The organism is Aliiruegeria lutimaris (assembly GCF_900099935.1).
Classification (GTDB): domain Bacteria; phylum Pseudomonadota; class Alphaproteobacteria; order Rhodobacterales; family Rhodobacteraceae; genus Tropicimonas; species Tropicimonas lutimaris.
The window spans coordinates 1-40826 of the sequence record NZ_FNEK01000045.1; the positions used below are offsets into that span (position 1 = coordinate 1).

Here is a 40826-nt window from a genome sequence, read left to right on the forward strand (position 1 = left end):
GCCAAACCTAGAAAAGCCCCAATAACTCTCTATACAAAAAATACAAAAAGCCCCGCCCAAAAAATGGCGGGGCTTTCTGTATTCCAAAACGGAAATTTTAGTACAATTCGCTTGCCCCTATCGTTCCTGTGGTTCCATCTTGCGGAACGCGCACAGGAGAACGTGAATTGGCACGATTGCAGGACCTGCCCGAACTCGACCTCGCCCCGACTCCGGATGACGAACGTCTGACGGCTTCGGTCCAGGGAACGAACCAGTCCGGTGAGACGACCGAACTTCGCGTCGTGACGGAACGTCCGCTTACGATCTATCTGAACGCGCGGGAAATCGTGACGGCGATGACGATCGGAGACCATCCGGACTTGCTGGCGATCGGCTTCCTCAGGAACCAGGGAATGATTCCGGAGAATGTGGGCGTCACGGGCGTAGATTACGACGACGATCTCGGCGTGGTCGTGGTACGGACGGACCGGGAGACGGATTTCGAAGAGAAACTGAAGAAGAAAACCCGTACCAGCGGATGCGCCGTGGGCACGGTCTTTGGCGATATGATGGACGGGCTGGAAGGGCTTCGCCTGCCGAAAAGCGAGGTCCGAACCAGCTGGCTCTATACGCTTTCCAACAAGATCAACCGCATTCCATCGCTCTATCTCGAAGCCGGGGCGATTCACGGTACGGTTCTGTGTGTCCAGGATAAGCCATTGACCTACATTGAAGATGTTGGGCGCCACAATGCCGTGGACAAGGTGGCTGGCTGGATGTTCCTGAATGCGACCGACCCGACGGACAAGATCCTCTACACCACCGGGCGCTTGACCTCGGAAATGGTCTTGAAAACCGCCCATATGGGAATTCCCGTTCTTGTCTCCCGATCCGGCTTTACAGCCTGGGGGGTGGAACTGGCGCGCCAGTTCGGGATGACATTGATCGGAAGACTGCGCGGAAAGCGGTTCATCTGCGTGAGTGGACAGGAACGCGTTGTTTTCGATGCCGACCCCGCGGATATCGCTGATGAGAACCGGACCCATCGACGCAAGGGCGCCGAGAAGGATGAGTGAGGCGGCGAACATAGCGGCGGTGATCCTGGCCGGTGGCCTTGCCCGGCGAATGGGCGGCGGCGACAAGCCATTGCGGGAAATCGGGAACCGCAAATTGCTGGATATCGTGATCGAACGCCTCGCCCCGCAGGCGTCTCCGATCGCCCTCAACGCGAACGGTCCGTCGGAGCGGTTCGCGGCATTTGGTCTTCCGGTGATCCCGGACTCCATGCCCGGCTATGTTGGGCCATTGGCCGGCGTGCTGGCTGGGCTGGATTGGGCGGTGGAACTGGGGGCGAGCCATCTGGTTTCCGTCGCGGCCGACACGCCATTCTTCCCGCGTGACCTGGTCGAACGCTTTCGTTCCGAAAGGGGGACGGCAGAGATCGTTCTCGCCGCGACTCCGCATCCGTCGAAGGGTCTCTTGCGCCAGCCCACTTTCGGCCTGTGGCCCGTTGCACTGCGGGAGGATCTTCGCCAAGCGCTTGAAAACGGTGTGCGAAAGGTGGTTCAGTGGACCGATGTCCATGTCACTGCCGAGGTCGTCTTCGATGCGCCCGAAGGCAGGGACCCGTTTTTCAACGTCAACACGCCGGCGGATCTCGATATTGCCCGGCGTCGCTTCGAAGAGGAAAAAGTTTGAAGGTATACGGCGTAACAGGCTGGAAAAACTCGGGAAAGACCGGCCTCATGGAGCGATTGATCACGGATATGACGGAGTTCGGCCTGCGTGTTTCGACGGTGAAACACGCCCACCACCGTTTGGACGTGGATCAACCCGGCAAGGATAGCTACCGCCACCGTGCTGCCGGCGCGGAGCAGGTCATGTTGGTAACGCACAAACGTTGGGTGCTCATGGACGAGTTGCGCGACCATGCCGAGCCGCCGCTGGAAGAGATGCTGGACAAAATGCGTTCCGTGGATCTGGTTCTGATCGAAGGCTACAAGCGGGATCGCCACCCCAAGATCGAAGCCTGCCGGATGGCGACCCGGCAACGGTTGATCGCGATCGACGACCCGACCATTCAGGCTGTGGCGACGGATTCTCCGGAGGAGGTTCGGGCGCAATTGACAGATGACCGGCTGATTTTCCATCTGGACGATACGGTGCAAATCGCAGCGTTCATCCGAAAGGAATGTGGTTTCGCATGATTTCGCCGCCGAAGCTCCGGAACGATTGCTTCGCGCTTCCGCCGGGAGTGGACTGGATCCCGATGGAGACCGCGCTCTCCACGTTGCGCGACCGTATGACCCCTGTCGTCGGCCAGCGGGTACTCCCCGTGGATCAGGCGGCGGGCATGGTCCTGGCGGCGCCGGCCCAGGCGCAGCGGAACAATCCACCGGCGGATAATTCGGCGGTGGACGGGTTTGGGTTTGCGGGCCCCGTTCCGGACGGTCCGGTTGAAATGGCGCTGGTTGAAGGCCGCGCGGCGGCTGGCGTGCCATATGGCGGTAACGTGCCGGTGGGAATGGCCATTCGCATTCTGACCGGAGCCATTCTGCCCGAAGGTGTGGATAGCGTCGTGTTGCAGGAAGACGTGGCCCGCGAAGGCGAGCGGATTGCCTTCAATGGTCCCTTGAAGAAGGGTGCGAACCGCCGGCTTGCCGGCGAAGACGTGCGCGCTGGCCAACCGCTTTTGCCCGCAGGACACCGGTTGCAGCCACAGGACATTGGCTTTCTCGTCGCGTCGGGCATTTCGGACGTGACTGTTTTTGAACGGCTTCGGGTCGGCGTGCTGTCGAATGGCGACGAGGTTGTCTCAGCTGGCGACTCCGCCCCGGAAACACTCGGGCCGGGAGCCATTTTCGACGCGAACCGACCGATGCTGTTGGCGCAGCTGACGCAATGGGGCTTTGAAGCCGTGGATCTCGGCTGTGCCTCGGATGCGCGCGATGACCTGCGGGGCCGGCTCGACAGGGCAGCGACGGAAGTGGATGCAGTCCTGACATCCGGCGGTGTCTCCACCGGGGACGAAGACCATGTCTCCGCGCTTCTGCGGGACGAAGGGCAGATTACGTCGTGGAGGATTGCCATCAAGCCGGGGCGCCCGCTGGCGCTCGGGCTTTGGAAAGGGGTTCCGATTTTCGGCTTGCCGGGAAACCCGGTCGCCGCCTTCGTCTGTACGCTGCTCTTTGCGCGTCCCGCGTTGGAAGTTCTGGCCGGGGGGCAATGGAGGCAGCCGCAGGGCTTCGACGTGCCGGCGGCGTTCGAGAAACGCAAGAAACCGGGCCGCGCGGAGTTCCTGCGCGCACGTATCGGCTCGGATGGGCGGGTGGAGGCCTTCTCCAGCGAAGGATCCGGGCGGATTTCTGGGCTCAGCTGGTCTACCGGTCTCGTCGCTTTCGACGAGGCGGAGCGGCATGTGACACCCGGCGATCCGGTGCGTTTCCTGCCCTATGCCGGATTCTGATTGTCACGCCTCCAAAGCATCTGTTTCGGATCGCGCGGGCGGTCGCTCTCCAGCTGCTGCGCCATTGGCCTGGATTTTCTCTGGCATCCTGTCGGGTTCTGCCGATAGGGTCGCACTAAGGGGTGAGGGCGAGCACGACATTTTTCCATGAACGATATATTGCAAGGGCTTCTTGAAGCCGGCCGCTTGGTCGTAACGCTCGATCCCGATCTGATTGAAATCTCGATACGTTCACTGGAAGTGACCCTGAGCGCTGTGCTGATTTCCTCGCTGCTCGGGATCCCCTTTGGCGCCTGGCTGGCGGTGAAACGGTTTCGCCACAGGCGTGCGGCGATTGCGGTTCTGAACGCGTTGATGGGGCTTCCGCCGGTCGTAGTGGGGTTGGTTGTCTACCTGATGTTGTCGCGCTCCGGGCCCTTTGGGGTGTTCGGCCTGCTGTTCACGCCGGCGGCGATGATCATTGCTCAGGTGATCATACTGACCCCGCTCATTGCGTCGATTGCCCATCAGGCGATGCGTGAGATGTGGGCGGAGTACCACGACCTGCTGATTTCGCTCAACACAACCCGGTGGCAGCGGATCAAGGCGCTGGTCTGGGACGGGCGGCGCGCGCTGCTGACGGCGTCGCTGGCCGGGTTCGGGCGTGGCATTGGCGAGGTGGGGGCGATCATGATCGTCGGCGGCAATATCGACAACGCGACGCGGGTTTTGACGACGGCCATTGCACTGGAGACCGGCAAGGGCGATTTCGCTCTCGCCCTCGGGCTCGGCTTCGTGCTTATCGGGCTGGCAATTGCCGTCAACTGGCTGATCCATATCCTGTCGCGCACGGAGGTGAGCGGCCAATGGTGACGCAGACCATCCTGCCGCTCCGGCTCCGAGATGCGCGTGTACGCAAGAACGGGCGGGTCATTGTCGGGCCGGTTGACTACGAATTGCCGGCGGACGGTTTCACGATCGTGATTGGCCCGAACGGTGCCGGCAAGACGACGCTCCTGCGCATGATGCATGGCATGGAGCGACTCGCCTCCGGGGCGGTCGAATGGCAGGTGGCGGAGAAACGGGCACGTGAGCGGCAGGCGTTCGTGTTCCAGATCCCGGTCATGATGCGCCGCAACGTGTTGGAGAACGTCGCCTATCCGATGCAATTGCATGGCAGTTCGCGGAAACAGGCGCGGGCCGAGGCGGCGCGCTGGCTTGAGCTGATCGGTTTGGCCGAGGCGGCCGAGCGCCCGGCGCCCGTTCTGTCAGGTGGAGAGCGGCAGAAGCTTGCACTGGCGCGCGCCTTGATCCGCAAGCCGGAGATCCTGTTCCTGGACGAGCCCTGCGCCAGTCTTGATGGACGGGCCATGCGCGAAATCGAGGCGGTGCTCCAGAGCGCGCATTCGGAGGGAACACGGATCGTGATGTCCACACATGACATGGGGCAGGCGCGGCGGCTGGCCAGCGATGTCCTGTTCGTTCATCGCGGTCGGATCCATGAGGACGGCCCGGCTGCACGTTTTTTTGAGCATCCACAAACGCCCGAAGCACGGGCATTTCTGCAGGGAGATATCGTGGAATGAAAAAGCTGTTCTTGAGTGCCATGTTGATGGCCTTTGCCGCCGGGGCAGCCGGAGCCGACGTTATGAAGATGGCGGTCACGACTTCCTTTCACAATTCCGGCCTGTCGGAGATCCTGTTGCCCGAGATCAAGGCAGATCTGGATCTTGAGGTGCAATTGCTCGTTGTCGGCACCGGCCAGGCGATCCGGCTGGGCGAGGCGGGCGATGTCGATGCGATCCTGGTGCATTCGCGCCCGGCTGAAGAGAGGTTCCTGGCAGAGGGCTACGGCACGCACCGCACCGAGATCATGTATAACGATTTCGTCCTGATCGGTCCGGCGGACGATCCGGCGGGGATTGCCGATGCCGGGAGCGCGACCGCGGCACTGGTGGCGATCTCGGAGCAGAAAATTCCCTTTGTCAGCCGTGGTGACGATAGCGGGACGCACAAGATGGAGCTGTCGCTTTGGGACGGGGCCGGTGTGGGCGAGGACGTGCGCCAGGTCGAATGGTACAAGCAAGCCGGATCAGGCATGGGCGCGACGCTGAACACGGCGAGCGGGTTGAATGCCTACGTGATGTCTGACCGGGCGAGCTGGCTGAAATTCGGCAACAAGGGCGATCTGGAGCTGCTCTTTGCCGGTGATCCGGTGCTGTTCAACCAATATGCCTATCTGCCGGTGAACCCGGAGAAGCACCCCCATGTGAAGGCGGATCTGGCCGGGAAGCTGGAAGCCTGGCTGGTCTCGGACCGGGCAAAGGCGCTGATTGACGGTTATCGGCTGGAAGGGGAGCAGCTCTTTACCTTTAACGCGGGCCAGAACTGAGGCCGGTGCGGGGGGCTGTCTGCCCCCCAAGCCTCCCGGCGAGGCCGGGAGGCGCCCCCCGAGGATGTATTTCGAAATAGGAAGGCGTGGCCTATTCGTCCGGCGTGATATGCACGGCGAATTGATCGAGGCTGGCCTCTTCACTTTTGATCGACCGGAATTGCTCGCGGATACCGGCCTCGGTGAGGCTGCGGGCGACGGTGAGCAGGGTGTTTGGGGCGTGCTCCTCGCAGAGATCGATCATCTGGGCGAGCTCTTCCTTCGCGACGGGCAGGGCGGCGTCGAGGGAAGGGGCGCCGTAGAGATCGACGAAATGCCGGGCGAGAGTGCGTTCGAGCGTTGCGAGTTCGTCCGGTTCGATCCGGGCTACGGCGACGAAGGTCACTCGGCCGAAAGTTTCGCAGCCGAGCCAGCCATTGGCGAAGGCCTGGCGCGGCTTGCCGGTGAGGTCGGCCTCGGTCCAGTTGGAAAACTCGAAACCGCCGCTCAGGCACCATTCGCCGGTGCGGGCCGGGTTTGCGAAGACCTGCATGTCGCTTTCGTCGAGATGGATGGCGCGTGCCAGTTTCATGTCCTGTTCTCCCCTTCCAGGATCGTGCTGAGCGGCAGGACATGGGTTGAATCGTCCGTTCGGAGCAGCATGCCGAAATCTTCGTCCGTCCCGAGAAATCTGCCGGAAAGCGCCCCGCGCGTCACGTCTTCGCCGATGCCGTCCGCGATGCCCTGCCATTGAGCATGCAGCGGGCGATTGCCGTCCTCTTCCAGCGTGTTGAGCCAGACAAGCGTGTGGCGGACCCAAGCCTCCAAGAGGCGTAGCGGTTCGACCTCGGCGCAGCCTTCGTCGATGAGGCTGGTTGTCTCATGCGATGGATCGCCGGTAGGCAGCAGCAGGATTTCGAGGCCGACCACGAGCCAATCGGGGTGCGCGGCGGGGGCCGCGGTGGAAGCCGCCGCGCGTAGGCGCCCGCATCCCGCGCCATTGACGCGAATGCCACCATCCCACGCCAGGTGCACGGCGACCTCCGGCGGGGCGAGCGCGCCAAGCGCGTTCTGGAAGCCGACACCGCAGGCGATGAAGGCGGACATGGCCTGTTCCAGGGGCATTTCGGGGGCCAGAACGATGGCCGCCTTGAGCGTGTCGGCGCCGATATTGTAGGCCACGAGACCGGAGTCGCAGCCCAGCAGCGCCTGAGCACAGGCCTTGGCGAACGGGTCGGTCGCGCCACTGACCGGGTGGCCGTGAAAGAGCGGCGGAAAGACGGGAAGGTCGGGCGTCACGCGTTGCCTCCGTCGATCAGGCTGCGCGCGACTGCTCGGAAGGCCATGGATTGCGGCGCGGTCGGGTTGGAGGCGACTATGGGAGCGCCGCCATCGGCAGCCATGCGAATATCCATTGATAGCGGGATCTCGGCCAGCAGCGGCACGCCGAGCTTCTCGGCCTCCGCCCGCACGCCGCCATGGCCGAAGACATGTTCCTCGTGGCCGCATTGCGAGCAGATATGGGTGGACATGTTTTCGATCATGCCAACGATTTTCACGTTCAGTTTGTTGAACATGTCGATCCCCTTGCGGGCGTCGAGCAAGGCGATGTCCTGCGGGGTGGAGACGATCACGGCGCCGGTCACATGGGCCTTTTGTGCGAGCGTCATCTGTACGTCGCCGGTGCCGGGCGGAAGATCCACGATCAGCACGTCGAGCGCGCCCCATTGCACCTGCGTCAGCATCTGTTGCAGCGCACCCATCAGCATCGGGCCGCGCCAGACAACTGCCTCGTCCTCCTGTGTCATCAGCCCGAGCGACATCATGGTCACGCCATGGTTGCGCATCGGCAGGATCGTCTTGCCATCGGGCGAGGAGGGGCGGCCGGAGACGCCCAGCATGCGCGGTTGCGAGGGGCCGTAGACATCGGCGTCCAGCAGGCCCACGCGGCGCCCCTCGGCGGCGAGCGCCACGGCGAGGTTTGCGGCGACCGTGGATTTGCCGACGCCGCCCTTGCCGGAGGCGACGGCGATGATGCGCTCGATGCCGGGGATCTTCTGCGGCCCTTTGGGCTCCGCGGGGCGCTGCGGTTTCAGGTCTGGTGGCGCGGAGGCGGAGTGGGCCGTCATCACCGCCGAGACCTGCCCGACGCCGTCCAGCGCTTTCAGCGCGGCCTCGGCCTCGGCCCTGACCACTTCCATCGCCTTCGCGCTTTCGGGAGCGACCTCCAGGACGAAGCGAATATATCCCTGCTCGACATTCAGTGCCCGCACGGCTCCGGCCGACACGATGTCCGCCCCGCCGGGGAGCGAGAACTTCCGCAATACTTCCAGAACCGCCTCGCGGGAAATGGTCATCTTTAAATTACCTCGTCTTTTCTGTGTCTTGTGTGGTCTGCAGGGCATGTGGTTGACGGAATGTCGGCGCGCACCCTACCCTTGAGGCGCGCAAACTGCGAGCAGGAAAGGGAGGAGACGTGCGACTTGGCCGTTTGGCAATTGTCGTTGCCATTGCGTTTGGCAGCGCCCTGGCGGTGCAGGCAGAGGAGCGGCGCCTGTTCATGGCGGCCCCGTCCGAGTTGGTTGAAACCGGGTTCCTGAAGCACCTGTTGCCGCGCTTTTCGTTGAAGAACAGCATCCCCATAACGCTCGTGGCGCCGGGAGAGCCTGCGCAGGCAACATTCGCTCCCGAGGGGGATGTGCCGGTATTCGCGCAGGAGGAAAGTCTGTGGTTCGTCGCCCTCTCGCCGGAGGCCGGTGACAATCCGCATCTGCGGAAGTTCCTCGACTGGCTTGGCAGCGATGCCGGAACGCGTGCGATCGAAGGGTTTGCCGGGCCGCCGGTCTTCTCGGCCGCCGCCGTCATTCAGGTCGGCGCCGAGGCGGAGGAAATCTCTGGCGATCTTGCGCGCGGCGCGGAATTGTCGCTCAGGCATTGCGGGCGCTGCCACGTGATCGGGCCGCAGAATGCCATGAACGGGGTTGGGTCCACACCGTCCTTTGCCGTGCTCCGGACGCTGGAGAACTGGCACGACCGTTTCACGGCCTTCTATGCGCTCAAGCCGCATCCCTCCTTCACCCAGGTAGAAGAGATCACGCCTCCCTTCCCGGCGGGCCTGCAGCCGACGCTCGCACCAGTGGAACTGACGTTGGACGAACTGGCCGACATTACTGCCTATGCCGCCAGCCTCTCGCCGGCCAATCTGGGCGCACCGATCCAGCATCAGTGATCGCGGCGCTTGCTCAGGTAGTCATCCGTTGTCCGCACGCGCGGGCGGTCCGCGCCGGCAAACGGGTTGTCCTGCGAATGGTACTGGGCGCGGACGCGGCAGTCGTCGCACATGCGGATCATGCGGGTCGCCTCCGGGGTGGCGAACATCGGGTTCTTGCCTTCGAGTTTCTCGATGATCCGTTCGATGGTCGAACGCACGCCGAAGGGCGCGCCGCATTCGATGCACTCAAAGGGCTCTTCTTCGCGCAACACCTGCTGGCCGAGCGCGGCGTCGCTGAGATCCATGCGCGGTTGCAGGGCGATAGCATCTTCCGGGCAGATCGTGACGCAGAGTCCGCATTGAAGGCAGGCATCTTCCTGAAAGCGCAGTTGCGGGCGGTCCGGATTGTCGCCAAGCGCGCCCGAAGGGCAAAGCGAGGCGCAGGAGAGGCAGAGCGTACAGGTGTCGTCATTCACCTCGACCGTGCCATAGGGGCTGGAAGCGGGCAGCGGCAGCGGTTCGGTTGCGTCCGGGTTGAGCGCCTTGGCGGCGAGTCGGGCCACTTGCCGGCGCGAGCCGAGCGGCAGGATGGGGGCGGGCGGTTGCACCGTTTCAGCGCCGTAAAGCATCGCTTCCAGCGCTTCCGGCTCTGCCGGTTCCAGCAGGCGCATCGCGGGCGACGGCCCGCCAAGCGCCTGGGCGAGCGCGTGTTCCTGCTGCAGCGCCTCGCGTTCCGTGCCCGGGGCGAGCAGCACGTCCACCGCGCCGAAGCCGCAGGCAAGGGCGGCGAGCATCTCGGCATGGCCGAAGCCCGAGACCCGTTCCAGATCCATCGGGATCACATCCGCCGGCAATCCGCGCCCGTAGCGGGCGGAAAGCGAGATCATCTCGCTGCCAAAGTCACGGTCATGCACCAGCAGGCGGGGAATAGCGCCCCCGGCCTTCGAAAAGCTCTCGGCGAGCCGCGCGATTCGAGACATCAGGGCCGCGATGGGCGGATCTTCGAAGGAAATCGCCCCCGATGGGCAGCGCGCGGCGCAGGAGCAGCAACCGGCACAGACCAGCGGGTCGATATCGACATGTTCGCCATCGGGGCGGATCGCACCGGTCGGGCAGAGGTCGAGACAGTTGCGGCACCCTTCCTGCTCGGCACGGGAATGGGCACAGAGCAGCGGGTCCAGGCTCAGGTAGAGCGGCTTTTCAAACGTGCCGACCAGTTGGGAAGCGTCCAGGAGCGCGGCTTCGACGGCGGGTGCGCTTTTCGGGTCCGCCCGCAGGTAGCCCTCGCGCTTGTCGGGCGCGGGAAAGAGCGGCGGTTGGCTTGCCGGGCGCAAATCCAGGATCACGTCGCAGGCGGTGCGTGCGCCGTCGCGCGCGGGGCCGAAGGCGAAGGCGCCACGCCCGCCGGGTTCCAATTGCTGCAGGGCGTCGATCTCGAGCACGAAATGGCCAAGAGCACCCTCTGCACCCCGTAACTGGCCGCAGACCACGTCGAAGCGGCGGGTTGTCGGGAGCTCGGCCGGCTGCGCCAGCAGGACGGTGATCGCCAGCGCGCCGGAGAGCTGCTCGGCGGCGTGAAAGGCAATCTCGGGAGCGCCGAGCACGAGGCACGTGCCCTCGGAGGCAATGTCCATCGTTCGGACGGCAGGTGCCGGGCTCATCGCGTCGGCCAGCAGCGCGGCCATTTTCGGGCCTGCCTTGTCGGCCTCGTCCGACCAGCCGGCCCGGTCGCGCAGATCCACGAAGCCGGGCGCGTCGACGCCCAGATCGGACGCGATCTCCTCGAAGCGTTCCTGTTCCTGTGCGCAGGCGATGATCGCATCGCCGCGCATGATCGCCTTCTCGGCAAGCGCCAGCTCCGCTCCGCATAAATGGGAATGCAGGCGGGAACAGCTGGTTTCCCCAACCGTGGCCAGCGCATCTGCGTCGGGCGCCTGGCTGCCAAGGCAGCTGCACAGGATCACTTTCTCGGGCATGTCTCCTCCTTGGCCGGCAAATGCGGGCCTCGAACCGCTCGCGTAAAGCCAAGAGGTAAACGTGAAAATATCGCCCGGTAAAGCGATAAGCCGGCAAAACTCACGGAAACCTGAAAAAGCAATCTTGATTGATTTAATAGGTTTTGAATGTGTTTATGTGTTTTCCATCAAATGATTGATTGAAGTCCCATTTTGCACCCAAAGCGCAAAAAAACCTTGGCTTGGAGCGTATTTCGAACAATTCTGACCGGTAAAGTCGTCAACTCGCGCAAAACAGGGGCGGCTTCAGGGAGGACAAAAATTCAATGCAGCAGCCGTCTGTCTGCTTGCCCCTTGGGATCGTGATCCGAAGGGTGCCGGGTAAAACGCGTTGGGTGCGTCACGTGTGGAAGGCGGTTGACCTTCTGCCCGGGGCGGGTCCGGCGGCGTGGAAAGTGCTGCGCGAAGAGGGCGAAGCGGTGGAATATCATGCCGCGACCGTGACCCTGGAGCTGTGGCGGACGGACACCGAAGCCTACCTTTCCGCCCTGTCTGCCCGCGTGCCCTCCATTGGCGTGATCATGTCGAACGACCCGGACAGGCCGCAGGTGCTGCTGGCCACGGCGTCGCCCTATGAAACGCAGGACTACCTCGACAGTGGCGAAGAGCTGGTCGAGCTGGTGCCGATGCCCGAGGGACTGGTCGCGCTGATCCGCGATTTCGTCGAGGAACACCACACGGAGGAAGCCTTCGTGAAGCGCCGTCGCGACCGGGAGCGGACCGATCGCAAGGTCGACGGTGTCGGCGATGCGCGTATTCCGCAGCTGACCGATGTCTATCGCTCGCCCGCAGGCCGCAAGGCGGGGAGGCTCCATTGACCAGCGGGGATTTCTGGAGCCGCCGAAAGGCAGCGGTCGCGGCGGAGACCGAGGCAGAACAGGTCGCATTGCAGGTCGAGCAGGACGAGCAGGCACATGCCGCGCTCGCGGAGCGACCGGACGAGGAGATCCTCGATGAGCTTGGCCTGAAGGATCCCGATACGCTGGAGGCCGGAGACGATTTTGCCGCTTTCATGAAAGCTGCGGTGCCGGAACGGCTGCGCCGCCGGGCGCTGCGGCGGCTCTGGCTGTCCAACCCGGCGCTGGCCAATCTCGATGGCATGGTCGATTACGGCGAGGATTTCACGGACGCCGCCATGGTCGTCGCCAACCTCCAGACCTCCTACCAAGTCGGCAAGGGCATGTTGAAACATGTCGAGGCGCTCGTTGCGCAAGAAGAAGACGCCGAGGGCGTCGCCGATTCGGAGCCCCTCGAAGATGCGCCACTGGAAGATGCTGTCGCTTTTGCCGACATCCCGGCGGCCGAGCCAACGACCACCCTGTCCGAAACCGACCCGTCCGACACCACGAATGCAACGGAAGAACCGGAGGAAGCCGACCTCGCTTCCACCGATGACGCCCCGCTGCCCCGCCGCCGCATGCGCTTTGAATTTACCTGACGAAGAGACCGAAAACCGAATGTCCGCTGCCCAAGATATCTCCATTTCGCCAGAGGACCGCCTGCGCGCGGATCTCTACGACTTCCTGAGTGCCCTTCTGGCGGCTCCGCCCGATGCGGCGCTACTGGAGAAGGCCGCCGCGCTCGGCGGCGATGAGACCGATCTCGGCCGGGCGATCGGAAGCCTGTCCCGCGTTGCGCAGGCGGTGACGCCCAAGGCTGTGGAGTCGGAATTCAACGCGCTGTTCATCGGTTTGGGGCGGGGCGAATTGCTGCCCTATGGCTCTTATTACATGACCGGGTTCCTGAACGAGAAGCCGCTGTCCAAGCTGCGAGACGACATGGCCGCGCTTCAGATCGCACGGGCGCCGAATGTCTTCGAGCCGGAAGACAATATCGCCAGCCTCATGGAGATGATGGCCGGCATGATCATGGGCCGCTTCGGCCCGCCAGCTACGTTGGAGCGGCAAAAGGAGTTCTATTTCCGTCACATCGCGCCCTGGGCCAGTCACTTCTTTGGTGACCTCGAGGGCGCGCAGAATTCGATTCTCTACGCGCCGGTCGGCTCCGTCGGCCGCGCTTTCATGGAGATCGAGAGCCAGGCTTTCCGCATGAGCGGCGAGTGAAACCGCAACCGGCCGGGCAACTGGCCCCCAACCAAGGAGCAAACACCGTGCCCGAGCAAGCCAAGGAAACGAACCGCCGCGACTTTCTGAAAGCCGCCGCCCTGTCCGTTCCCGCTGCTGCCGCCGCTGCCACCGTCGCCCCGCAGGAAGCTGTGGCCGACGAGGTTACCGGCGAGACGCGTATGCAGGACACCGCGCATACCCGCGCCTATTACGACACCGCCCGGTTCTAGGATTCAGATCGGACAGTGAAAGATAATCCCGACGGCGACTGGTTGCGTGACGTCCGACTGCCCAAGGAAAGAAATTCGTACCAAGCGATTCCTGTTTCGGGAGAGCAAGGGAGGGAAAGAAATGCTCAGGAAAAAGACCAACGGGGTTGCGAGACGCCCCCAGCGGACAAGTATCCTCACTTCGGCGGCTGAGAAGACCGTCGATCGCCGCACATTTCTGCGCGGCTCCGGTCTGGCCATTGGTGGCCTCGCCGCGTTGGGCGCCACTGGAGGAACGGTAACGCGGGCGGATGCCCAGTCGTCCGTGGATGGCGCCGTCCAATCCGTGAAATCCGTCTGTACCCATTGTTCGGTGGGCTGCACGGTTATTGCCGAAGTGCGAAACGGCGTCTGGATCGGGCAGGAGCCCGGCTGGGACAGCCCGTTCAACCTCGGCTCGCATTGTGCCAAGGGTGCCGCGGTTCGCGAGCACGCCCATGGCGAGCGCCGGCTCAAGTACCCGATGAAGAAAGAGGGTGGCGAGTGGAAGCGCATCTCCTGGGAGCAGGCGATCAACGAGATCGGCGACGGGATGATGAAGATCCGTGAAGAGAGCGGACCTGACAGCGTCTACTGGCTCGGCTCGGCCAAGCACAACAACGAACAGGCCTACCTGTTCCGCAAGTTCGCCGCCTATTGGGGTACGAACAACGTGGATCACCAGGCCCGTATCTGCCACTCCACCACCGTTGCGGGTGTTGCGAATACATGGGGCTACGGCGCCATGACCAACTCCTACAACGACATCCACAATTCCAAGGCGATCTTCATCATCGGCGGCAACCCGGCCGAGGCGCACCCGGTGTCGCTTCTGCACGTGCTGCGGGCGAAGGAGAACAACAACGCTCCGCTCATCGTCTGCGACCCGCGCTTCACGCGCACGGCTGCGCATGCCGACGAGTACGTGCGGTTCCGTCCGGGTACCGACGTCGCGCTGGTCTGGGGCATCCTCTGGCACATTTTCGAGAATGGCTGGGAGGACAAGGAGTTCATCCGCACCCGTGTCTGGGGCATGGACCAGATCAAGGAAGAGGTCGCCAAGTGGAACCCCGAAGAGGTTGAGCGCGTTACCGGCACGCCGGGCTCGCAGCTCAAGCGGGTTGCCCGCCAGCTTGCCAATAACCGCCCTGGCACCGTGATCTGGTGCATGGGGGGCACGCAGCACACCAACGGCAACAACAACACCCGCGCCTACTGCATCCTGCAGCTCGCGCTGGGCAACATGGGCACCTCCGGCGGCGGCACCAACATCTTCCGCGGCCATGACAACGTGCAGGGCGCGACCGATCTCGGCGTGCTGTCGCACACGCTGCCCGGCTATTACGGCCTTGCGGGCGGTGCCTGGGCACACTGGGCTCGGGTTTGGGGTGAGGATCTCGATTGGCTGAAGGGTCAGTTCGAGACCGTCAAGGGCTCCGACGGCAAGGACAAGAACCTGATGAACCTGACGGGCATCCCGGTGTCCCGCTGGATCGACGGCGTCCTGGAAGATCCCGAGAACACCGATCAGCCCAACGCGGTGCGTGCCATGGTGCTCTGGGGTCACGCCCCCAACTCGCAGACCCGGATGCCGGAGATGAAGACGGCGATGGAGAAGCTCGACATGCTCGTCGTGGTGGACCCGTTCCCGACCGTTTCCGCCGTGCTGCATGACCGCACCGATGGCGTCTACCTGCTGCCGGCCTCGACCCAGTTCGAGACGCGCGGCTCGGTGACGGCCTCCAACCGCTCGATCCAGTGGCGCGATCAGGTCATGGACCCGCTCTTCGAGAGCCTCCCCGACCACGTTATCATCGCCAAGTTCGCCAATAAGTTCGGTTTCGCAGACCGGTTCTTCCGCAATATCGAGATGGAAGACGCCGAGACGCCGAATATCGAAAGCGTGACCCGCGAGTTCAACAGCGGCATGTGGACGGTGGGCTATACCGGGCAGAGCCCGGAGCGGATCAAGCTGCACATGGCCAACCAGCACACGTTCGACCGGACGACGCTGCAGGCCATTGGCGGCCCGGCCGACGGCGACTACTACGGTATGCCCTGGCCTTGCTGGGGAACGGCCGAGATGGGCCATCCCGGTACACCGAACCTCTATGACATGTCCAAACCTGTCTCCGAGGGCGGCCTCACGTTCCGTGCCCGCTTCGGCGTGGAGCGCGATGGCGACAACCTTCTGGCAGAAGGTGTCTATTCGGCGGGTTCCGAGATCCAGGACGGCTATCCCGAGTTCACCATGGCGATGCTCCATGATCTCGGCTGGGACCAGGACCTGACAAAAGCCGAGTGGGCGGTGATCCAGGCCGTGGCAGAAGGCAGTTTCGAAGGCGTGGAGGCGCTGAACCTGGCCGATGCGGACTACGAGGATGGCGAGACGCCCGATGCGATCGAGGCGATCTGGTCCACCTCCGGCGAAGCCATCGGCAAGGTCAACTGGAAGACCGACCTGTCGGGTGGCATCCAGCGGGTCGCGATCGCGCATGAATGCGCGCCCTTCGGCAATGCCAAGGCGCGGGCTGTCGTGTGGACCTTCCCGGATCCGGTGCCACTGCACCGCGAGCCGCTCTATACGAACCGGCGGGACCTGGTGGCGGATTATCCGACCTACGAGGACCGGAAGTTCTATCGCCTGCCGACCATGTATGCCTCGATCCAGAAGAACGACTTCTCCAAGGATTTCCCGATCATCCTCACCTCCGGCCGCCTGGTCGAATATGAAGGTGGGGGCGACGAAACCCGGTCCAACCCGTGGCTCGCGGAACTCCAGCAGGACATGTTCGTCGAGATCAACCCGAGGGACGCCAACAATCTCGGCGTGCGCGATGGTGCGCAGGTCTGGGTCGAAGGTCCAGAGGGTGGCAAGGTCAAGGTCATGGCGATGGTCACGCAACGGGTGGGCGAGGGCGTTGCCTTCATGCCCTTCCATTTCGGCGGCCATTTCCAGGGCATCGACCAGCGGGACAAATACCCCACGGGCGCGGATCCATACGTGCTGGGCGAGAGTACCAATACTGCCCAGACCTATGGCTACGACTCGGTCACCCAGATGCAGGAGACCAAGGCGACTCTCTGCAAGATTTCGCCGGCATAAGGAGGAATGAAGAATGGCTAGATCCAAGTTTCTCTGCGACGCCGAGCGCTGCATTGAGTGCAATGCCTGCGTCACGGCGTGCAAGAACGAGCATGAAGTGCCCTGGGGCATCAACCGCCGCCGCGTGGTGACCATCAATGACGGTCAGCCCGGCGAACGGTCGATCTCGGTGGCCTGCATGCATTGTTCGGACGCGCCCTGCATGGCCGTCTGCCCGGTGGATTGCTTCTACCAGAACGAGGAAGGGGTCGTGCTTCACAGCAAGGACCTCTGCATCGGCTGTGGTTATTGCTTCTACGCGTGCCCGTTCGGTGCGCCGCAATACCCGCAGGCGGGCAATTTCGGTTCCCGCGGCAAGATGGACAAATGCACCTTCTGCGCCGGTGGCCCGGAGGAGACCCACTCGAATGCCGAGTTCTCCAAATACGGCCGCAACCGGATCGCCGAGGGCAAGCTGCCCATCTGCGCCGAGATGTGTTCCACCAAGGCGCTGCTGGCCGGCGACGGCGATGTCGTCTCCGCCATTTACCGCGAGCGCGTGGTGGCCCGTGGCTTCGGCTCCGGCGCCTGGGGTTGGGGCACCGCCTACGACCAGAAGGGCGGCTGAGGCCACTTTCCAAAGGTAAGGGATGCCCGGCTCGGGCATCCCGCGCGTTCCCCGGCTCGTACCGGGGAACGTATTGATCCATTTTCATTTCGGGCGTGCTCCTGCGCGCCTCGCAAAACCCGAGTGAGACCCGGATGTCCGAGAGAAAAAGCGGATTTGGCGGCTTCGTGCTTGTCTTCGCGATCATCGTGATAGCGGCCTTCGTTCTGAGCCTGTTTGCGCCGAATTCCGACCAGACCGACCCCGCCACGCTGCAGGCTGCCCGCGAAGCGACCGGCGGCGCGCAGACCCGCGAAGACATCATGGCTCGCCAGCGCGGCGAGCAGGTGGACCTCGATTTCCGCCGGCAGGCGCTGGGTGACCCGTCACAGGCCGCTGACATCACCGGCCAGCTTGGCACGCTTGGGGGCGTTTCGGACGCCGAGATGTTCCGCGCCCTGCGCTATGGCACGGCCGATGTGACCGCCTCCGCCAGCACGCCGGGCGCCGATGTTCTCATTCAGGATGGCGGCATGCACTGGCTGATCCTGCGCGACTACCGGCTGGCCAAATATGGCGGCTGGCTGCTTTTGGGCATGATCGGCTTGCTGGCCGTGGTTCTCCTGCTGTTCGGCCGTGTGCCGATTGCCGGTGAACGTACCGGCCGCACGATCCTGCGTTTCGGCCATTTCGACCGCTGGATGCACTGGACCACTGCCGGTTCCTTTGTGCTTCTCGGCCTCACGGGACTCGTCTCAATGTATGGCCGTCCCTTCCTGATCCCGATCATGGGAAAGGAGGCCCATGCCACGCTCGCCCTCTGGTCCAAGCTGATCCACAACAATGTCAGTTGGGCCTTCATGTTGGGGGTGACGCTGATTTTCTTCAAATGGGTTCGCTACAACATCCCCAACTGGAACGACGTCAAATGGCTGATGGTGTTTGGCGGGCTGTTCGACCATTCGATCCACCCGCCGGCGGGCAAGTTCAATGCCGGCCAGAAGCTGATCTTCTGGTCTGTCATCGCGCTGTCCATCGCCATCGTGGCGAGCGGGCTGAGCTTGCTCATGCCCTTCAACGCTCCGGTCTTCACGCCCGTCTTTGCCTGGATCAACGATACCGGCCTGCTCGGCACGCTTGGCCTGTCCAATCTGCCCACCCCGCTCGCCCCGCAGCAGGAGATGCAATACACGCAGCTCTTCCACGCGTCTGTCGCCTTTGGCTTCATGGCGATGATCATCGGCCATATCTATATCGGCACGGTTGGCATGGAGGGCGCCTTCGACGCAATGGGCACGGGCTATGTCGAGGAGCAATGGGCGCGCGAACACCATTCGATCTGGCTTGACGAGGTAAAGGCCAAGGAGGCCGCCTCGCAGGCACCCGCCGAATAGATGCTGCGCGCGGCTTTGATCGCCGGGCTCTCGCTTGCCCCGCCACTGGCCGGGGCGGGAGAGTTCTTCACGCTTGAAGGCCATGGCGGGCCGGTCAAGGGCATCGCAGCCGGGCCGCAGGGAGAGATCCTGACCGCGAGCTTCGACAATTCGGTCGGGCTATGGCGCGGTGGCGAACCGCTCTGGCTGGAGGGGCACGCGGCCGCGGTGAACACGGTGGCCTTTGTCGATTCCAACCGTGCCGTCTCGGCGGGCGATGATTTCGCGCTCTTCCTGTGGAACCTTGAGACAGGGCAGGGGCAACGGCTGGGCAGCCACAAGGGCAAAGTCATGTCGCTGGCGGTCTCGCCCGGCGGACAGACGATCGCCTCGGCGAGCTGGGATGGCTCCATCGGCATTTGGGATCTTGAGGATCCGGGCGTCGAGGCGCGTTTCTTCACCGGACACGATGCCGGCGTGAACGCGGTGGCCTTTTCCGAGGATGGCGAGACGCTCTATTCCGGCTCTGCCGATGGCACGCTCCGGCTCTGGCGCGTGGCCGATGGCACCGCGCTTGGGCAACTGGCCAATAACGGCTTCGGGATCAACACGCTGGTGCTCAACGAGACCGCTGGTTGGATCGCCTATGGCGGGGTCGATGGCGCGACCAAGGCGCTCTCGCTGTCCGACGGCTCGGTGATTGCAGACCTCACTCTGGACCGCCGCCCGATCCTTGGTATGGCTCCCGGACCCGGAAAGCGCCTGCTCGCTGTGGGCGATGGTGAGGGGTATATCTCGCTGATCGACACCGAAACCTGGCGCTTCACGCTCGATTTTCGCGCCACCCTGCGTGGCCCCGTCTGGGCGCTGGCCTTCTCGCCTGATGGCGGGAATGTCCACGCCGGCGGGTTGGACGATGCGATGTTCTCCTGGCCGGTGGAAGGCGCGGGCGAACGGCCGCAGATGGTCGAGGGCGAACGCAGTTTCCTCGCCAGCGGCGATGATGTTTCCAACGGCGAGCGACAGTTCCAGCGCAAATGCTCGATCTGCCATACGCTTGGTCCCGGGGAAAATCGCCGCGCCGGGCCGAGTCTGCATGCGCTGTTCGGGCGCCGCGCCGGGACCGTGCCGGGCTACAGCTATTCCGAGACCCTGGAAGATTCCGAGATCGTCTGGGGGCCGGAAACGATTGATGCGCTGTTCGACCTTGGGCCCGAGGTCTATGTCGCGGGAACGAAAATGCCGATGCAGAGGATCGTCAAGGCGCAGGACCGGGCCGACCTGGTCGATTTCCTGCGCGAGGCGACCCGGGGAGAGTAAAAGATGAGATCCTTCATACTGGCCTGTGTAACCATTGTCGTCGTCGCTGTCGGCGGGCATTACGTGATCGACGAGTTCGACCCGATAGGCCCGAGCGGTAGCCCCAACGCATCGGTGCGACTGGACTGACGCGACGCTGAATCGCGTTGCATCGGGGCGGCTGCGGGAGGAAAGTGGCATCGAGCCTGCCGGGTTGCTCCGGCGGGGCCCTATCCGGAGATCTCCCATGAGCTATGTCGCGCATCCCGACCGTTATTCCCGCATGGAATACCGCCGCTGTGGCCATTCAGGCCTGAAACTCCCAGCCGTTTCGCTTGGCCTGTGGCACAATTTTGGCCACGATACCCCGCACCGCACCAAGCAGGAGATCTGCCGGACGGCCTTCGACCTCGGGATCACCCATTTCGACCTCGCCAACAATTACGGCCCGCCCCCGGGCTCGGCGGAGGAAGCCTTTGGCGAGATCCTGAAGACGGATTTCCGCGATCACCGGGACGAGCTGATCATTTCTTCCAAGGCCGGCTACCTGATGTGGCCGGGACCGTATGGCGAATGGGGCAGCCGCAAGTACCTGATTGCGAGCTGTGACCAGAGCCTGAAACGGATGGGGCTCGACTATGTCGATATCTTCTATTCGCACCGCTTTGACCCGAACACGCCGCTAGAGGAGACGATGGGAGCGCTGGCCGATCTCGTGATTGCCGGCAAGGCGCTCTATGTCGGTCTGTCCTCGTACAATTCCGAACGCACCCGCGAGGCGGTCGGCCTTCTGGAGGATATGGGCGTGCCCTGCCTTATCCACCAGCCGAGCTATAGCCTGCTCAACCGTTGGGTGGAGCGCGACGGGCTAAAGGAGACGCTGCAGGAACTGGGCGTTGGATCCATCGCTTTTTCGCCGCTGGCACAGGGGATGTTGACGACGAAATACCTGGGCGGTGTGCCGGAAGGGAGCCGGGCAACCAAGGGGGGCAGCTTCCGTGATGGCTTCCTGACCGAAAGCGCACTGGATTCGGTCCGGGCGCTGAACGAGGTCGCGCAACAGCGCGGACAGACGCTCGCACAGATGGCAATTGCCTGGGTGCTGCGCAAGGAGGATATCACTTCCGCGCTGATCGGGGCCAGCAAGCCCGAGCAGGTTGTCGATTGCGCCGGGGCCGTCGGCAATCTCCACTTCACGGAAGAGGAGTTGGCAGAGATCGACCGGCTGTCCTCCGAGGAGGACATCAATATCTGGGCGCAGTCTTCCGAAGGCGTCTGAGAAGCCATCCTGGAATTGAGAATAACGGTTCGGAGGTCGGCTGCGAACCGTTTGCGGACGGTCGGGGGGCGTTGCCCCCCGCGCTCATGCGAGCGCTCCCCTCAGGATATTTGAGGAAAGAGGAAGCCTCAAAACGACAGAGTATTTCCTCTTTCTGAAAGTATCCCCGCCGGAGGCACGATCCTCAGGAGCGTTCGAGCGTATGAAACGCGTGCGATCGAGTGGCAGAAAGAGACTGTCTCGCGATCCTTTCGGCCTCAATTGGCTCCCAGGACGTTCCCCGCGCCCGAATTGAGCGCGTCGAGCGCGGCTCGCCGCCCGGAGAATTGTTTTCTTGCATTCTGGTAGGCTTCGCGTGCCTTTTCCGTCTGCCCGAGATTGACATAGGAGCGCACGAGCATGATCCAGCCGTCGAGGTTGTCCGGGTTTTCTTCGAGCTTCGCGGCGAGCCCGGCGACCATGCCGTCGATCATTTCGTCCTGCTCGTCGCGGCTAAGCTGAGAGATCGCGGCGACCTGTTCAGCGTCCGGGCCGGACACGCCGGGGCCACGGTCGAGCATGTCAAGCCCGAGGGCGCGGGCGGTTTCTTCGAATTTCTGCAGCACGAAGGGCGCGGCTCGGAAATGGTTCCGGCCTTCATCGAGCGCGGCGAGCGCGCCGTCGCTGTCGCCAGCGCCCGATCGCAAGGTGGCCAGTTCGATCCAAGCCTTGTAATCGGCGGGGTCGGCGGCAAGGCCCGCTTCGAGTTCGGCGATACGCGTCGTGCTGTCCACCGGGGCCGTGTCGCCGGACGCCGCAATCTCGGCCGGGGTGGCGTCAGGAAGATAGGTACGAAGATCCTGTTTGAGAAACCGCGCCATGTTGACCATGTCGCGACGCACCATCGGGATCCAGCCGGCGCCCTCGGGCGAGTCTGCAAGCAGCATGCCCCAATCTTCGAGCGCACCCTGGAAATTCTGCGCCTGCGCCTTGGCCAGCGCCAAGTAGTATCGGGCACGTGGTTCCGGTGTCGTCGCAAGCACTTGCTCGAAGATGATCCGAGCCGCTGGCGGGACCTTGTTGCCATTGGCCTTGGTCATGGCCTCGGCATAGCTGGAGAGCACCTCGGGGTCGTTCTCCGACAACTCGGCAGCGCGGCCATAGGCTTCGGCTGCTGCGCCCAGGTCGCCGACAGCCGTGTAGGACTTGGCAAGCAACCACCAGGTGTCGAGATCCTCGGGGGTCTGCTCGGCGGCATCGACCAACAGTTGTATGGAGCTAGCAATACTGCCGGCGGCGGCCTGTTGGGTGAGCATCTCCGAGCGGCGTGCGGCGAACGGCTGATTCGGTGCTTCGGGCGTGCCGAGCGCGAGATAGCTGCCGAGCGCGGCCAGGATGACCATCGCGGAAATGCTCAGAGCGGCGGGCACGGAGCGATGGCTCATGAAAAAGCCCTGATCCATGCGGCGCGCGGCGGCGAGCGCGCGGCGTTCAATCTCCTGCCGGGCGGCGTCGCATTCGACGGGGCTGATGAGACCGGCCTCGCGGTCGCGTTCGACCTCGTCGAGTTGGTCGCGATAGATCGAGATCGTGCTGTCGGCAGCTTCCATTTCCATGGCGCCTCGGCGCAGGAAGGGGTGGGCGATCCAGAACCCGCAAAGGATGACGAGAAGCGTGGCGACTGCCCAGAAGATCATGAACGGGTCTCCTCCAGTAGGCGGCGGGCTTCGGCCGTCTCTTCCTCGGTCAGTTGAGGCAGCGGATTGGCCGGTTTCGGGCGTCCTCGCAGGTAGCTGAACATGGCGAGCGCGCCGAGAGCAATGAAGCCTATCGGAGCAAGCCAGAGCAGGGTCGTCTGGGCGGAAACGGGCGGTTCCAGCAGGACATAATCGCCGAAGCGGGAGCGGACATATTCAAGCACTTCCGCGTCGGAGTCGCCCGCCACCATGCGTTCACGCACGACGACGCGGAGATCACGGGCGAGCCCGGCATTGGAATCGAAGATCGACTGGTTCTGGCAGACAAGGCAGCGAAGCTCGCGGCCGATATCGCGGGCGCGGGCTTCCTTTGCCGGATCGTCGAACATTTCGGCGGGATCGAGCGCAAGCGCTGTCGTGGCAAATAGACACAGGCTGGTGGCAAGCAGTGCAGATCGAAACCCGCGCGCGTTTCTGTCATTTCGACCGTATTGCATTCTCGTATCCTACTCCGCGGGTTGCGCGGCCGGCCTGCGCGGCGCGGGGGCACCGATGCGCAGGCGGCGGTCGGCGAGCGAGATCAGCGCCGCGACTGTGATCAGCAGTGCGCCGGTCCACATCCATGGAACGCCGGGGTTGTAGTAGTAGCGGGTGACATAACCGCCGCGCCCGTTGGCGTCGCCCAGAACGGCATATAGGTCGCCATGCCAGAGCGTCTCGATGGCGGCCTCGGTCGTCGGTTGCCGCTCCACCGGGTAGAAGCGCCGCTCGGGCTCCAGCGTGGTCACATGAATGCCGTTCCGGGTGACATCGACCTTGGCAAAGGTAGTCTGGTAATTCGGGCCGTTGCCGGAGCGCACGTCATGCAACGTGAATTCATACGGGCCGACGGAGACGGGCGTCCCGGCGGTCACGGTCTGGATGGCTTCGGTACTCCAGACCGAAACGGCGATGACACCCGCCGCGGCAATGGCGAGGCCCGCATGGCCGATATACAGGCCATAGGCCGAAGCGGGCAGGCCGGCGGCGCGCCTAAGCGCGGTGAGCGCGCTTGCCTTCGGCAGTCCGATGCGGCGGGCGTAATCGAGCAGCGTGGCGGTGGCGAGGAAGCTCGCGATGAAAGCGCCGAGCAGGCCGACGGCGTCGCGCAACCCGAGCCCGAGCGCGAGCGCGGCGGTGATGGCCAGAGCCAGTCCGGTTGTCAGCGTGCTCCGCCGGATCACGTCCGCCCGGTTGGCACGTTTCCACGCCATGAAGGGGCCGATGCCGGCGATCAGCATGGTGAAACCGAAGATCGGCAGGAAGGTCTTGTTGAAATACGGCGCGCCGACCGAGATCTTCGAGCCGTTCAGCAACTCGAGGAAGAGCGGGTAGAGCGTGCCGACAAAGACCACGCCACAGGCTGCCACCAGCAGCAGGTTGTTCAGCAGCAAACCTGTTTCGCGCGAATAGAGCGCGAAGACCCCGCCATCGCTCAACTTCGGCGCGCGCCAGACATAAAGCGAGAGCGCGCCGCCAATGGCGAGAGTCAGCAATAGCAGGATGAAGGCGCCGCGTTCGGGATCCGTCGCGAAGGCATGGACGGAGGTCAGGATGCCGGAGCGGACGAGGAAGGTGCCGATCAGCGACAGCGAGAAGGTCAGGATCGCCAGCAGGATGGTCCATTTCAGCAGCGCGTTGCGCTTCTCGACCACGATTGCCGAATGCAGCAGCGCGGTTCCGATGAGCCAGGGCATGAACGAGGCGTTTTCCACCGGGTCCCAGAACCAGAAGCCCCCCCAGCCCAGCTCGTAATAGGCCCACCAGGAGCCGAGCGCGATGCCGGCGGTGAGGCCCGACCATGCGAGCAATACCCAAGGGCGCATCCAGCGCGCCCAGGCGGGGTCCACCCGGCCGGTGATGAGGGCCGCGACGGCAAAGGAGAAGGCGGTCGAGAAGCCGACATAGCCCAGGTAAAGCAGCGGCGGGTGAAAGGCGACGCCGGGGTCCTGCAGGAGCGGGTTCATGCCCTGCCCATTGATCGGCGCATTGGCGAGCCGCTCGAACGGGTTGGAGGTGAGCAGGATGAACGCGTAGAAGCCGACGCCGATCATCGCCTGCACCGCGAGCACGGTGGCGCGCATGACGACCGGAATGACGCCGCCGAAAACCGAGATCAGCACCCCGAAAAGCGACAGCATCAGCACCCAGAGCAGCATCGAGCCCTCGTGGTTGGCCCAAACGCCGGAGACTTTGTAGAGCATCGGCTTGGAGGAGTGCGAATTGGCCGCGACGGTCATGACGGAGAAGTCCGAGACCACGAACGCCCAGGTCAGCGCGCCAAAGGCCAGTGCGGTGCCGAGGAACTGGACCTGTGCCGCGGTATCGGCGGTTCTCATCGCGGCGGGCGAACCATGCGCGGTGCCCCAGAGCGGCACGGTGGCCTGTACAACTGCCGCGATCAGGGCAATGCAGAGGGCAAGATGCCCAAGCTCGACAATCATTTGGGAACCTCGTGCAGAATGCTCGGGCCGCCGGGGACCACTTCGGAACGATAGACTTGTGGCGTCGGAATGGCGACCGGCAGGCGGCGGTCGAGTTCGGCAAGGTCGGGAATGATGAATTCGGAGGGCGAGAGGAATTTCACCAGCTTGGATTTCTTGAGCCGCGACAGGATCCTGCTGACGGTCTCCGAGTTCAGCCCGAGATAGTCGGCGATATCCTCGCGCGACATCGGCAGGGAGACGACCGGCTGTGTCTCGAGCGTGGCGCCGGCCCGCGCCGCCATTTCGGCGAGAAACAGCGTCACCCGCTCAACCGAGTCCAGCCGGCCGAGCGTGGTCAGGTGCGACTGGGAACGTTCGAGGCGGCGGTGCACCACATGGAAGGAGAGGGCGAGGAAAGCCGGGTCCGCATGGAGCTCCTTGGCGCGTGTCCCGAGGTCGATCTCGCAGATCAGGCAGTCGCTCAGTGCTTCGAGCCAGTTCTGGGTGCCGGGCCCGGCCATAAGCGAGCAGATCGTCTCGCCCTTGGTCTCAAGGCTCACGATCTGCCGTCGTCCGTCTGCGAATGACGTGCAGGAGGCGGCAGTGCCATGCACCACGATCCAGAACTTCAAGCAGGCATTGCCCTCGTTTGCATCCAGCCGGTCACCGCGCTTGAGCGCATGTTTGACCCGGATTGCATTCTCAGGCTGCGGCGGCAGAAACGTGCACATCACCTGTTGGCAGGAGCCGCACTTCGACGAGCCGTCGACGACGTTGTGTTTTCTCAACATTATTTTGCACTGTTCGCGAGTTCGGAAAGCTTTTGACTTTAGTACAGTTCGAAAGGGTGCCGTGCCTTGCTCTGGATCAAGGCTTCAAGGGATTTCCTGTCAAAGCGCTACGATTCGACGGTCTGCAGCGATTGCAATCAGTAAGCATTCCAGTTTTGGCAAGTGTTTTAAACCTGACAAATGTCAGGGAACGGTCGTTCACGTCCGCGTTATCTGGGGTCAGAAGTCTATTTTTCAGCCAGGGGAGGACATGTTCGTGAGACGCATATTCCTGATACTGACCCTGCTTCTTGGGTCCGCCGGCTTCGCGGTGGCCCAGGATAACGCGGCGGCGGAAGCCGAACCGATGACGGTCAGTGCCGAGCTGGCAGCCGAAAAGGGCTGCCTTTCATGCCATGAAGGCATCGAGAAATTCACCGAAGGCGTCATGATGGAGACCATCGAGGCGCTGGGCGGCGACTATGACGATGCAGCTGGCTGTACCGTCTGTCACGGCGGCAACGTGCTTGGTACCACGGTCGACGAGGCCCATTCCGGTGCACATGCCACGATGATCGAAGACGGTGGCCCGCAGATGTTCTACCCCGATCCCGGCTCCGTCTGGATTGCGGACAACACCTGTGGCCAGTCCGGTTGTCACGAGGGTTATGCCGAGCGTCTGACCAAGTCGCTGATGAACACCGAGGCCGGCAAGTTGCAGGGCAACCTGTGGTCCTGGGGCGTGCTCGACACGCATCGCTCGGTCTACGGCAACTATGACCTGGTGGACGAGGACGGCTATGTCCCGACCGTCGGTACGGATGCCTACAAGGAATACATGGTCGCCTTTGCCGAGTCGCACCCCGACCAGATGCCTGACTCGATGGAGCAGGTGCCTGAAGTGGATGTCGACCAGATTTCCGAGCACCCGAATCTTGCCGGTATCACCTATTCGCGCCAGCAATGTCAGCGGTGCCACGTTGGCGTGAACGGTCGCGAAAAGCGTGGTGACTACCGCGGCGCCGGCTGCTCCTCCTGCCACGTTCCCTATTCGAACGAGGGCTTCTACGAGGGCAGCGACCCGACCATTGCCAAGGACCAGCCCGGCAAGCTGCTGACGCACCAGTTGCAGGCCACGCGCAAGTCCAAGGTCAAGCATGGCGATCTGGAGTATTCCGGTATTCCGAACGAGACCTGCTCCTCCTGCCACAACCGCGGCAAGCGGATCGGCGTGAGCTACCAGGGTATCATGGAATTCCCGTATGGGTCGCCCTACAGCCCGACCGGTGGCAAGCAGCCTGCGCTGCACACCAAGAACTACCTGTTCATCAAGGACGACCTGCACCATCAGGTCCAGTCGCGCGAAGGCAACCCCGACGGCGGTATGCTTTGCCAGGACTGCCACACCACCGTGGACATGCACGGCGACGGCAACATGCCCGGCACGACCCTTGCCCAGGTGGAGATTGAGTGCGAGGACTGCCACGGCACCGTTGGCCAGTTCCCGTGGGAGCTGCCGCTGGGCTATGGCGAAGAGTTCCAGCAGGAAATCGCTGCGGATGCGCGCGGCCTTGCCGACGACATCACCGATGAGCAGTACTTTGCGCAGGTCTATGACGCAGAGGACGGCTACTTGCTGACCGCACGCGGCAACCCGTTCGGCAACGTGGTGAAGAAGGGCTCCAAGGTCATTCTGCACTCCGCGTCCGGTATCGACTTCGAGATTCCGGTGCTGAAGCAGATCGCGATGGACGGCACCTGGAAGTCGCCGAACGCCGAAGTGGCCATGATGTCGGTTGGCAAGCACATGGAAAGCATGGAATGCTATGCCTGTCACGCCGACTGGGCGCCGCAATGCTACGGCTGCCACATCACCGTGGACTATTCGGAAGGCAAGACGGATGTCGACTGGATCACCAATGCCAATGCGCGTGAGCCCAACGGTCTGACGGCGGATGCGCCGCTCGGCACCAACGGTCTGACGAGCGCCGGCAAGGTCTCCGAGACACGCTCCTACCTGCGTTGGGAAGAGCCGACCCTCGGGATCAACGGTGAAGGCCGCGTTTCGCCGCTCATGCCGGGCTGCCAGGTCATCACCACGGTGATCGACAAAGAGGGCAACACGGTTGCGCATAACGAGATCTGGATGACGCCGGATGCCGGTGGCACCAAAGGCCTCGACCATGCCGCCGTGCAGCCGCACACGGCTGGCCGTCTGGCACGGACCTGCGAGAGCTGCCACAACAACCCGAAGGCGCTGGGCTATGGCATCAGCGGCGGTCGTTTCCTGAGCGACTATACCAAGGGCTTCGTGGTGGATCTGGAAACCGCTGGCGGGGAAATCATCCCGGGTCAGCACCAGTTCCAGTCGCAACCGATTCCGGAACTCGACCACGATCTCAGCCGGATCGTGACCGAGGATGGGCAGCAGCTCGTGACCATCGGGTCGCACTGGCCGCTGACCGGTCCGCTGCCGCAGGAGATGCGCCAGAAGATGGAGCGCACCGGCCTGTGTATGGGTTGCCACCAGAACATGACGAACGAAGAGCTGTGGAATAAGGTCAACAGCCCCGAATTCGTCAACAACGAAGAGCACCAGGATGTGATGGATCAGGCGATCCACGCCCTGGCCGAAAAGAAATCCGAGTAATATCGGAACGCCCGGCCGCTCCTCGCGGGTGGCCGGGCTTGTCTCTTGAACTCGGGGGAACACCGACATGCGCAAGACCTTGATCTTCACACTTGCCGCCATGGGGCTGGCCACGGTTGCCGCGGCGGATTCCCACATGGCTTCCGGCTACAGCGCCAAAGACCTGCTTCAACCCTGTTTCGACGCGGATAATGACGCCCGTGACGGCATCTTCGCAGAGATCGAATGCGAGCAATACATGCTTGGCTTCGTCGGAGCGCTGAAGGCAGCCGGTGCGATGGATGGCATCTGTCTGCCGGAACAGAACGTCGCCGATGAGGTGCGTTGGTCCTATATGCGCTGGATCCACGAATCCTACACCGCGCGCACGAAGCTTGCGGCCGAAGACGCCGTGTTTGGCTCGCTAAAGGACAATTTCGGCTGCTCGAACTGAGCCAGCGGAAGCAACAAGAAGAGGAAGGGCCCGGCAATGCCGGGCCTTTTCAGTTTCGGCGTCTGGTCCGGTTTCGGGTGCCGGCCTTGAAAATTCCAATGCGCAGGAAGGGGGGCTTTGCTCCCTGCGCTCCTGCGAGCGCTCCCCCAAAGGTATTTGGAGAAAGATGATCGGGGTTGGTACCGATCATCCTCTTTCTGGAAATATCCCCGCCGGCGGCATGATCCAAAGGACCGATGACGCCAGCGTCCGAATGGCCGGTGCTTTCCTTGGGACGACCAACTTGTTGCGCTGGTCCCCCCGCTCCAAATCAGGGCAGCACCTTGCCCGGGTTCATGATGCCCTGCGGGTCCAGTGCGGCCTTGATTTGCCGCATCACCGCCAGCGCCACCGGGTTCTTGCGCCGCCGCATCGAGGCCAGCTTGGTCAGACCGATCCCGTGTTCGGCAGAAAAGGACCCGCCTAGCGCGATCGCCAGCTCCTCGACTTCCTCCAGGATCCGGTCGAGAAGCGCATCGTCGTACCGCGACGGTTGCGCGGTGTAGTGAATATTGCCGTCGCCAAAGTGGCAGACGCACATCGAGGTCATGTCCTCGTCCAACGCCTTCATGCGCGGTTCGATCTTTTCGAGGAACTCGGCAACCCGGTCCAACGGCACGCAGACATCGGTATTGACGAAGGGCGGGTTTTCCAGCGCCACTTCGGCATTGCCCTCGCGGATCGCCCACATCGCCGCACGCTGGGTCTCGTTCTGTGCAACCACCGCGTCCAGGACGCTTTCCTCTTCAAGCATCCCACCGAGCACTTCTTCCAGATAGGCCACCACCGGAAGCGTGCCGTCATCGCCCGGGATGGCGTCGCGTGCAGCTGTTGCGCCGATCTCGACAAGGATATTCACGTCATAGGTCTCATCGAAAGGCGAACGCATGCCGTCGAAATGCGCGGTGATCGCGTCAATGGTGGGACCGGGCATGTATTCGAAGGCTTCCACTGCGCCGCCCGTGGCCGATTGCAGTCGGTTCAGCATGACCAGCGCATCGTCGAGCGAGGGCACGGCGACCATGGCCGTGGCATAGGCGGCGGGCTTGGGAAACAGCTTCAGCGTGGCGGCGGTGATGATGCCGAGCGTGCCTTCGGCGCCGATGAACAGATCCTTCAGGTCGTAGCCGGAATTGTCCTTGTGCAGAGCGGTCATCAGGTCCAGCACCTCGCCCGAGGGCAGCACGACCTCCAGCCCGAGGCAGAGTGCCCGGGTGGAGCCGTAACGCACCACGTTGGAGCCGCCGGCATTGGTCGACAGGCACCCGCCCAGCATCGCCGAGCCGCGCGCGCCAAAGATCAGCGGGAAGATGAGCCCATGCGGGTCGACGGCTTCATGCATCTTGTCGAGCACGACGCCTGCCTCGACCACCGCCACGCGCGCCTCCTTGCGGATCTCGCGCACGGCGTTCATTCGCTCCAGCGAGACCATGAGCGCGCCCTCGCTATAGGTGCCACCGCACAGGCCAGTATTGCCGCAGACCGGCACGATGGGAACGCCCTCGGCCGCCGCGGCCTTGACCACGGCGGATACTTCTTCCGTCGAGGTGGGTCGGACGACGGCGATGGGCGTGCTGGGGTAGACGCCCGTCCAATCCGTGCTGTAGCGGGCGCAATCCTCGCCGGTGAGCACATGGGCTGGGCCGACAATCTGGGCAAGTCTTTCGATCAGGGTCATTCTAGTCTCGGTCAATTCGATCCAGCAGCAACGCGACCTTTGGGCCGAGCGCGGCGACGATCTTGCTGACACCCGCAGCATTTGGGTGCAATCCGTCCGGTTGCAGATAAGTCGCTGCGGCGGACGGATCGCCCTCAACGGCCAGCCCGGCAAAGAAATTGTCGGCGTGAAGCGTGCCGAATTCCTCGGCGAGTTCGGGATACATGTTGTCGAAGGCGGCCTTGTAGTCGGGTCCGTAATTGCCGGGCGCCTGGATGCCCACAAGAAGAACCTCGACCCCGGCCTCGCGGGCCGCGACGAGGATGCCGCGCAGGTTCTCGCGCGAATTGGCCGGGTCGATGCCGCGCAGCATGTCATTGCCACCAAGCGCCACGATCATGCCGCGTATTTCAGGCGTAAGCGTCCAGCCAACGCGGGACAGCCCGCCGGCGGTCGTGTCGCCGGAGACGCCGGCATTGGTGATCGAAACGTCGTGCCCGTTGTCGCGCAACCAGGCTTCGAGCTGTGGCGCGAAGCCTTCCTCGGGCGGCAGGCCGTAGCCCTGTGTCAGGCTGTCGCCGAGGGCCGCGAGATTCACCGGTTCGGCCCAGGCCGGCAGCGCCAGCAGGAGAGCCGCAGCAAGCACTGCCTTGCGGACTGCGCCAACTGCCCCATATGCAAGGTTGAGAAGCAATTTGGAGGCCCGGCCCATGACAGACACGATCTTGTCCCTGCGTGACGTGACCTTGGCATTGGATGGCAATGCCGGCCGGGTCGAAATCCTGCACGGGATAACGCTCGATCTGCGCGAGGGCGAAACTCTTGGGCTTGTGGGGCCGAGCGGGTCCGGCAAGTCGTCGCTCCTGATGGTGATGGGCGGGCTGGAGCGCGCCTCATCGGGGACAGTCACTGCGGCGGGGCATGATCTTTCCGCGATGGGGGAAGATTCGCTCGCCCGGTTTCGACGTAATCATATGGGCGTGGTCTTCCAGAGTTTCCACCTAATTCCAACGATGACGGCGCTTGAAAACGTCGCAACCCCCCTGGAACTGGCCGGGCGGCGCGATGCTTTTGACCGTGCGGCGGAAGAGTTGGAGGCGGTCGGCCTCGGTGTGCGGCTGGATCACTACCCCGCCCAGCTTTCGGGCGGCGAGCAGCAGCGCGTGGCGCTGGCGCGGGCGGCCGCGCCTCGGCCGCGCATCCTGCTGGCCGATGAGCCGACCGGTAATCTCGACGGCACCACGGGGGAGGCGATCATGGATCTGCTCTTCGGGCTGCGCGACCGGCATGGGGCGACGCTGGTGCTGGTGACCCACGCACCCGAGCTTGCCGAACGATGCGACCGGATCGTGCGCCTCGTCGATGGCCGGGTCGATGGCGAAGCCGCGGCGGGAGCGGCAGCGTGAGTTTCGCCAACGCATTGCGCATCGCGCGCCGGGAGTTGCGCGGGGGGCTTCGCGGCTTCTGGGTGCTCCTTGCGTGTCTTGCGCTTGGCGTGGCCGCGATCGCCGCTGTCGGCTCGGTGCGGGCCGGGATCGAGGCTGGGCTGGCACGTGAAGGCTCGGTGCTGCTCGGCGGCGATGCCGAGATGACATTCACCTATCGCTACGCGCTGCCCGAGGAGCGCGCCTGGATGGAGGAGAATGCCGAGCGGGTCTCCGAGATCGTCGATTTCCGCTCCATGGCCGTGGTCGGCGAGGAGCGTGGGCTGACGCAGGTCAAGGGGATCGACGACGCCTATCCGCTCTATGGCAAGGTTGTGCTGGAACCGGACATGACGCTGCAGGCCGCGATGGACGGGCAGGACGGCTTGCCCGGCGCGGTCATGGAGCGCGTTCTGGCGGACCGTTTGGGCCTCTCGCCCGGCGCGCAATTCCGGCTGGGCACGCAGGATTTCGTGTTGTCGGCCGTGCTGGCGCAGGAGCCGGACAATGCCGGGGACGGCTTCGGCCTCGGGCCGCGCACGCTTTTGCGCACCGAGGCGTTGGCCAATTCCTCCCTGCTGGAACCGGGGACGCTCTTCGAGACGCGCTACCGGCTGCAATTTCCGGAAGGCGCCGATCTGCACGTGCTGAAGGGCGCGGCGGAAGGGCAGTTCCGGGACGAGGGCCTGCGCTGGCGCGACAGCCGTAACGGCGCGCCGGGCGTGGCGCGCTTTGTCGAACGGCTGGGCGCGTTTCTCGTGCTGGTTGGGCTGGCGGGGCTGGCCGTGGGCGGGGTTGGCGTCTCGGCGGCGGTGCGGGCCTACCTGGAGGGCAAGCGCGAGGTGATCGCCACTCTCAAGACACTCGGGGCCGAGAGCCGGACGATTCTGGCCGCCTACCTGTTCCAGATCGGCGCGCTTGCCGTGCTCGGCATTGCCATCGGCCTGCTGCTGGGCGGGCTTCTGCCGCTGCTCTTTGCCCCGGTGATCGAGGCCCGCCTGCCGGTGCCGGCGGAATTCCGGCTCTATCCCGGGCCGCTGGCCGAGGCGGCGCTTTACGGCGCGCTGACGGCGTTGCTCTTCACGCTCTGGCCACTGGCGCGGACCGAGGAGATCCGGGCGGCGACGCTCTTTCGCGATGTCGTCTCGTCCCGGTTCGGCCTGCCGGGACCGCGTTACGTTATCGTGACGCTGCTTCTGCTGGCCGCGCTTGTCGGTGCCTCGGCGTCGCTGTCCGGTGTGCCGGAGTTGGCGCTCTATGCCGCCGCCGGGGTCGCGGGCTCGCTGCTGCTGCTCGTTCTCGCTGCTCTCGGCATAAGGGCACTTGCCCGGCGCGCGGCCCGTATGCCGCTCCTGCGTGGCTGGACGCCGCTGCGGCTGGCACTTGGCGCGGTCGGTGGGCCGGGGACAGAGGCGACCTCGGTCGTGCTCTCGCTCGGGCTGGGTCTGACGGTTCTGGCCAGCGTCGGGCAGATCGACTCGAACCTGCGCAGCGCCATCGCGCGCGACCTGCCCGAGGTCGCGCCCTCCTATTTTGTCGTCGATATCCAACCGGGACAGCTCGACGGTTTCCTGGAACGGGTCGAGAACGATCCGGCCGTGAGCCGGGTCGATACCGCGCCGATGCTGCGCGGCATTGTCACCCGCATCAACGGCCTGCCGGCGCGTGAGGCGGTCGGCGAGCATTGGGTTATTCGCGGGGATCGGGGTGTGACCTATGCCGCGCAACCGGATGCACGCACCACGGTCATCGCCGGCGAATGGTGGCCGGAGGATTATTCCGGTCCGCCCCAGGTGAGCTTTGCCGCCGAGGAGGCCGAGGAGATGGGGCTGAAGCTCGGCGACGAGATGACGATCAACATCCTTGGCCGGGACATCACGGCGACGATCACCAGCTTCCGGGAGGTCGATTTCTCCACTGCCGGCATCGGTTTCGTCCTGACGATAAACCCGGCTGCGGTTGCCGGTGCCCCGCATAGCCATATCGCCACGATCTATGCCGCGCCGGAGGCGGAGGCGGCGATCCTGCGCGACCTCGCCAAGACCTATCCCAACATCACCGCGATCCGGGTGCGCGACGCCATCGACCGGGTCAGCGAGGTGCTGGCCGGGATCGCCGCGGCCATCACATATGGAGCGGCGGCGACGCTGGTGACGGGCGTCGTGGTGCTGATCGGCGCGGCTGCGGCGGGCGAACGGGCGCGGGTTTTCGAGGCGGCGGTGCTCAAGACGGTGGGCGCGACGCGCTGGCAGGTGCTGAGCTATTTCGCCATCCGTTCGGCGCTTCTGGGGGCTGCGGCGGGCAGCGTGGCAATCCTCTGCGGCGGGCTGTCAGGATGGGCGGTGATTACCTTCGTCATGGAGACGGATTTCGCCTTCGAGCCGATCTCGGCGCTGGCGATCGTTACCGGGGGCGTGTTGGCGACCTTGCTGGCCGGGCTTGGCTTTGCATGGCGTCCACTGGCAACCCGTCCGGCACGAGTCCTGCGCGCGCGCGAATAGGCACGGTTTACTGGCAAGTCAGCGCTGCATCACCTGATGCGCGGCCGAGAGCCCTTCGGCGAGATAGTCCACATATTTCTGCGGCCGCTGTACCGCCTTTCCAAATCCGGGGAAGGGGGAAAGGGACGCTTCGGGGGCCGGGTCGAGATAGAAGTTGATCGCCTGCCGCCGGTGCTTGGGCGATTGGACGCGATGCGGCGTGGCGGCATATTTTCCGCCGGTCCAGCACTCCAGAGCGTCTCCCAGCAGGATGATGAAGCTGTCGCTATCCGGTTTGACATCGATCCAGTCGCCGTTGCGGAGCTTTGCCTGCAATCCCGGCTGGTCATCGGTCAGCAGAAGCGAAATCGAGCCGAAATCCGTGTGGGTCCCCGCGCCTGTTTCGGCGTCCGAACCCGTGCCGGGCGGATAGGTGATCAGGCGCAGCGTGGCCAGCGGATCGACAAAGAGCGGATCGAAACAATCCGGCGCTAAACTCAACTCGGCAGCGAAAGCGCGATGCAGCGCAAGCCCGAGTTCCAGAACAGCGTCGTAATAGGACAGCATCGTGTCCCGGAAGCCGGGTATGGCAGGCCAGGGGGTCTGGGTTCGAAAGCGTTGGCGGGTGGCCACGCGCGGATCCGTTCGGGGAAGTTCCAGCCCGATATTGAAGGCCTCGCGCCGTTCCAGCACGCTGGAGCCGTCGGCAAGGCGCTCCACGCCCAGCCTTGCCCAGCCGCGATTATGCGGGCCGGCCTGCATGGCGAGCGTGCGTTTCTCGGCTTCGGTCAGGTCGAATACGGAGGTGGAGCCGGTGAAGGCATCGCAAATGAGCTCTGGGTCTATACCATGGTGGGTCAGCCGGAAAAGGCCCGGTCCGCTTATGGCGGCCGAAAGGTCCGAAATGAAACCTTCCCTGTCCGTCGCTTCGGAAAAACGACGCCAGTCGAGCTTTGGGATCATGAAATTCGTCCTTCTCCCGTTACTGTAACGCTCTACATTTATAGGCTGGAACTCAAGGGCCTATCTGGCGTGGACCGGAGCATTTTCTCAGGAATACGTTTGCGCGTGGTGCTTTTACTCGCCCATTGCCTGCGATAAGAGGCGGTCATGGCCTATGAACTTCCTGACCTTTCGGCGCCTTTGGAACTGCCCTTCGACGACGTGATCGACGTGCGTTCGCCGGATGAATTTGCCGAAGATCACCTGCCCGGTGCCATTTCCCTGCCGGTTCTCGATAACGAGGAACGGGCAATTGTCGGCACGATCTACAAGCAGGAAAGCCCGTTCAAGGCGCGCAAGGTCGGCGCGGCGCTGGTGGCGCAGAATGCGGCCCGGCATTTGCAGGGTCCGCTGGCCGACAAGGATGGGGCCTGGCAGCCGCTGGTCTATTGCTGGCGCGGCGGACAGCGGTCTAACTCGCTGGCTTCGATCTTCAAGCAGGTCGGTTGGCGGGCGGATGTGTTGACGGGGGGTTACCAGACCTATCGCCGGGCCGTGGTGGCGCAGCTTTACGATCACGAGCTTCCACATCGCTTCGTGCTGATCGACGGAGACACCGGTACTGCCAAGACCGAGATCCTGCATTTGGTCGCTGCGCGTGGCGGACAGGTTCTGGATCTTGAAGGGCTGGCGAACCATCGCGGCTCCGTGCTCGGGCCGCGCCCCGGCGGGCAGCCGAGCCAGAAGATGCTGGAGAGCCGTCTTGTGGCCGCGCTTGCCCGGCTGGACCCGGCAAGGCCGGTTCTGGTCGAGGCAGAGAGCAGCAAGGTGGGCGATCTGCTGGTGCCGCCGGCTGTCTGGCAGGCGATGCAGGCGGCGCCGCGTATCCGGATGCAGGCCAGTGTAGAAGACCGGGCGAAATACCTGGCCCGTGCCTATGCCGACATTTCGGCGGATCGGGACGAGTTGAAGGATATCCTGTCGCTGCTTGTCCGGCTGCAGGGCCACGAGCGGGTGAACAGCTGGAAGGAGATGGTCGATGAGGGCCAGTTCGAAGCGCTGGCGCTGGACCTCGTGACCCTTCACTACGACAGCCGCTACGCGAAATCGCGCAGCGTTGCGGGCGAGCCGGCGGTGCGTATGGACATTGCCCTGTCTACTGACGGGCTCGCCTCCGCCGCCGACCGGGTGCTGGAAGCGGTCGAAAGACTGCGCGGCGCCGGTTCACAGAACGGTCAGGAAGGCCGGACCCTCAACTAGGCTGCCGATCTGGCGGGCATCGAAACCCGCGTCTAGAAGGGCGCGCAATATGCCTTGGGCCTCGCCTTGCCCCACCGCCGCCAACAGGCCGCCGGCCGTCTGCGGATCGAACAGCAACTCCGCGCGAGGGTCTTCGGGCAGCAGCATTCGTCCGGAAACATCCCGGTTCGCGGGGGCGAGCGTGGAACGGATTCCGTCCGCCGCCAATGCCACCGCGCCACGATAGAAGCCGATATCCTCCAGCCGGATCTCGGCACCCAACTCCGAAGCATCACAGATGGCCAGAAGATGCCCGGCCAGACCGAAACCGGTGACGTCGGTCATGGCATGGGCGCCGGCGAGGATGCGCGCGGCCGTGCCCTGTGGCCGTGCCATCGAGGCAAGCGCGTCCAGAACATCCGCCCCGTGCGCCCTGCCTTGCATTTCGCCGGCAAGGATCGTGCCCGTCCCAAGCGGCTTGGTCAGGATCAGCGCGTCGCCGGGGCGGCCGCCGGCCAGCGTGACCGGCGGGGTGGGGCGCAGGCCGGTCAGGGTGAAGCCGATGCTGCACTCCGCGCCGGTGCTGGTATGACCACCAACGAGGTCCGCGCCTTCGGCCCGGAATACCTCCGTCGCCGCGCCCAGTATCTCGCCCAGCGTCTGCTGCTGGAGCGCGCCGCGCATCGGCGGCAGGGTGACATTGGCCAGCGCCACCTGCGGCGCGGCGCCCATCGCCCAGATATCGCCGAGCGCATGGACGGCCGCGATCCGGGCGAACAGGGCCGGATCCTCGGTGAAGGCGCGCAGATGATCCGTGGTCAGAACCTGGAACCCGTCGCCTGTGGACAGTATCGCGGCATCGTCCCCCGGCAGGCTGGCCACCTCCGGACGCATGGGCGCGGGCAGCTTTGCCAATGCCTGCTGCAACTCCGATCCCGCCACCTTCGCGCCGCAGCCGCCGCAGAGCGGTTGGTCGCCATGGAGTTCGTCCAGCCCCTTGGCCCGGCGCGGGGGCAGGGGCGGCGCGGGCATGCGCGGCAAATCCTGCATCTTGTGCATGAACCGCCGGTCGATCCAGTCCTTCCACCGCCAGAGCCACGGCCCGGACAGGGTCACGCCACTCCTGTCGGCCAGCGCCGCCTTGTCGCCGAGCGATACCAGCTTGAGGTAGTCCTTTTGCGGACGGAAGCGGCGCAGGCTCCCGCCCGCAAGGGTGGCGCGAAGGTTCTGGAACAGGATCGGCGCCGCGCGCACGGCATAGACGCCCGCCTTGGGGCGCGGCGCAAAGCTCAGATCGGCGCAGTCGCCGCTGGCGAATATCTCGGGCGCGCTCAGGCTCCGCAGGTGCCGGTCGACGCTGAGGTAGCCCGCCGCGTGCTGCAAGCCGGTCTCGGCGATCCAGTCATGTGGCCGCGCACCGGCACAGCCGAGCACGAAAGACGCCTCGATTTGGGCGCCCGAGACAAGCTCGACTCCCGTCGCCGTGACCTTCGCGACAGGCGCTTGCTCGTGGAGGATGATGTCGTCCTGCCGCAACCGCTCGAAGAGAGCGGACCGGCTGTCACCGGATATTCCGTCCAGCGCCCGAGCCGAATCCACGATCTCGATCCGTGCCGGTTGGCCGAGCGCGCCGCTGCGGTGACGCATCGCCAGCGCAAGCTCGACGCCCGCGATCCCGGCTCCAATGATGCAGATTTGGGGGGCAACCGCGCCTGCCCGCAACCGATCGCACCACGTATTCCATGCGAGGGCGAATCCGTCGAGCGGCTTCGCCGGAACACCATGTTCCGCAAAGCCCGGGATCTGCGGAATGTCCGTCGTGATGCCGATATCGACCGCCAGGGCGTCGTAGCGAAGGCGGGTTCCGTTCGACAGTTTGACTTGCCGGTTCTCCGTGTCGATCCCCGTGGCCGTCGTGTCCACGAAGCGAGCGCCGGCGAAACGGGCCAGCCGTACAAGGTCGATCTGCAGCTCGCTCCGGTCATAATGCCCAGCAATATGGCCCGGCAACATGCCGGAATAGAAGGCAACAGGACCGGGGTTGATCAGCGTGAGGCGCGCGCCCGGAAGCGGATCCATCCCCCACATCCGTAGCAGGAGGGCATGGCTGTGCCCGCCGCCAACGAGCACGAGGTCCCGGGTCAGGGGTAATGGCAGATGCATGCGTATCTCCGGTTGCGTCGACCGACTGAAACAGAGGCCCGGGACAAGGTAAAGGGCACGGAGTTTCCCGGTTGAAGGCGGCATAAGTTGGAGTGCCGAGCGGTGCTTTGCCATGCCATGTGGAATCTGCCAAAAACCGTATCTTAGCTCTTGACCCTCCCCGGCATCTCCTTTAGTTCCCGCCCACGCTTTGGGGCGGAGTAGCTCAGCTGGTTAGAGCAGCGGAATCATAATCCGCGTGTCGGGGGTTCAAGTCCCTCCTCCGCTACCAACAAAATCAAATAGTTATGCCGAAGTTACGCCGCAGTCTCTGCGGCCTTTTTCGTTTTGGGGGACATATGGGGGACATTGGATTGTCGTGATCCCCGAGAAAGTGGTCTTCTTTGACGAACACACTCAATCGCAATGGGAGCAATATCGATGGACGTGATTGATCGCCTAGACGAGTACCTAACATCCGAATCGGCTCCAGAAGAATCCATGGCCATCTCTGATCTGGATGGCTTCCTGACCGGTCTAGGGCGCGGTGCCGCAAGCGGTGCGAAGCGATAGATGCCTATCACAGGAAGCGCGAGGCTCTTCGGTTCGCAAAAGAAAGGGTCAGGCATATTCGCAGGTTCGGATCTGACGAGTAATCCCAAAAGAAAAGCCCAGCCGGAACGGGGCTAGCTATAGCTAAGGATTGCAGAACTGCTATTCGGAATTCGAGTGGATTCTGTGCGGCTGACGGCCTAGCGCTTCCGCATGGCAAGGCTACCAGAGGGCCGCTGATTACATTTGTCGCTCTTCTGCCGACAACTGAGCAAGGGCTGCAGACACGCGGCGGTCAGACCACCAAGGCAAAGATGGAAGGCTTGATTGCCCTAACTTCGGGCTCTTTCGCAACCGCAGTCATCATCTGGAGCAAAAACTTGACCGGCAGGCGTTGTCTGGCAAACTCCCGATCACACGGCACGCCACTTGGGGAATGTCGGGTAGAGTAAGTAGCGCTGCTGTGGGGGGCTCAACTCTTTTATCGTCAAGCAGGTCGAGCGCATCTCCGGTGCTCACATCGACGCCGTTCGCCGCCGTTGCCGCCTTTTGCTGGCCGAGAAGCTTGGCGCCCTTGCGCATCTGCAATTCTGCGCGCTGTTCGCCCTCAACGATTGCATTGATCGCCGCGTTATCCGCCGCCTTTGCACTGGCCTCCGCAGCCTTCGCAGCCGCGTTGCCTTGCTGGACCGCGCCAACCGCGCCCATGATACCTGCACCGGCCTGTGCCAACACACCGAGCTTTGCCATTGCGCCCATTGCGCCCCAGGTTCCGGCAGCGGCCCCAGCCGCACCGGCCCCGCCGCCGAGCATTGTTCCGACAGCCGGAAGGGCTGCGAGTAGTGGTCCACACATATTTAGGATTCCTTTTCCTGAGTTCCTGGAGCCGGAATATTTCCGGACTCCACGCGAGCAACGAACTGCTCGACGGTTTCGCTCGGTTCTCGCTCGACCTTGCATCCATCGACCCAGGCGAGCTTGATATTCTCATTCTCTTGTGCGTCGCCGAAGCTACTGATGACGAAGACAATCAGTCTTTCCTTGCTCCCGCCTTCGAGCTGCTTTCAGTCTCCACGTCTGGGTGCGAACCCTCCGACTTCCAGTCGGATCGGCTTCAGCGCGAAGAATCAGCTTATGCTCTTATCCTCCCGAAAATGAGCCGCCCGGTCAGGGCAAAGGCTCATTTTCGGGAGGATAAGAGCATGCAATACGACACGGGCAAGCATTGCGTCTTCTATCACCGCTACCACATCGTCTGGTCGACGAAGTACCGCTTTAAGGTGCTGACCGGCACCTTGCGGCTGCGGGTCCGCGACATTTGCCGCCAGGTGTGCCGGGAGAATGAGGTCGAAATCTTGCGCGGGGTTCTGTCGAGC

The 40826-nt window shown here is 63.8% G+C and carries 37 protein-coding genes and 1 tRNA gene; 25 read left to right on the forward strand and 13 right to left on the reverse strand.

Annotation, left to right across the window (positions count from 1 at the left end; genetic code table 11):
* Positions 1–167: 167 nt before the first annotated feature.
* From BLR85_RS18315 to BLR85_RS18345, 7 genes are all read left to right on the forward strand, one after another.
* A complete protein-coding gene (locus BLR85_RS18315; protein WP_244520779.1) occupies positions 168–1058 on the forward strand; it encodes a formate dehydrogenase accessory sulfurtransferase FdhD in 891 nt (296 codons plus the stop codon).
* Positions 1051–1680 carry a molybdenum cofactor guanylyltransferase MobA gene (mobA, locus tag BLR85_RS18320; RefSeq protein ID WP_093160095.1) on the forward strand — a complete coding sequence of 210 codons (630 nt, stop codon included), beginning with the start codon at positions 1051–1053 and terminating at the stop codon, positions 1678–1680. The genes BLR85_RS18315 and mobA overlap by 8 nt, the downstream gene beginning before the upstream one ends.
* A complete protein-coding gene (mobB, locus tag BLR85_RS18325) occupies positions 1677–2189 on the forward strand; it encodes a molybdopterin-guanine dinucleotide biosynthesis protein B (protein ID WP_093160099.1) in 513 nt (170 codons plus the stop codon). Before mobA ends, mobB begins: the two co-directional genes overlap by 4 nt.
* A complete protein-coding gene (locus tag BLR85_RS18330) occupies positions 2186–3448 on the forward strand; it encodes a molybdenum cofactor synthesis domain-containing protein (protein WP_170844628.1) in 1263 nt (420 codons plus the stop codon). Before mobB ends, BLR85_RS18330 begins: the two co-directional genes overlap by 4 nt.
* A gap of 147 nt (positions 3449–3595) precedes the next feature.
* Positions 3596–4300: an ABC transporter permease gene (locus BLR85_RS18335; protein ID WP_093160105.1), complete on the forward strand. Its 705-nt coding sequence runs from the start codon at positions 3596–3598 to the stop codon at positions 4298–4300.
* Positions 4294–5013: an ATP-binding cassette domain-containing protein gene (locus BLR85_RS18340; protein ID WP_093160110.1), complete on the forward strand. Its 720-nt coding sequence runs from the start codon at positions 4294–4296 to the stop codon at positions 5011–5013. Before BLR85_RS18335 ends, BLR85_RS18340 begins: the two co-directional genes overlap by 7 nt.
* Positions 5010–5819: an ABC transporter substrate-binding protein gene (locus BLR85_RS18345; RefSeq protein ID WP_093160115.1), complete on the forward strand. Its 810-nt coding sequence runs from the start codon at positions 5010–5012 to the stop codon at positions 5817–5819. Before BLR85_RS18340 ends, BLR85_RS18345 begins: the two co-directional genes overlap by 4 nt.
* 91 nt (positions 5820–5910) lie before the next feature.
* Here the strand turns inward: BLR85_RS18345 and BLR85_RS18350 are convergent, their stop codons facing one another.
* The 3 genes from BLR85_RS18350 to BLR85_RS18360 are packed head-to-tail and all read right to left on the reverse strand — an operon-like array spanning position 5911 to position 8155.
* Positions 5911–6390, reverse strand: a complete 480-nt coding sequence (locus tag BLR85_RS18350; protein ID WP_093160119.1) for a DUF6505 family protein — start codon at positions 6388–6390, stop codon at positions 5911–5913.
* A complete protein-coding gene (locus BLR85_RS18355; protein ID WP_093160123.1) occupies positions 6387–7097 on the reverse strand; it encodes a biotin/lipoate--protein ligase family protein in 711 nt (236 codons plus the stop codon). The genes BLR85_RS18350 and BLR85_RS18355 overlap by 4 nt, the downstream gene beginning before the upstream one ends.
* The gene (locus BLR85_RS18360) at positions 7094–8155 is read right to left on the reverse strand and encodes an Mrp/NBP35 family ATP-binding protein (RefSeq protein ID WP_093160127.1); all 1062 of its coding nucleotides are present in this window, start codon (positions 8153–8155) and stop codon (positions 7094–7096) included. The genes BLR85_RS18355 and BLR85_RS18360 overlap by 4 nt, the downstream gene beginning before the upstream one ends.
* A 119-nt stretch (positions 8156–8274) precedes the next feature.
* Here BLR85_RS18360 and BLR85_RS18365 point away from each other — a divergent pair, with 119 nt between their 5' ends.
* Positions 8275–9027, forward strand: coding sequence for a c-type cytochrome (locus BLR85_RS18365; protein ID WP_139188447.1), 753 nt, complete (start codon positions 8275–8277; stop codon positions 9025–9027).
* Here BLR85_RS18365 and BLR85_RS18370 read toward each other — a convergent pair.
* Positions 9021–10985 (reverse strand): 4Fe-4S binding protein, encoded by a 1965-nt coding sequence (locus BLR85_RS18370; protein ID WP_093160136.1) that lies wholly within the window; start codon positions 10983–10985, stop codon positions 9021–9023. The two genes, BLR85_RS18365 and BLR85_RS18370, sit on opposite strands and share 7 nt — an antisense overlap.
* A gap of 305 nt (positions 10986–11290) precedes the next feature.
* On the opposite strand from BLR85_RS18370, the gene BLR85_RS18375 reads away from it, so the two are divergent.
* The 10 genes from BLR85_RS18375 to mgrA all read left to right on the forward strand — a co-directional run bounded on the left by BLR85_RS18375 (position 11291) and on the right by mgrA (position 20981).
* The gene (locus BLR85_RS18375; RefSeq protein WP_093160140.1) at positions 11291–11842 is read left to right on the forward strand and encodes a DUF3305 domain-containing protein; all 552 of its coding nucleotides are present in this window, start codon (positions 11291–11293) and stop codon (positions 11840–11842) included.
* Complete coding sequence (locus BLR85_RS18380) at positions 11839–12462, forward strand: DUF3306 domain-containing protein (protein ID WP_093160144.1); 624 nt, start codon at positions 11839–11841, stop codon at positions 12460–12462. Before BLR85_RS18375 ends, BLR85_RS18380 begins: the two co-directional genes overlap by 4 nt.
* Before the next feature lie 19 nt (positions 12463–12481).
* Positions 12482–13087: a TorD/DmsD family molecular chaperone gene (locus BLR85_RS18385; protein ID WP_093160149.1), complete on the forward strand. Its 606-nt coding sequence runs from the start codon at positions 12482–12484 to the stop codon at positions 13085–13087.
* A gap of 47 nt (positions 13088–13134) precedes the next feature.
* A complete protein-coding gene (locus BLR85_RS18390) occupies positions 13135–13320 on the forward strand; it encodes a ubiquinol-cytochrome c reductase iron-sulfur subunit N-terminal domain-containing protein (RefSeq protein ID WP_093160253.1) in 186 nt (61 codons plus the stop codon).
* A 121-nt stretch (positions 13321–13441) separates the two neighbouring features.
* Positions 13442–16444: a formate dehydrogenase subunit alpha gene (locus tag BLR85_RS18395; RefSeq protein ID WP_093160155.1), complete on the forward strand. Its 3003-nt coding sequence runs from the start codon at positions 13442–13444 to the stop codon at positions 16442–16444.
* A gap of 13 nt (positions 16445–16457) precedes the next feature.
* Complete coding sequence (gene fdh3B / locus BLR85_RS18400) at positions 16458–17051, forward strand: formate dehydrogenase FDH3 subunit beta (RefSeq protein ID WP_093160160.1); 594 nt, start codon at positions 16458–16460, stop codon at positions 17049–17051.
* Between the two features lie 134 nt (positions 17052–17185).
* The gene (locus BLR85_RS18405) at positions 17186–18424 is read left to right on the forward strand and encodes a formate dehydrogenase subunit gamma (RefSeq protein ID WP_093160165.1); all 1239 of its coding nucleotides are present in this window, start codon (positions 17186–17188) and stop codon (positions 18422–18424) included.
* Positions 18425–19723 (forward strand): c-type cytochrome, encoded by a 1299-nt coding sequence (locus tag BLR85_RS18410; protein ID WP_093160169.1) that lies wholly within the window; start codon positions 18425–18427, stop codon positions 19721–19723.
* A 3-nt stretch (positions 19724–19726) separates the two neighbouring features.
* Positions 19727–19852, forward strand: a complete 126-nt coding sequence (locus tag BLR85_RS30280; RefSeq protein ID WP_280138494.1) for a hypothetical protein — start codon at positions 19727–19729, stop codon at positions 19850–19852.
* A gap of 97 nt (positions 19853–19949) precedes the next feature.
* Positions 19950–20981 carry an L-glyceraldehyde 3-phosphate reductase gene (gene mgrA, locus BLR85_RS18415; protein ID WP_093160174.1) on the forward strand — a complete coding sequence of 344 codons (1032 nt, stop codon included), beginning with the start codon at positions 19950–19952 and terminating at the stop codon, positions 20979–20981.
* Between the two features lie 257 nt (positions 20982–21238).
* Here the strand turns inward: mgrA and ccmI are convergent, their stop codons facing one another.
* The 4 genes from ccmI to BLR85_RS18435 are packed head-to-tail and all read right to left on the reverse strand — an operon-like array spanning position 21239 to position 25913.
* Entirely contained in the window at positions 21239–22657 is a 1419-nt protein-coding gene (ccmI, locus tag BLR85_RS18420) for a c-type cytochrome biogenesis protein CcmI (protein ID WP_093160178.1), read from the reverse strand.
* Positions 22654–23154 carry a cytochrome c-type biogenesis protein gene (locus BLR85_RS18425; RefSeq protein ID WP_093160183.1) on the reverse strand — a complete coding sequence of 167 codons (501 nt, stop codon included), beginning with the start codon at positions 23152–23154 and terminating at the stop codon, positions 22654–22656. The genes ccmI and BLR85_RS18425 overlap by 4 nt, the downstream gene beginning before the upstream one ends.
* 9 nt (positions 23155–23163) lie before the next feature.
* Entirely contained in the window at positions 23164–25140 is a 1977-nt protein-coding gene (locus BLR85_RS18430; RefSeq protein ID WP_093160189.1) for a heme lyase CcmF/NrfE family subunit, read from the reverse strand.
* On the reverse strand, positions 25137–25913 hold the full coding sequence (locus BLR85_RS18435) for a Crp/Fnr family transcriptional regulator (RefSeq protein WP_093160194.1): 777 nt from the start codon (positions 25911–25913) through the stop codon (positions 25137–25139). Before BLR85_RS18435 ends, BLR85_RS18430 begins: the two co-directional genes overlap by 4 nt.
* Before the next feature lie 256 nt (positions 25914–26169).
* Here BLR85_RS18435 and BLR85_RS18440 point away from each other — a divergent pair, with 256 nt between their 5' ends.
* A complete protein-coding gene (locus BLR85_RS18440; protein WP_139188448.1) occupies positions 26170–28542 on the forward strand; it encodes a cytochrome C in 2373 nt (790 codons plus the stop codon).
* A gap of 67 nt (positions 28543–28609) precedes the next feature.
* Positions 28610–28975, forward strand: coding sequence for a Rap1a/Tai family immunity protein (locus BLR85_RS18445; RefSeq protein ID WP_093160204.1), 366 nt, complete (start codon positions 28610–28612; stop codon positions 28973–28975).
* Between the two features lie 310 nt (positions 28976–29285).
* On the opposite strand, the gene BLR85_RS18450 is transcribed toward BLR85_RS18445, so the two are convergent.
* A complete protein-coding gene (locus BLR85_RS18450; RefSeq protein ID WP_093160209.1) occupies positions 29286–30692 on the reverse strand; it encodes an FAD-binding oxidoreductase in 1407 nt (468 codons plus the stop codon).
* Position 30693: 1 nt separating this feature from the next.
* Positions 30694–31383, reverse strand: coding sequence for an arylesterase (locus BLR85_RS18455; protein WP_093160215.1), 690 nt, complete (start codon positions 31381–31383; stop codon positions 30694–30696).
* Between BLR85_RS18455 and BLR85_RS18460 the strand changes: the two genes are divergently transcribed.
* The gene (locus BLR85_RS18460; RefSeq protein WP_093160220.1) at positions 31382–32077 is read left to right on the forward strand and encodes an ABC transporter ATP-binding protein; all 696 of its coding nucleotides are present in this window, start codon (positions 31382–31384) and stop codon (positions 32075–32077) included. The two genes, BLR85_RS18455 and BLR85_RS18460, sit on opposite strands and share 2 nt — an antisense overlap.
* Positions 32074–34596, forward strand: a complete 2523-nt coding sequence (locus tag BLR85_RS18465) for an ABC transporter permease (RefSeq protein WP_093160223.1) — start codon at positions 32074–32076, stop codon at positions 34594–34596. Before BLR85_RS18460 ends, BLR85_RS18465 begins: the two co-directional genes overlap by 4 nt.
* Before the next feature lie 18 nt (positions 34597–34614).
* Here the strand turns inward: BLR85_RS18465 and BLR85_RS18470 are convergent, their stop codons facing one another.
* Complete coding sequence (locus BLR85_RS18470) at positions 34615–35538, reverse strand: isopenicillin N synthase family dioxygenase (RefSeq protein ID WP_093160228.1); 924 nt, start codon at positions 35536–35538, stop codon at positions 34615–34617.
* Between the two features lie 147 nt (positions 35539–35685).
* On the opposite strand from BLR85_RS18470, the gene mnmH reads away from it, so the two are divergent.
* Positions 35686–36777: a tRNA 2-selenouridine(34) synthase MnmH gene (mnmH, locus tag BLR85_RS18475; RefSeq protein WP_093160232.1), complete on the forward strand. Its 1092-nt coding sequence runs from the start codon at positions 35686–35688 to the stop codon at positions 36775–36777.
* Here the strand turns inward: mnmH and selD are convergent.
* On the reverse strand, positions 36742–38919 hold the full coding sequence (gene selD / locus BLR85_RS18480) for a selenide, water dikinase SelD (RefSeq protein WP_093160238.1): 2178 nt from the start codon (positions 38917–38919) through the stop codon (positions 36742–36744). The genes mnmH and selD overlap by 36 nt on opposite strands.
* 194 nt (positions 38920–39113) lie before the next feature.
* On the opposite strand from selD, the gene BLR85_RS18485 reads away from it, so the two are divergent.
* A tRNA-Met gene (locus tag BLR85_RS18485) sits at positions 39114–39190 on the forward strand.
* Positions 39191–39813: 623 nt separating this feature from the next.
* On the opposite strand, the gene BLR85_RS18490 is transcribed toward BLR85_RS18485, so the two are convergent.
* Positions 39814–40200, reverse strand: coding sequence for a hypothetical protein (locus BLR85_RS18490; RefSeq protein WP_139188449.1), 387 nt, complete (start codon positions 40198–40200; stop codon positions 39814–39816).
* Positions 40201–40652: 452 nt separating this feature from the next.
* Between BLR85_RS18490 and BLR85_RS30510 the strand changes: the two genes are divergently transcribed.
* Positions 40653–40826, forward strand: a 174-nt coding sequence (locus BLR85_RS30510; protein ID WP_170844629.1) for a transposase, incomplete at its 3' end; no start/stop codon positions are given.

Coding starts and splice junctions, on each gene's coding strand:
- mobA (WP_093160095.1), top strand. CDS start 1,051: ATGAGTGAGGCGGCGAACATAGCGGCGGTGATCCTGGCCGGTGGCCTT.
- BLR85_RS18330 (WP_170844628.1), top strand. CDS start 2,186: ATGATTTCGCCGCCGAAGCTCCGGAACGATTGCTTCGCGCTTCCGCCG.
- BLR85_RS18335 (WP_093160105.1), top strand. CDS start 3,596: ATGAACGATATATTGCAAGGGCTTCTTGAAGCCGGCCGCTTGGTCGTA.
- BLR85_RS18340 (WP_093160110.1), top strand. CDS start 4,294: ATGGTGACGCAGACCATCCTGCCGCTCCGGCTCCGAGATGCGCGTGTA.
- BLR85_RS18345 (WP_093160115.1), top strand. CDS start 5,010: ATGAAAAAGCTGTTCTTGAGTGCCATGTTGATGGCCTTTGCCGCCGGG.
- BLR85_RS18350 (WP_093160119.1), bottom strand. CDS start 6,390: ATGAAACTGGCACGCGCCATCCATCTCGACGAAAGCGACATGCAGGTC.
- BLR85_RS18360 (WP_093160127.1), bottom strand. CDS start 8,155: ATGACCATTTCCCGCGAGGCGGTTCTGGAAGTATTGCGGAAGTTCTCG.
- BLR85_RS18370 (WP_093160136.1), bottom strand. CDS start 10,985: ATGCCCGAGAAAGTGATCCTGTGCAGCTGCCTTGGCAGCCAGGCGCCC.
- BLR85_RS18375 (WP_093160140.1), top strand. CDS start 11,291: ATGCAGCAGCCGTCTGTCTGCTTGCCCCTTGGGATCGTGATCCGAAGG.
- BLR85_RS18385 (WP_093160149.1), top strand. CDS start 12,482: ATGTCCGCTGCCCAAGATATCTCCATTTCGCCAGAGGACCGCCTGCGC.
- BLR85_RS18395 (WP_093160155.1), top strand. CDS start 13,442: ATGCTCAGGAAAAAGACCAACGGGGTTGCGAGACGCCCCCAGCGGACA.
- fdh3B (WP_093160160.1), top strand. CDS start 16,458: ATGGCTAGATCCAAGTTTCTCTGCGACGCCGAGCGCTGCATTGAGTGC.
- BLR85_RS18405 (WP_093160165.1), top strand. CDS start 17,186: ATGTCCGAGAGAAAAAGCGGATTTGGCGGCTTCGTGCTTGTCTTCGCG.
- BLR85_RS18410 (WP_093160169.1), top strand. CDS start 18,425: ATGCTGCGCGCGGCTTTGATCGCCGGGCTCTCGCTTGCCCCGCCACTG.
- BLR85_RS30280 (WP_280138494.1), top strand. CDS start 19,727: ATGAGATCCTTCATACTGGCCTGTGTAACCATTGTCGTCGTCGCTGTC.
- mgrA (WP_093160174.1), top strand. CDS start 19,950: ATGAGCTATGTCGCGCATCCCGACCGTTATTCCCGCATGGAATACCGC.
- ccmI (WP_093160178.1), bottom strand. CDS start 22,657: ATGATCTTCTGGGCAGTCGCCACGCTTCTCGTCATCCTTTGCGGGTTC.
- BLR85_RS18425 (WP_093160183.1), bottom strand. CDS start 23,154: ATGCAATACGGTCGAAATGACAGAAACGCGCGCGGGTTTCGATCTGCA.
- BLR85_RS18430 (WP_093160189.1), bottom strand. CDS start 25,140: ATGATTGTCGAGCTTGGGCATCTTGCCCTCTGCATTGCCCTGATCGCG.
- BLR85_RS18435 (WP_093160194.1), bottom strand. CDS start 25,913: ATGTTGAGAAAACACAACGTCGTCGACGGCTCGTCGAAGTGCGGCTCC.
- BLR85_RS18445 (WP_093160204.1), top strand. CDS start 28,610: ATGCGCAAGACCTTGATCTTCACACTTGCCGCCATGGGGCTGGCCACG.
- BLR85_RS18450 (WP_093160209.1), bottom strand. CDS start 30,692: ATGACCCTGATCGAAAGACTTGCCCAGATTGTCGGCCCAGCCCATGTG.
- BLR85_RS18460 (WP_093160220.1), top strand. CDS start 31,382: ATGACAGACACGATCTTGTCCCTGCGTGACGTGACCTTGGCATTGGAT.
- BLR85_RS18455 (WP_093160215.1), bottom strand. CDS start 31,383: ATGGGCCGGGCCTCCAAATTGCTTCTCAACCTTGCATATGGGGCAGTT.
- BLR85_RS18470 (WP_093160228.1), bottom strand. CDS start 35,538: ATGATCCCAAAGCTCGACTGGCGTCGTTTTTCCGAAGCGACGGACAGG.
- mnmH (WP_093160232.1), top strand. CDS start 35,686: ATGGCCTATGAACTTCCTGACCTTTCGGCGCCTTTGGAACTGCCCTTC.
- selD (WP_093160238.1), bottom strand. CDS start 38,919: ATGCATCTGCCATTACCCCTGACCCGGGACCTCGTGCTCGTTGGCGGC.
- BLR85_RS18490 (WP_139188449.1), bottom strand. CDS start 40,200: ATGGCAAAGCTCGGTGTGTTGGCACAGGCCGGTGCAGGTATCATGGGC.